Source organism: Niveispirillum sp. FG156 (genome assembly GCF_057809555.1).
Map to the genome: position 1 here is coordinate 1 of NZ_JBMDKE010000017.1, position 53837 is coordinate 53837.

The 53837-nt window shown below is 63.6% G+C and carries 63 protein-coding genes and 1 tRNA gene (1 of these 64 running past the window's edge); 41 read left to right on the forward strand and 23 right to left on the reverse strand.

Annotated features, from left to right (window positions below; genetic code table 11):
• Positions 1-422 (forward strand): hypothetical protein (locus ACODSP_RS12310; RefSeq protein WP_488965869.1); only part of this gene is annotated, 422 nt, incomplete at its 5' end.
• 40 nt (positions 423-462) lie between these two features.
• On the opposite strand, the gene ACODSP_RS12315 is transcribed toward ACODSP_RS12310, so the two are convergent.
• The gene (locus tag ACODSP_RS12315; RefSeq protein WP_488965870.1) at positions 463-1815 is read right to left on the reverse strand and encodes an AmpG family muropeptide MFS transporter; all 1353 of its coding nucleotides are present in this window, start codon (positions 1813-1815) and stop codon (positions 463-465) included.
• Positions 1816-2059: 244 nt separating this feature from the next.
• Between ACODSP_RS12315 and ACODSP_RS12320 the strand changes: the two genes are divergently transcribed.
• The 3 genes from ACODSP_RS12320 to ACODSP_RS12330 all read left to right on the forward strand — a co-directional run bounded on the left by ACODSP_RS12320 (position 2060) and on the right by ACODSP_RS12330 (position 7283).
• Positions 2060-3469: a class II 3-deoxy-7-phosphoheptulonate synthase gene (locus tag ACODSP_RS12320; protein ID WP_054168759.1), complete on the forward strand. Its 1410-nt coding sequence runs from the start codon at positions 2060-2062 to the stop codon at positions 3467-3469.
• Positions 3470-3857: 388 nt separating this feature from the next.
• Positions 3858-5915, forward strand: a complete 2058-nt coding sequence (locus ACODSP_RS12325) for a methyl-accepting chemotaxis protein (RefSeq protein WP_488965871.1) — start codon at positions 3858-3860, stop codon at positions 5913-5915.
• A 72-nt stretch (positions 5916-5987) separates the two neighbouring features.
• Complete coding sequence (locus ACODSP_RS12330; RefSeq protein ID WP_488965872.1) at positions 5988-7283, forward strand: Xaa-Pro dipeptidase; 1296 nt, start codon at positions 5988-5990, stop codon at positions 7281-7283.
• A gap of 4 nt (positions 7284-7287) precedes the next feature.
• Here ACODSP_RS12330 and hpnE read toward each other — a convergent pair whose 3' ends face one another.
• From hpnE to ACODSP_RS12345, 3 genes are all read right to left on the reverse strand, one after another.
• The gene (hpnE, locus tag ACODSP_RS12335; RefSeq protein ID WP_488965873.1) at positions 7288-8544 is read right to left on the reverse strand and encodes a hydroxysqualene dehydroxylase HpnE; all 1257 of its coding nucleotides are present in this window, start codon (positions 8542-8544) and stop codon (positions 7288-7290) included.
• Complete coding sequence (locus ACODSP_RS12340) at positions 8541-10295, reverse strand: squalene/phytoene synthase family protein (RefSeq protein ID WP_488965874.1); 1755 nt, start codon at positions 10293-10295, stop codon at positions 8541-8543. Before ACODSP_RS12340 ends, hpnE begins: the two co-directional genes overlap by 4 nt.
• 261 nt (positions 10296-10556) lie before the next feature.
• A complete protein-coding gene (locus ACODSP_RS12345; protein WP_488965875.1) occupies positions 10557-11183 on the reverse strand; it encodes a superoxide dismutase in 627 nt (208 codons plus the stop codon).
• Positions 11184-11392: 209 nt separating this feature from the next.
• Between ACODSP_RS12345 and ACODSP_RS12350 the strand changes: the two genes are divergently transcribed.
• The 3 genes from ACODSP_RS12350 to ACODSP_RS12360 all read left to right on the forward strand — a co-directional run bounded on the left by ACODSP_RS12350 (position 11393) and on the right by ACODSP_RS12360 (position 14405).
• Positions 11393-12238, forward strand: coding sequence for a phytoene/squalene synthase family protein (locus tag ACODSP_RS12350; RefSeq protein WP_488965876.1), 846 nt, complete (start codon positions 11393-11395; stop codon positions 12236-12238).
• Between the two features lie 288 nt (positions 12239-12526).
• A complete protein-coding gene (locus ACODSP_RS12355) occupies positions 12527-13477 on the forward strand; it encodes a hypothetical protein (protein WP_488965877.1) in 951 nt (316 codons plus the stop codon).
• Between the two features lie 7 nt (positions 13478-13484).
• Positions 13485-14405 (forward strand): hypothetical protein, encoded by a 921-nt coding sequence (locus tag ACODSP_RS12360; protein WP_488965878.1) that lies wholly within the window; start codon positions 13485-13487, stop codon positions 14403-14405.
• Between the two features lie 108 nt (positions 14406-14513).
• Here the strand turns inward: ACODSP_RS12360 and trmFO are convergent, their stop codons facing one another.
• Complete coding sequence (trmFO, locus tag ACODSP_RS12365) at positions 14514-15875, reverse strand: methylenetetrahydrofolate--tRNA-(uracil(54)-C(5))-methyltransferase (FADH(2)-oxidizing) TrmFO (RefSeq protein WP_488965879.1); 1362 nt, start codon at positions 15873-15875, stop codon at positions 14514-14516.
• A 32-nt stretch (positions 15876-15907) separates the two neighbouring features.
• Complete coding sequence (locus ACODSP_RS12370; RefSeq protein ID WP_488965880.1) at positions 15908-16087, reverse strand: hypothetical protein; 180 nt, start codon at positions 16085-16087, stop codon at positions 15908-15910.
• A gap of 142 nt (positions 16088-16229) precedes the next feature.
• On the opposite strand from ACODSP_RS12370, the gene ACODSP_RS12375 reads away from it, so the two are divergent.
• From ACODSP_RS12375 to ACODSP_RS12390, 4 genes are all read left to right on the forward strand, one after another.
• Positions 16230-17606: an MATE family efflux transporter gene (locus ACODSP_RS12375; protein ID WP_488965881.1), complete on the forward strand. Its 1377-nt coding sequence runs from the start codon at positions 16230-16232 to the stop codon at positions 17604-17606.
• 107 nt (positions 17607-17713) lie between these two features.
• Positions 17714-20443 (forward strand): DNA gyrase subunit A, encoded by a 2730-nt coding sequence (gyrA, locus tag ACODSP_RS12380; RefSeq protein WP_488965882.1) that lies wholly within the window; start codon positions 17714-17716, stop codon positions 20441-20443.
• A 132-nt stretch (positions 20444-20575) separates the two neighbouring features.
• The gene (gene coaD / locus ACODSP_RS12385; protein WP_488965883.1) at positions 20576-21097 is read left to right on the forward strand and encodes a pantetheine-phosphate adenylyltransferase; all 522 of its coding nucleotides are present in this window, start codon (positions 20576-20578) and stop codon (positions 21095-21097) included.
• A 91-nt stretch (positions 21098-21188) separates the two neighbouring features.
• Positions 21189-21264, forward strand: a tRNA-Lys gene (locus tag ACODSP_RS12390).
• Positions 21265-21303: 39 nt separating this feature from the next.
• Here the strand turns inward: ACODSP_RS12390 and ACODSP_RS12395 are convergent.
• From ACODSP_RS12395 to ACODSP_RS12445, 11 genes are all read right to left on the reverse strand, one after another.
• Positions 21304-22455, reverse strand: coding sequence for a tyrosine-type recombinase/integrase (locus tag ACODSP_RS12395; protein ID WP_488965884.1), 1152 nt, complete (start codon positions 22453-22455; stop codon positions 21304-21306).
• A gap of 3 nt (positions 22456-22458) precedes the next feature.
• Positions 22459-22716, reverse strand: a complete 258-nt coding sequence (locus ACODSP_RS12400; RefSeq protein WP_488965885.1) for a helix-turn-helix transcriptional regulator — start codon at positions 22714-22716, stop codon at positions 22459-22461.
• A gap of 5 nt (positions 22717-22721) precedes the next feature.
• Positions 22722-24710 (reverse strand): DNA cytosine methyltransferase, encoded by a 1989-nt coding sequence (locus tag ACODSP_RS12405; protein ID WP_488965886.1) that lies wholly within the window; start codon positions 24708-24710, stop codon positions 22722-22724.
• 4 nt (positions 24711-24714) lie between these two features.
• Positions 24715-25191, reverse strand: coding sequence for a hypothetical protein (locus ACODSP_RS12410; protein ID WP_488965887.1), 477 nt, complete (start codon positions 25189-25191; stop codon positions 24715-24717).
• A gap of 6 nt (positions 25192-25197) precedes the next feature.
• Entirely contained in the window at positions 25198-25779 is a 582-nt protein-coding gene (locus ACODSP_RS12415) for an HD domain-containing protein (RefSeq protein WP_488965888.1), read from the reverse strand.
• A 103-nt stretch (positions 25780-25882) separates the two neighbouring features.
• Positions 25883-26113: a hypothetical protein gene (locus tag ACODSP_RS12420; RefSeq protein ID WP_488965889.1), complete on the reverse strand. Its 231-nt coding sequence runs from the start codon at positions 26111-26113 to the stop codon at positions 25883-25885.
• A gap of 105 nt (positions 26114-26218) precedes the next feature.
• Positions 26219-27313: a DUF2303 family protein gene (locus ACODSP_RS12425; protein ID WP_488965890.1), complete on the reverse strand. Its 1095-nt coding sequence runs from the start codon at positions 27311-27313 to the stop codon at positions 26219-26221.
• Positions 27314-27344: 31 nt separating this feature from the next.
• Positions 27345-27701 (reverse strand): hypothetical protein, encoded by a 357-nt coding sequence (locus ACODSP_RS12430; protein WP_488965891.1) that lies wholly within the window; start codon positions 27699-27701, stop codon positions 27345-27347.
• Positions 27702-27725: 24 nt separating this feature from the next.
• On the reverse strand, positions 27726-28058 hold the full coding sequence (locus tag ACODSP_RS12435) for a hypothetical protein (protein ID WP_488965892.1): 333 nt from the start codon (positions 28056-28058) through the stop codon (positions 27726-27728).
• A gap of 1 nt (position 28059) precedes the next feature.
• Positions 28060-28359 (reverse strand): acyl carrier protein, encoded by a 300-nt coding sequence (locus ACODSP_RS12440; RefSeq protein WP_488965893.1) that lies wholly within the window; start codon positions 28357-28359, stop codon positions 28060-28062.
• Positions 28359-28685: a hypothetical protein gene (locus tag ACODSP_RS12445; protein WP_488965894.1), complete on the reverse strand. Its 327-nt coding sequence runs from the start codon at positions 28683-28685 to the stop codon at positions 28359-28361. The genes ACODSP_RS12440 and ACODSP_RS12445 overlap by 1 nt, the downstream gene beginning before the upstream one ends.
• Positions 28686-28911: 226 nt before the next feature.
• On the opposite strand from ACODSP_RS12445, the gene ACODSP_RS12450 reads away from it, so the two are divergent.
• The gene (locus ACODSP_RS12450; protein ID WP_488965895.1) at positions 28912-29253 is read left to right on the forward strand and encodes a hypothetical protein; all 342 of its coding nucleotides are present in this window, start codon (positions 28912-28914) and stop codon (positions 29251-29253) included.
• On the opposite strand, the gene ACODSP_RS12455 is transcribed toward ACODSP_RS12450, so the two are convergent.
• A complete protein-coding gene (locus ACODSP_RS12455; protein ID WP_488965896.1) occupies positions 29210-29827 on the reverse strand; it encodes a hypothetical protein in 618 nt (205 codons plus the stop codon). The two genes, ACODSP_RS12450 and ACODSP_RS12455, sit on opposite strands and share 44 nt — an antisense overlap.
• An 18-nt stretch (positions 29828-29845) precedes the next feature.
• Positions 29846-30454, reverse strand: a complete 609-nt coding sequence (locus ACODSP_RS12460) for a LexA family transcriptional regulator (RefSeq protein ID WP_488965897.1) — start codon at positions 30452-30454, stop codon at positions 29846-29848.
• A 60-nt stretch (positions 30455-30514) separates the two neighbouring features.
• Between ACODSP_RS12460 and ACODSP_RS12465 the strand changes: the two genes are divergently transcribed.
• Positions 30515-30784 carry a helix-turn-helix domain-containing protein gene (locus ACODSP_RS12465; protein WP_488965898.1) on the forward strand — a complete coding sequence of 90 codons (270 nt, stop codon included), beginning with the start codon at positions 30515-30517 and terminating at the stop codon, positions 30782-30784.
• A gap of 166 nt (positions 30785-30950) precedes the next feature.
• Here ACODSP_RS12465 and ACODSP_RS12470 read toward each other — a convergent pair whose 3' ends face one another.
• Both ACODSP_RS12470 and ACODSP_RS12475 read right to left on the reverse strand, forming a co-directional pair.
• A complete protein-coding gene (locus tag ACODSP_RS12470; RefSeq protein ID WP_488965899.1) occupies positions 30951-31196 on the reverse strand; it encodes a hypothetical protein in 246 nt (81 codons plus the stop codon).
• A gap of 66 nt (positions 31197-31262) precedes the next feature.
• The gene (locus tag ACODSP_RS12475) at positions 31263-31409 is read right to left on the reverse strand and encodes a hypothetical protein (RefSeq protein ID WP_488965900.1); all 147 of its coding nucleotides are present in this window, start codon (positions 31407-31409) and stop codon (positions 31263-31265) included.
• Positions 31410-31471: 62 nt separating this feature from the next.
• Between ACODSP_RS12475 and ACODSP_RS12480 the strand changes: the two genes are divergently transcribed.
• The 25 genes from ACODSP_RS12480 to ACODSP_RS12600 all read left to right on the forward strand — a co-directional run bounded on the left by ACODSP_RS12480 (position 31472) and on the right by ACODSP_RS12600 (position 48326).
• A complete protein-coding gene (locus ACODSP_RS12480) occupies positions 31472-31954 on the forward strand; it encodes a hypothetical protein (RefSeq protein ID WP_488965901.1) in 483 nt (160 codons plus the stop codon).
• Positions 31951-32703 (forward strand): SAM-dependent DNA methyltransferase, encoded by a 753-nt coding sequence (locus ACODSP_RS12485; protein ID WP_488965902.1) that lies wholly within the window; start codon positions 31951-31953, stop codon positions 32701-32703. The genes ACODSP_RS12480 and ACODSP_RS12485 overlap by 4 nt, the downstream gene beginning before the upstream one ends.
• A complete protein-coding gene (locus ACODSP_RS12490; protein WP_488965903.1) occupies positions 32690-32992 on the forward strand; it encodes a hypothetical protein in 303 nt (100 codons plus the stop codon). Before ACODSP_RS12485 ends, ACODSP_RS12490 begins: the two co-directional genes overlap by 14 nt.
• Positions 32992-33330 carry a CHC2 zinc finger domain-containing protein gene (locus tag ACODSP_RS12495; RefSeq protein WP_488965904.1) on the forward strand — a complete coding sequence of 113 codons (339 nt, stop codon included), beginning with the start codon at positions 32992-32994 and terminating at the stop codon, positions 33328-33330. Before ACODSP_RS12490 ends, ACODSP_RS12495 begins: the two co-directional genes overlap by 1 nt.
• Positions 33331-33337: 7 nt before the next feature.
• Complete coding sequence (locus ACODSP_RS12500; RefSeq protein ID WP_488965905.1) at positions 33338-33655, forward strand: hypothetical protein; 318 nt, start codon at positions 33338-33340, stop codon at positions 33653-33655.
• On the forward strand, positions 33652-33969 hold the full coding sequence (locus ACODSP_RS12505; RefSeq protein WP_488965906.1) for a hypothetical protein: 318 nt from the start codon (positions 33652-33654) through the stop codon (positions 33967-33969). Before ACODSP_RS12500 ends, ACODSP_RS12505 begins: the two co-directional genes overlap by 4 nt.
• A 213-nt stretch (positions 33970-34182) precedes the next feature.
• A complete protein-coding gene (locus ACODSP_RS12510) occupies positions 34183-34725 on the forward strand; it encodes a hypothetical protein (protein WP_488965907.1) in 543 nt (180 codons plus the stop codon).
• Positions 34722-34925, forward strand: a complete 204-nt coding sequence (locus tag ACODSP_RS12515; protein WP_488965908.1) for a hypothetical protein — start codon at positions 34722-34724, stop codon at positions 34923-34925. The genes ACODSP_RS12510 and ACODSP_RS12515 overlap by 4 nt, the downstream gene beginning before the upstream one ends.
• Entirely contained in the window at positions 34925-35866 is a 942-nt protein-coding gene (locus tag ACODSP_RS12520) for a hypothetical protein (protein WP_488965909.1), read from the forward strand. Before ACODSP_RS12515 ends, ACODSP_RS12520 begins: the two co-directional genes overlap by 1 nt.
• A gap of 72 nt (positions 35867-35938) precedes the next feature.
• Positions 35939-36523 (forward strand): hypothetical protein, encoded by a 585-nt coding sequence (locus ACODSP_RS12525; RefSeq protein ID WP_488965910.1) that lies wholly within the window; start codon positions 35939-35941, stop codon positions 36521-36523.
• Positions 36524-36635: 112 nt separating this feature from the next.
• Positions 36636-36947, forward strand: coding sequence for an HNH endonuclease signature motif containing protein (locus tag ACODSP_RS12530; RefSeq protein ID WP_488965911.1), 312 nt, complete (start codon positions 36636-36638; stop codon positions 36945-36947).
• Between the two features lie 192 nt (positions 36948-37139).
• The gene (locus ACODSP_RS12535; protein ID WP_488965912.1) at positions 37140-37664 is read left to right on the forward strand and encodes a P27 family phage terminase small subunit; all 525 of its coding nucleotides are present in this window, start codon (positions 37140-37142) and stop codon (positions 37662-37664) included.
• Complete coding sequence (locus ACODSP_RS12540) at positions 37664-39397, forward strand: terminase large subunit (protein WP_488965913.1); 1734 nt, start codon at positions 37664-37666, stop codon at positions 39395-39397. The genes ACODSP_RS12535 and ACODSP_RS12540 overlap by 1 nt, the downstream gene beginning before the upstream one ends.
• The gene (locus ACODSP_RS12545) at positions 39397-40668 is read left to right on the forward strand and encodes a phage portal protein (protein ID WP_488965914.1); all 1272 of its coding nucleotides are present in this window, start codon (positions 39397-39399) and stop codon (positions 40666-40668) included. Before ACODSP_RS12540 ends, ACODSP_RS12545 begins: the two co-directional genes overlap by 1 nt.
• 5 nt (positions 40669-40673) lie before the next feature.
• Entirely contained in the window at positions 40674-41348 is a 675-nt protein-coding gene (locus tag ACODSP_RS12550; protein WP_488965915.1) for an HK97 family phage prohead protease, read from the forward strand.
• An 11-nt stretch (positions 41349-41359) separates the two neighbouring features.
• Positions 41360-42742: a phage major capsid protein gene (locus ACODSP_RS12555; RefSeq protein WP_488965916.1), complete on the forward strand. Its 1383-nt coding sequence runs from the start codon at positions 41360-41362 to the stop codon at positions 42740-42742.
• A 62-nt stretch (positions 42743-42804) separates the two neighbouring features.
• Positions 42805-43233: a hypothetical protein gene (locus tag ACODSP_RS12560; protein WP_488965917.1), complete on the forward strand. Its 429-nt coding sequence runs from the start codon at positions 42805-42807 to the stop codon at positions 43231-43233.
• 2 nt (positions 43234-43235) lie between these two features.
• A complete protein-coding gene (locus tag ACODSP_RS12565; protein WP_488965918.1) occupies positions 43236-43871 on the forward strand; it encodes a hypothetical protein in 636 nt (211 codons plus the stop codon).
• Positions 43871-44203, forward strand: coding sequence for a hypothetical protein (locus tag ACODSP_RS12570; RefSeq protein WP_488965919.1), 333 nt, complete (start codon positions 43871-43873; stop codon positions 44201-44203). Before ACODSP_RS12565 ends, ACODSP_RS12570 begins: the two co-directional genes overlap by 1 nt.
• Positions 44200-44865: a hypothetical protein gene (locus ACODSP_RS12575; RefSeq protein ID WP_488965920.1), complete on the forward strand. Its 666-nt coding sequence runs from the start codon at positions 44200-44202 to the stop codon at positions 44863-44865. Before ACODSP_RS12570 ends, ACODSP_RS12575 begins: the two co-directional genes overlap by 4 nt.
• A gap of 2 nt (positions 44866-44867) precedes the next feature.
• A complete protein-coding gene (locus tag ACODSP_RS12580; protein ID WP_488965921.1) occupies positions 44868-45287 on the forward strand; it encodes a hypothetical protein in 420 nt (139 codons plus the stop codon).
• 15 nt (positions 45288-45302) lie between these two features.
• The gene (locus ACODSP_RS12585; protein WP_488965922.1) at positions 45303-46541 is read left to right on the forward strand and encodes a phage tail tube protein; all 1239 of its coding nucleotides are present in this window, start codon (positions 45303-45305) and stop codon (positions 46539-46541) included.
• A 31-nt stretch (positions 46542-46572) separates the two neighbouring features.
• Positions 46573-47046 (forward strand): hypothetical protein, encoded by a 474-nt coding sequence (locus tag ACODSP_RS12590; protein WP_488965923.1) that lies wholly within the window; start codon positions 46573-46575, stop codon positions 47044-47046.
• A 116-nt stretch (positions 47047-47162) separates the two neighbouring features.
• Complete coding sequence (locus tag ACODSP_RS12595; protein ID WP_488965924.1) at positions 47163-47399, forward strand: phage tail assembly chaperone; 237 nt, start codon at positions 47163-47165, stop codon at positions 47397-47399.
• A gap of 66 nt (positions 47400-47465) precedes the next feature.
• Complete coding sequence (locus ACODSP_RS12600; protein ID WP_488965925.1) at positions 47466-48326, forward strand: 3'-5' exonuclease; 861 nt, start codon at positions 47466-47468, stop codon at positions 48324-48326.
• On the opposite strand, the gene ACODSP_RS12605 is transcribed toward ACODSP_RS12600, so the two are convergent.
• Positions 48305-48466 (reverse strand): ribbon-helix-helix domain-containing protein, encoded by a 162-nt coding sequence (locus tag ACODSP_RS12605; protein WP_488965926.1) that lies wholly within the window; start codon positions 48464-48466, stop codon positions 48305-48307. The two genes, ACODSP_RS12600 and ACODSP_RS12605, sit on opposite strands and share 22 nt — an antisense overlap.
• A 147-nt stretch (positions 48467-48613) precedes the next feature.
• On the opposite strand from ACODSP_RS12605, the gene ACODSP_RS12610 reads away from it, so the two are divergent.
• Complete coding sequence (locus ACODSP_RS12610; RefSeq protein WP_488965927.1) at positions 48614-49015, forward strand: hypothetical protein; 402 nt, start codon at positions 48614-48616, stop codon at positions 49013-49015.
• Positions 49012-49941 (forward strand): BRO-N domain-containing protein, encoded by a 930-nt coding sequence (locus tag ACODSP_RS12615; protein ID WP_488965928.1) that lies wholly within the window; start codon positions 49012-49014, stop codon positions 49939-49941. The genes ACODSP_RS12610 and ACODSP_RS12615 overlap by 4 nt, the downstream gene beginning before the upstream one ends.
• Here the strand turns inward: ACODSP_RS12615 and ACODSP_RS12620 are convergent.
• Positions 49938-50198: a hypothetical protein gene (locus ACODSP_RS12620; RefSeq protein WP_488965929.1), complete on the reverse strand. Its 261-nt coding sequence runs from the start codon at positions 50196-50198 to the stop codon at positions 49938-49940. The two genes, ACODSP_RS12615 and ACODSP_RS12620, sit on opposite strands and share 4 nt — an antisense overlap.
• A gap of 1090 nt (positions 50199-51288) precedes the next feature.
• On the opposite strand from ACODSP_RS12620, the gene ACODSP_RS12625 reads away from it, so the two are divergent.
• On the forward strand, positions 51289-53837 hold the 5' portion of the coding sequence (locus tag ACODSP_RS12625) for a hypothetical protein (protein ID WP_488965930.1). The gene runs 748 nt beyond the window's last position; the window shows 2549 of its 3297 coding nt (coding positions 1-2549); the start codon lies at positions 51289-51291; its stop codon lies beyond the right edge, outside the window.

Here is a 53837-nt window from a genome sequence, read left to right on the forward strand (position 1 = left end):
GCGGCACGAACCCCGGCGGTGGTGGCACCAATCCTGGTGGCGGCGGCACGAACCCTGGCGGCGGTGGCACCAATCCTGGTGGCGGCGGCACGAACCCCGGTGGTGGCGGTACGAACCCTGGCGGCGGCGGCACGAACCCCGGCGGTGGTGGCACCAATCCTGGTGGCGGCGGCACGAACCCCGGCGGCGGTGGCACCAATCCCGGCGGCGGTGGCACGAACCCTGGCGGCGGTGGCACCAATCCCGGTGGTGGTGGCACCAATCCCGGTGGTGGCGGCACGAACCCTGGCGGTGGCGGTACGAACCCCGGTGGTGGTGGCACCAATCCCGGTGGTGGCGGTACGAATCCCGGCGGTGGTGGCACGAATCCCGGTGGCGGCGGCACGAACCCGCCGATGTGTACCTGTCCTTGCGGCTTTTAAACCGGCGTTCCGGGTGGGGGGCGTCCCCACCCGGCTTCGATCATGCCTGCCGCTGCCGGCTGGCGGTACGGTCCAGGAACAGGCACAGCGCCACCACGGGAATACCGATGGCGGCGGTGCCGGCAAAGAACAGGGCATAAGCCCCCATCTGTCCGGCAATCGGCTCCAGCCCCAGCACCATCTGTCCGGAGAAGCCCTTCAGCACCTTGCCCAGCACTGTATAGAGCGAGGAGAGAAGGGCGTATTGCGTCGCCGTGTAGCCCAGGCTGGTCAGGCTGGACATATAGGCGGTCAGGGCCACGCCCGCGAAACCGGTGGCGATATTGTCAACGATGATGGCAGCCGTGAACACGCCGATATCCGGCCCGCTGAGCGCCATGACGGAGAAGGCGAGGTTGGAGAAGGGGCCCAGTACCGCGCCCAGGATCAAGGTCCGCCGGAAGCCCAGCCGGACCGAGGCGATGCCGCCGAGCGCGATGCCGGCGATGGAGGCCCAAAGCCCGACCGAGGCACGAACCGTTCCCACCACTTCCTTTGTCAGGCCCAGATCGACATAGAACGGGTTGATCATCGGCCCGATCATGAAATCGCCCAGCCGGAAGGTCATCACCACCATCAGCATCAGCACCGATAAGGCGCCATAGGTGCGCAGAAAGCTGATCAGCGGCCCGACAATGGCATCGAACAGGCCCGCCGGTGTCCAGAGCGGGGCGGACGCCATGCCGCCCGCCGGGGCGTGGCGCATCGGCTCCGTCGCCATCAGGGTGGCGACAACGCCCACCGCCATCACGGAGCCGGCAACGCCATAAGAGGACTGCCAGCCGATCCCGGCGGCCAGCAGCAGGATCAGGCTGTCGGTGGCCAGCATGGCGGCGCGATACCCGGTCTGATAGGCGGCGGACAGCAGCCCCTGTTCGGCCCCATCCTCCGCACTTTCAATGCGCCAGGCATCGACCACGATATCCTGCGTCGCTGATGCAAACGCCGCCAGCAGGGCAAAGGCACCCAGCTTCCACAGGTTCGCACCGTCCGGCCCCACGGCGGCCATCCCGAACAGCCCGGCCCCGATCAGCAGTTGCGACAGCACCATCCAGCCGCGCCGCCGGCCCAGCCGCCCCAGAATGGGCGCGTCCAGCCGGTCAACCAGCGGCGCCCACAGCATTTTCAATGAGTAGGCCAGCCCGATCCAGGACAGAAAGCCGATGGTGGCGAGATCGGCCCCACCCTCCCGCAGCCAGAAGCCCAGCGTATTGCCCGTCAGCAGGAAGGGCAGGCCCGAGGAAAAGCCCAGCAGCAGCATGACCAGCACCTTGCGCTGGCCCAGCGAGCGCAGCACCTGTCGCCAGCCGATGGGGGCCTTCTTCTGCTCCGGGCTTGCTGCATCGGCCGTCATGGGCGGGTCCTGTCCTGTCTGCGGATAATCTGCTGGCGAGTATAGGCAAGGCCTTGTCCGCCCGCGCGGCCTATTTGCGTACGAACATTGCGCAGAATGCAGGTAGTTTGGACTGGAAAATACCGGCACGAGTCGCTTACAAAGTTCGACCCACCGGTGAAATCCGATGCTGGGTAACCCATATGCACATCCCGCCGCCGGGAAGAGGCCGGTGCGGCGATGGCTGTAGAAGGAAAAGCAGGACATGTCGACGGATACGCAGAAGGTGGGGACCGCTGGGCGCTGGACGCCTGACAGCTGGCGCGCCAAGCCGATCCGGCAGGTCCCGTCTTATCCCGACGAAACCAGGTTGAAGGCCGTCGAAGCCAAGCTGGCGGCCTATCCGCCGCTGGTTTTTGCGGGCGAGGCGCGGCGGCTGAAGGATCATCTGGGCAAGGTGGCGCGCGGGGAGGCATTCCTGCTGCAGGGCGGCGATTGCGCCGAAAGCTTTGCCGAGTTCCATCCCAACAATATCCGTGACACGTTCCGCGTGCTGTTGCAGATGGCGGTCGTGCTGACCTTCGGTGCGGCGACGCCGGTCGTGAAGGTGGGCCGTCTGGCGGGGCAGTTCGCCAAGCCGCGTTCGGCCGATACCGAGGTGATCGACGGCGTTGAGCTTCCCAGCTATCGCGGCGACATCATCAATGGTTTCGACTTCACGCCCGACGCCCGTATCCCCGATCCCGAACGGATGGTCCAGGCCTATAACCAGTCGGCCAGCACCCTGAACCTGCTGCGCGCCTTCGCCCAGGGCGGCTATGCCGACCTGCACAAGGTGCATCAGTGGAACCTGGGCTTTGTGGAGAAAAGCCCGCAGGGCGAGCGTTATCAGGATCTGGCCAACCGCCTGGATGAGACGCTGTCCTTCATGGCCGCCTGCGGTATCACCGGTGAAACCACGCCGCAGATCCGTGAAACGGAACTGTTCACCAGCCACGAGGCGCTGCTGCTGCCGTACGAGCAGGCGCTGACCCGCATCGACAGCACGACGGGCGATTGGTACGACGTGTCGGCCCATATGCTGTGGATCGGCGATCGCACGCGTCAGCATGATGGCGCGCATGTGGAGTTCCTGCGCGGGGTGAAAAATCCGGTCGGCCTGAAATGCGGCCCGACCATGGACCCAGATGACCTGATCCGCCTGATCGACATCCTGAACCCGGCGGACGAGGCGGGTCGCCTGACCCTGATCGTGCGCATGGGCTCTGACAAGGTTGCCGACAAGCTGGCGCCGCTGGTCCGCAAGGTGCAGCGGGAAGGCCGGACCGTCGTCTGGTCCTGCGACCCGATGCATGGCAACACCGTCAAATCCTCCACCGGCTTCAAGACCCGTCCGTTCGACCGGGTCCTGGGCGAGGTGCGGGGCTTCATGGAGGTCATCCGGTCCGAAGGTGCTCATCCCGGCGGCGTGCATTTCGAAATGACCGGTCAGGACGTGACGGAATGCACCGGCGGTGCCCAGGCCATCACCGACCATGCCCTGGCCCTGCGTTACCACACCGCCTGCGACCCGCGCCTGAATGCCAGCCAGGCTCTGGAACTGGCCTTCCTGATCGCGGAAACCCTGAAGGCTGTGCGTGACGGTCAGCCGCGCGCCCGCGTGGCGGCTGAATAAAAACTATCCCTGCGGTTGTGGCATGCGCTGCAATCATAGGTCTGGTTATTAACTGGAAGCAAAGGCCCTGAAATTTCCGATTTGGAAGTTTTGGGGCCTTATCTTATTGTGAGTTAATGGTTTTTCCAAAATCTGATTGGGTTGTAACAGCTGTTCACCACATTGCGCCGCTTTCCCGATATCCATGATCGATAAGGCGCCCTGACAGAGTTTTTGTAGTGGAAAGTGGCTGAAATCCGCCATTGCTATCGATAGCAATCAAGGGGTGGCTTCAGTAATCCACACAGCGGTAACCAGCTGAAACATCTAAAGAAAATTTTAATCGTAAAGGTCGTTAATGCGCGCTTCCAGATGACAGGGGGGCGTTATGTTCAAGAAACTACCGTTGGTGACGAAGTTGATCCTGGCGATCATCCTCGTCCTTGTTGCCGGCCTTGGCGTTGGCATTGTCGCCATTACGGAAAGCAGCGGGGAGAGCACCGACACCCTGTCATTGGAGGTTGGGCAGCGGCTGGGCGAGTATCATGGTGCCGTGGTGGAGCGCCGCCTGAACGAGGCGATGGATGTCAGCCGCTTCGTGGCGACCTCCATGCTCAGCATGAAGCAGGCCGGCATCGTCAATCGCGCGCAGTTGAACATCTGGCTGAAATCGCAGCTGGAAGCCAACCCTGGTGTGTTGGCTGTCTGGGTCGGGATGGAACCCAACGCCCTGGATGGCAAGGATGCTGCGGCGGCCAACACGCCGGGCAGCGATGCCGCCGGCCGCTTTGTCCCCTACTGGAACCGTGGTTCCGGCAAGGTGGAACTGGAACCCCTGGTCGATTTCGATACCGAAGGGGCTGGCGATTACTATCAATTGCCCAAGCGTCTGATGCGTGAGGTCGCGATTGAACCCTACATCTACCCGGTGGCCGGCAAGTCCACCCTGATCATGTCGCTGGCCGTGCCCATCATCGAAAATGGCAAGTTCATCGGTGTTGCCGGCGTCGATATCGCGACCGACGGCATCGGCGAGGAACTGAAATCGGTGAAGCCCTTCGATACGGGCACTGTCTCCCTGATTTCGAATGGCGGTCTGTGGGTCAGCTATGCCAACCGCGACCATCTGGGCAAGCCCATCGGCCAGACCAATGAGAAGCTGAAGGAAGCGCTGCCCGCCATCAAGGATGGCCGGTCCCATTCGCATCTTTCCTTCTCGAAAAGCCTGAATACCGAGGTGACGCAGCTGTTTGTGCCGATCCAGATCGGCACCACCCGCACCCCCTGGTCGATCCTGATCAACCTGCCCATGGACAAGATACAGGCACCGAAGGTTCAGCTGCGTAACGCCATCCTGATTGGTGCCCTGGTCCTGACGGCAATTCTGATCCTGGCGCTCTGGTACTCCACCCGCCATATCGTTGGCACGCCGCTGCGCCGGATCATCAATACCGTGCAGGCCCTGACCAGCGGCAACCATGCGGTGGAGGTGACCGACCGCGACCGTGGCGACGAGATCGGCGCCATCAACAACGCCCTGCAGCTGTTCAAGGAGAATGCCGGTCGTGTGGCGGAGATGGAGGAACAGCGACGCCGCGACGAACTGGCCGCCGCCGAGACCCGCCGCCAGGATCTGAACCGTCTGGCCGATGAGTTTGAAAGCTCCGTCGGGCAGGTCGTGTCCGCCGTGGCTGAACAGTCCGACAGCATCCGCAGCGATGCCGAGGCCCTGTCCGCCATCGCCACCCAGACCAATTCCCAGGCCACCGTCGTGTCGAACTCCGCCGATATCGCCAATGCCAATGTGCAGACGGTGGCGGCGGCAGCCGAGGAACTGGCCTATTCGATCGAAGAGATCAACCAGCGCATCGCCGACAGCTCCCGCCGCGCGACAGAGGCCGTGGGCGAGGTGGAGCGGACCAACGGCACCGTCGCCGGTCTGGCCGAGGCGGCCCAGAAAATCGGCGATGTCGTCAATCTGATCCAGTCCATTGCGGCCCAGACCAATCTTCTGGCCCTGAATGCCACCATTGAGGCGGCGCGCGCCGGAGAGGCTGGTAAGGGCTTTGCCGTCGTCGCGTCGGAGGTGAAAAGCCTGGCCAACCAGACCGCGAAGGCCACAGAGGAAATCGCCGGACAGGTCGCCGCCATCCAGTCCGTCAGCGGCACCGCCGTCACCGCCATTCAGTCCATTGGCCGCACCATCGTCAGCATCAGCGAGACGGTGACCACCATCGCGGCGGCGGCGGAAGAACAGGGTGCCGCCACCCGTGAAATCAGCCGCAATGTGCAGGAAGCGGCCACTGGCACGCGTGAAGTGACGTCCAATATCGAGGGTGTGACCCAGGCCGCCGCCGAAACCGGGCGTATGGCGGCCCAGGCGCGCAATGCCTCTGACAGCCTGTCGCGGGAAGCCACGCTGCTGCGTCAGGAGGTTCAGCGCTTCGTCACCGGTATCCGCGCCTGATACAGGCTGGGTTAAATTCCGCGGCCCCTTGTGTTACGCCTTTGGCAACCGACAATAAGGGGCCGCGATCCCATGGCAATCTCTCTCTCCCGTTCGCTTTCCGCTCTGCTTCTGGCCGCCACCGCCCTGGGTGGGGCACTGTCCGCGCAGGCCGGCACCACCTATGTCCAGGCTGACCGCATGGTCGATGTCGTGTCCGGAAAGCTGGTGGAGAAGCCGGCCCTGGTCATTACCGATGGCCGCATCGCAGCGGTCGGCACCCAGGGCAGCGTGGCGGTGCCGGATGGGGCGGTACGTTTGGACCTGACGGGCATGACCATTCTGCCCGGCCTGATCGACATGCATGTGCATCTAACGGGCCGGCACGATATGCATGGCTATGAAGGGCTGGCGGAATCGACAGGGGATGAGACCATCAACGGCGTCATTCACGCTGAAAAGACCCTGATGGCCGGCTTCACGACGGCCCGCAACCTGGGCGCCGCCGGCTATTCCGACGTCGCCCTGCGCCGCGCCCTGGCAGCCAACCGCCTGAACGGTCCGCGCCTTTATGTGTCCGGTCCCTCCATCGGGGCCACGGGCGGACATTGCGATAACAACCTGCTGCCGCCCGAATATGACGCGCACAGCCAGGGGGCCGCCGACGGTCCCTGGGGCGTGGTCAAGAAGGTGCGCGAGGTGAAGAAGTATGGCGCCGACCTGATCAAGATCTGCGCCACCGGTGGCGTCCTGTCCAAGGGCACGCAGGTCGGTGCCCAGCAGCTGGCGCAGGAAGAGATGGACGCCATCGTGGCGGAGGCCAAGCGCCTTGGCCTCAAGGTTGCCGCCCATGCCCATGGCACCGCCGGCATTAAGGCCGCCATCCGCGCCGGCGTGGACACGGTCGAACATGCCAGCTTCATCGATGATGAGGGCATCAGGCTGGCGAAGGAGCGCGGCACCTACCTGTCCATGGATATCTACAACACCGAATATATCCTGTCGGCGGGGGAGGCGGCGGGCTTCCTGCCGGAAAGTCTGGCCAAGGAACGGGTGGTCGGCAAGACGCAGCGCGAAAGCTTCACCCGCGCCGTGAAGGCCGGGGTGAAGATGGTTTTCGGGTCCGACGCCGGCGTCTATCCCCATGGCGATAATGGCAGGCAGTTCAGCCGCATGGTGCAGTTCGGGATGACCCCGATGCAGGCGATCCAGGCCGCCACCGTCAATGCCGCCGATGCGCTGGGTGCGTCCGCCGATGTCGGCACCCTGGCCGTTGGCCGCTATGGCGACCTGATCGCGGTCAAGGGCGATCCGCTGGCCGATATCTCGATCCTGGAAAAGGTCGATGTGGTGGTGAAGGGTGGGGATGTGGTGAAGGGCAAGCCCTGAACCGTTATTGCGCTGCCATCGCCGCGGCCCGGTGTCCCGACTGCACCGCCCCTTCAATGGTGGCGGGCAGTCCGGTATCGGTCCAGTCGCCGGCCAGCAGCAGGTTGGCCGACAGTGTCGGGCGGGGGCGTTTGCGCCCCTGCTCCGGCGTGGCGGCAAAGGTGGCGCGCCTTTCCTTAACGATCCGGCCCGGTGCCGGGCGGTCAGGATCAAGCCCCGTCGCCGCCGCCACATCCCGCCAGATCAGGTGCCGCAGGTCGTCGGCATCGCGGTCCATCAGGGCATCCGCCGCACTGATGGTGACCGAAAGCAGGTCATCGCGCAGGAACAGCCATTCCGCCACCCCGCCGACCAGACCGACCAGAGGCAAGCCGCCGGGCAGCGTTACCGGGCTTTCCAGCCGGTAATGGGCATTCAGGATGGCGTGGAAGCGGTCGGGCGCCGGCAGATCGCACAGCAGGCGTTGGGCGGCCTCCGGCGGTATGGCCAGGACCACCTTGTCATGGGCCGCCAGAACAACCCGTTCCGGCCCGAAATCCAGGGCTGATACAAGGCCATCCGACGTCCGTTCCAGCGCTTTCAGACGGGTGCCAAACTGTACCCTGACCCCAAATCGGGCCAGATAGGCCAGGGCCGGATTGACCAGGGCGGCGGACAGCCCACCCGGCCCTGCGATCCACGGGCGGCAGGCGTCGGCCCCGCGCAGCAGGGTGCGGCGGAAGACGGACCAGAGTAGGCGTGCCGAGCCGGCCTCGTACGGCGTGTTCAGGATGCTGACGGTAAGCGGCTTCCACAGCCGGTCCGTTAACGGCTTCCCTTCCGGCAGCACATCCGCGACCCGCGCATCCGGACCGGCGAAGGCCAGCTTGAGCGCCGCCAGATAATCCAGCAGCCCACTGTCAGGCACCCGCCGGGCAGGATCGGCCAGCCATAGGGGCAGGGGGCCATTGCCGGGGCGCAGGGTCCAGTGCCTTCCATCCCGCAGGTCCAGAAAGGGCAGGACGACCGGATCGACGGTCATCAGGCCCTCCCGTCCCCTGATCCGGTCCAGATAGGCGGAGCATTCGGGATTGGCACCCAGAATCAGGTGATTGCCATTGTCGATCACACAGTCAAGCAAAGCATCATGCCAGGAGCGGCAGCGACCGCCGGCATGATCGGTTGCTTCATAAAGGATGACCTCGCGACCGGAACCGGCCAGGGCGGTGGCGCAGGCCAGACCCGACAGGCCGGCCCCGACCACATGCAGGGTACCCGTCACAGGCGGGGCGCGCGACCCAGGGCGCAGGACAGCGCCACGCTGATCTTCTCCCACTTCCCAAGGCGCGGGCGGCGGGACAGGGCGTCGGGCGACCAGCCCCGCTGACGCAGGCGCAGCAGGATGCGATGATACAGCACCATCATGGCGGCCGCCGGCCACAGCTTGCGGTGCGGCTGTTTCAGCAGGCAGTTGGCCTGATGGAACGCGGCTTCCGCACGGGCGGCCAGCGCCTCACAGACCTGCGGCAGGGCCGGGTCGGTCAGCAGGGCGACGGGATCGGACTGGACGGCATAAATGTCGATCCCCGCATCCTCCAGCATCTCCTCCGGCAGGTAGCAGCGGCCATCGCGCGCATCCTCCTCCACATCCCGCAGGATGTTGGTGAGCTGCAACGCCTCACCCAGGGCCAGCGCAAAGGCATCGGCGCTGGCATCGCCCTTGCCGAAGACGCGTACGGACAGCAGGCCCACGGCCCCCGCCACGCGCCGGCAATATTGCGCCAGCATGCCCAGGGAGGGGGCGCGGATAGGCCCTTCCACATCCATCATCATGCCGTCGATCACGGCCTGGAATTCCGCCTGGGGCAGGTTGTAGCGCCGCACGGCAGCGGCCAGATCGCGCAGCCGGCCATGGTGGCGGCCAGGGCTGGGCATGCCATACATGGCGTCGATACGCCGCTGCCAGTCGGTCAGGGCGCCGCGCTTGACCTCGTTATTCTCCTTGCCGTCGGCGATATCGTCCACGGCGCGGCAGAAGCCATAGATGGCGAACATGGCCCGGCGCTTGCGCTGTCCCAGCAGGCGCAGCGGCCAGTAGAAGGTGGAGGTACCGCAACTTCCGGCCTTGGCCAGCCCGCTTTCGGGCGACAGGCGCGGCGGGCGGCGCGACATGCCGCGCAACACACCCAGCAGGACCGCACCCAACCGGCTGAACGCCGACAGCTGCACCTTGCCGGCCAGCGGATCGCGGCGGCGCAACTGCTTCGACAGGGCCACCGCCATCTCGATGATGACCGCCGATTCCATGCGCAGGCCGGGATTGGCGATCAGGCGGGGCAGGGCACCCGCCCGGCGCAGCAGCGAATCGACATTGTCCAATGTCCGGTCGATGACGGCGCGCACGGGTGGCGTCGCCTCCGTCTCCACCAGATGTTCAACCGATCCGCCCGCTTCCTTGAACCAGGCGGTGGGTAGGTAGCAGCGGCCCAGTTCAACCCAGTCATGCCGGCAATCCTGGATATGGTTCAGGATCTGCAGCGCGGTACATAGCGCGTCGGATGCCGGGGCGGCGTTGATCCCCTCCCCATGCAGTTCCAGCAGAAAGCGGCCCACGGGGTTCGCGGAATAGCGGCAGTAAAGGACAAGGTCCTGCCAGGTCTTGCAATGGCTGCCCGTGGCATCGCGGCGGAAGGCCTGCAAGAGCTGCCGCGCATGGATGCCCGACACGGTCGTCGCCGTCTGTGTGGCCTTCAGCGTCAGGGCAGGGGCCAGCCAGGGCTGATTGCCGATACCGCTGACCAGCGCGCGTTCCAGCGCATCCAGCTGCGCGATCTTCATGTCGGGTTCTACGTGCGGGTCGTCGGCAATGTCATCGGCCAGCCGCGCGAAGGCGTAGAAGGCCATGACATGCGGGCGATAGGGAGCCGGGATCAGCCGGGAGGCGACGGGAAAATTCTCCGCCTCCGCGCCCTTGCGGGCGGCGGGGTCGCCCGGTTGGGCGGGGTTCTGTGCTGACAGGCGGAATTCAGCCATGGGTCCCGGCGCTCTTGATCATCGTGCCCCTACTTTGCCACGACAGAGAGGCATGGAGAAGTGGCGATAATGCGGCGCGGGCCGGATATGACAAACCCCGCCGGTTTTGGCCGGCGGGGTTTGCATTACGTTTCATGTTCCCTCAGGCGCCGGGCGCCGCCATCCGGCGGCTTGGCTTGCGCCGCATGTGCGGCGGGCCGGCCGTCGCCGGCCTCCGCCGGTCAAGGGAAATGACCGGCGGTTGAGAGAATATGAAAAGCCTTAAATCACAGCACCGGCCTTGATCTTGGCCAGACGGGCGTTCACAGCGTCCCAGCTGACGGTGTTCCACCAGGCGGCCAGATAGTCCGCGCGGCGGTTCTGGTACTTCAGGTAATAGGCGTGTTCCCACACGTCGTTGCCGAACAGCACGGGCGTGCTGTTGAACAGCGGCGTGTCCTGGTTCGGCTGTGCCACGATGGCCAGCTTGCCGGCGGCGTCGGCGGTGACGAACACCCAGCCGGAGCCGAACTGCTTGGTCCCGGCCTCGTTGAACTTCTTCTTGAAGTCGTCAAAGCTGCCGAAATCGCGGGTGATGGCGGAACCCACCTCACCGGTCGGGTCGCCACCGCCATTCGGGCCCATGATGGACCAGAACATGGAATGGTTGGCGTGACCGCCGCCATTGTTGCGCACGGCGGTGCGGATGCTTTCCGGCAGCTCGCCCAGACGCTTCAGCAGGTCTTCCAGCGACAGGTCATGCAGCTGGCTGTGGTCGGCCAGGGCATTGTTCAGATTGGTGATATAGGTCTGGTGATGCTTGCCATGGTGGGTGGCCATGGTCAGCGCGTCGATATGCGGCTCCAGCGCCGCGGTGTCATAGGTCAGTGCCGGCAGGGTGAAGGCCATGATGATGGCTCCTGTTCTTTCTCGGGGTGGGTGTCGCCCCTGACGCGGGGACGACCGGACACGGGGTTGAGAGATACGACCGCGCCGCGCGCGGGTCAACCTGCTCGACCCCTGAATAATTGTCGTGGCAACCATATGGGATGCTTGGGCTTTGCGAACAGGGGCGGAGCGCCTATAAGGCGGCATCACCCCTGTTGGATTGAGCAAGAATGGCGCCCCCCGCCCTGTCCGCCTGTGCCGAGGCGGTCCGCAAGCATGATAATGACCGCTTCCTGACGGCCCTGTTCGCGCCCGCCACGGTGCGTGAGGATTTGTTCGCGCTTTACGCCTTCAACCATGAGATCGCCAAGACGCGGGAGGTGGTGACGGAGCCGACCCTGGGCCAGATCCGCCTGCAATGGTGGCGGGAAAGCATCGATGGCGCCTATGCCGGCACCCCGCGCCGGCATGAGGTGGTGGAACCGCTGGCAGCATCCATCGCCCGTCACGGCCTGGACCGCACTCAGTTCGATCTGGCTATCGATGGGCGGGAGGCCGACATGGATGATGAGGCACCCGCCGACATGGAATGCCTGGTCAATTATGCCCAGGTCACGGGGGCACCGCTGACCCGGCTGGCTTGTCAGACACTGGGCGTGCGTGACCTGGCCGCGATGGAGGCAGCACGGCTGGTCGGCACCGCCTGGGCCCTGACCGGTATCCTGCGGGCCACCCCCTTCCTGGCACGCGGCCACCGCTCCCGCCTGCCGGTGACCCTGATGGTCGAACATGGGGTGACCGAACCGGCTTTGTTCGACCTGAAACCGGAACCCGGCCTGTCCAGGGTGGCCGCTGCCGTGGCCGATACCGCCCGGTCGCTGCTGTACGATGCCCGCCGGTTGCGGCGCGATGTGCCGAAGGCCGCCCTGCCGGCCCTGCTGCCGGCCATTCTGGCCGATCATTATCTGGGCCGGATGGCGGCGGCGGGCTATGACCTGATGAACCCCATCCTGCTGCGCCCCAGCGTGCGCCGCCCGCTTTCCGTCGGCTGGGCCGCGACCATCGGGCGGTGGTAAGCCGCCGCCCGTGCAACAGGATGCAACAGAAAATCAGGGGGTGTTTCATATCGGGGGCCTTCCCGAACGCCCGCGTCCTGCCCGGACACAGTTCGCCCCATGATTGTCGGAACATAGCACGAAACGGCACAGGATGCAGCGGTTAACCCATTAATTTGGGTTTAGTGATGCCTGTTAATTTGCTCGCTTTACGTGAAAATGTCAGATGCCTGTCTGGCATGCTTTCTGTATGCTGTGGGCCGGATGCCGGGGGACGCCGCATCCAACCAACGGCGAAGGGGGCTGATCATGCTGGACGCGGTGCAGGGGCTGTTTCTGTCTTATGTTTCGGGTGGCGGCGGTGTGGGGGCGGCCTACCATTTCAATGTCTCCTTCGATGGCGGGCAGACGCAGACACCCCTGCTGATGGATACCGGTTCCCCCTGGTTGAATGTGGGGGCGGATTACCTGCCGGATGGCACCTATCAGGTCATCGTACCGCAGCCGCCCTATACCCACCCCTTCTATTCCAGCAGCGGCAACGCCTATCAGGGGCAGTGGGTGACGGTTTGCGCCATCGTGACCGGGGGGAACGGGGCCAGCTTCACCGTGCCGTCGCTGACGATCTTCCGTAGCACCAGCCCGTCCAACGTGGCCATGATGGGCGTCAGCACCCGGATGACGGGCCTGGACCCGCTCAACATCTTCCTGAATGTGCCGGAGATCGTGGCCGGCACCTGGGCGCCCGGTTACATGCTGGACCAGAATGGTGTGCTGTTCGGCTATGACGCGGCCCTGGCACAGCAATTCGTGCAGGTGCCGGTGAACATGAACCTGGGGCAACGCACCGCGTCCGCCAGCGTTACCCTGTCGCCACCGGCCAATAGCGGCCTGACGCCCTATGACGCCACGCTGCCCTTCCTGATGGATACGGGCATCGACTACACCATCATCACACCCAATCAGCCCGGCAATACCCCGCCCAACCCGGCGGATTGGGAGCAAGCCAACCCCAATGGCGGTCAAATGCTGATCCCGGATGTTACCGTTGGCGTGGTGTTGGGCGGTGTGTCATGGGGCTTCAACACCAGCCAATGCGGCGGTCCGCCCGCCAACCCCGCCTATGCAAGGCTGGCGGTACCGTCGCAGTACGGTATCCTCAATACAGGCCGGCATTTCCTGGCAAGCTACAAGTACATGATCCAGTTGGACGAGCGGATCGGCGCGACGACGGGGGTTATGGGCTTTCTGGCAGTGTGAGGGGGACATGGGGAGGAGCGACAAGTTCACAAACTTGCTTCCAATTATCGTCACAATCATGGGAGTGACGCTCTATACGCTGATATCTAAGGGCCAGGAATTGGCCCCTGCTGATCTGGCCACTGACGCATCGCGAGAAATGTTGGGGGCAGTCACTGGCGAGGCCGCTGCCCTGATGCGTTTCTACGCCGCTGCGGTTCTGGCCGAAATTTCGGCCTTTGCCGCCATCGTTGTGACCATTTCACTTCTAGTCATGTATGTTGAGCGCGCCGATCTCAGTTTTCATTTTTGTATTCTTTTTCTTCTGATTTTGGCTTCGTTGACATTGAACATTGTTGCGCCAAGTCCAGTAACAGCTCAATTATCAAAAATCGTGTGTTGTGATAAATCGGTATTAACGAGTGTCAGCTTCTGTACCGTCTCGTCAGACCATATTCTCAATTTCATGCCGGGGCCTGTCGGTGATCTGAATTTTTATCAGATGATATTTTTGCCACTTTGCATTGCTTCGGCCTGTATTGGTTATATTGCATTTGTAGTTGGCGTCACCGGCAGTCGGCGCGACAAGGCCAACCGTGAGGAATATGAAAGGGCAATCGCGCTTATCATGGCGTGCGGTGGCGCTATGCTCGTATTCTGGACACTTACGGTGCGCGAATATGGCCGTTGGGCCTTTTCGGGAACTGTCACGAACAATAACGCCAAGGCATTTATCGACAGTGTCACCATTTATGCTGGCGCAACCGCCAGTTCGTTGCTGGCCATGATCTGGCTGTTTGCTATCGGGCTTTTGATCGTCCGTCCGTACGCAGATCGAGGTCTGGGCAGCGATAAGGCCCTGTCCCGCAAGTCCGCGACGTTTGGGTTCATTTCGGTACTGGCGCCTATCCTTCTCGCGGTATTCGAGAATCTATTCTATCCGAAGTAATAATCATCAATCTTATATTGCAATGTGCGCTACAGCTTTGCCGGCCAAAGGGAGAAGGGGGTGGGCAGGTAGTCCCCTTCTTATGCTTCGTCCTTTGGCGTTTGACTGTCAGGGTTGCGGCTGCAGCCACCCCGCCAAATCCACCAACGCCCGCGTGCTGTACGCCTTCTTGCGGTCCTTGCCGTGCAGTTCCTTGCCGTTGGGCTGCCGCTCCGTCACCGGCGGGAACAGGCCGAAATTGACGTTCATGGGCTGGAACGTCTCCGCTTCCGCACCGCCCGTGATATGGCAAAGCAGGGCACCCAGGGCGGTGGTGCGTGGGGGCAGGGAGGGTTCGCTACCCAGCCGGTCGGCGGCTGCGAAGCGCCCGGCCAGCAGGCCGACGGCCGCACTTTCCACATAGCCTTCACAACCCGTGATCTGGCCTGCAAAGCGCAGGCGCGGCATGGCCTTCAGGCGCAAGGACCCGTCCAGCAGGCGCGGCGAGTTGATAAAGGTGTTGCGGTGCAGGCCGCCCAGGCGCGCGAACTCCGCATTTTCGAGGCCGGGGATCATGCGGAACACCCGCACCTGTTCGGCATATTTCAGCTTGGTCTGAAACCCGACCAGATTATAGAGCGTGCCCAGCGCATTATCCTGACGCAACTGCACCACGGCATAGGGGCGCTTGCCCTCATGCGGGTTGGTCAGGCCCACGGGCTTCATGGGGCCATAGCGCAGCGTGTCGACGCCGCGTTCGGCCATCACCTCAATCGGCAGGCAGCCTTCGAAATAGGGGGTGTTTTTCTCCCACTCCTTGAAGTCGCCCTTTTCGCCGTCGATCAGCGCCTGGATGAAGGCCTGATACTGCTCCTTGTCCATGGCACAGTTGATATAGTCCTTGCCCGTGCCGCCGGGCCCGACCTTGTCATAGCGCGACTGGAACCAGGCCTTGGACAGGTCGATGCTGTCGGTATGGATGATGGGGGCGATGGCGTCGAAGAAGCTCAGCTGCTCCTCACCGGTAAAGGCGCGGATGGCCTCGGCCAGTTTCATGGAGGTGAGCGGGCCGGTGGCGATGATGGTGCTGTCCCAGTCTTCGGGCGGGATGCCCGCAACCTCGCCCCGCTCCACCGTTACCAGTGGATGGCTGGTCAGGGTCTGCGTCACATGTTCGGCGAAATGGTCGCGGTCCACGGCCAGCGCGCCGCCGGCCGGCACCTTGTGCGTATCCGCCGCCGTCAGGATCAGCGAGCCGCAGCGGCGCATCTCCTCATGCAGCAGGCCGACGGCATTATATTCGGCATCGTCGGACCGGAAGGAGTTGGAACAGACCAGCTCCGCAAAGAAATCCGTCTGGTGCGCGTCCGTTTTCTGAACGGGGCGCATCTCATGCAGGATGACGGGGATGCCGGCCTGGGCGATCTGCCATGCAGCTTCGCTGCCGGCCATGCCGGCGCCGATGACGTGGATGGGGTTCTTCTGGGTCATGGGCCGTGATGTCGCGCGCCACGGCCCCGCCGTCAAGCCCCCTGCATGCATGCGCCCCCGGACATGCGCACCGGTGTGGGTTCAGGGTCGGGTTGCGGCACGGGGGGCGGTTCGGGCGGGCCGCCCGGCTGCGGCGTCGGCAGTTCGTCCGGCGGCGGCAGTTCGGTCTGGTCGGGCGGGGTGGAGCCGGGAAGCGGTGGCACGATGCCCATGGGCCGGGTCCTTTCTTGTGACGGTTGCTATCAACCAACCCCGGCGCGGGGTGAATTGTTCCCCCGACATGGTGGCACTGGACATTTCCGATATCGGATGTATCGTGCGCGGCGTTTCAAGATATCGGATTCTCGTCCCAAAATGACTGCCGCCGCCCTTCAGGCCGAAACCCTTCCCCACCGTATCCAGCGCCACGTGCGCGATCTGTTCCGGCTGGCCGTGCCGGTTATCATCGCGCGCGCCGGGATCATCGTCATGGCCCTGACCGACACGCTGATCGTGGGTCGGTACAGCGCGCAGGAACTGGCCTATCTGGGCATGGGGCACACGCCTGTCGCGGTCATGATGGGCGTGATGGTGGGCCTGCTGCTGGGCACGGTCGTGGTCACGGCGCAGGCCGTGGGGCGGGGCGAGGAGGGGACGGTCGGCACCGTCTGGCGCCGGTCGCTTCCCTATGCGCTGCTGGTCGGGTCGGCTGTGTTCGGCATTTGTCTGTTCGGGGAACAGTTCCTGTTGCTGACGGGGCAGGAACCGGATCTGGCGCGCGGGGCCGGCCATGTCATGGCGGTCATGGCCTTTGGCATGCCGCCGGCGGCCCTCTATCTGGCCTGCTCGCTGTGGCTGGAGGGGCTGAAGCGGCCCTTGCCGGGCATGGTCGCCATGCTGATCAGCAATGTGCTGAATGTCCTGCTGGTCTGGATGTTTGTCTGGGGGCATTTCGGGCTGCCGGCCCTGGGCGCCATTGGCGCGGCCTGGTCGACCACGGCGCTGCGCTGGCTCTGTGCCTTCGGCATGATCGCCTATATCTGGTGGCACCCCAAGCGTCAGGAATGGGGCGTGCGCGGCGGGTTCAGGGGATGGTGGGTCGGCGGGCGGGAACAGCGGCGCATCGGCTATGCCGCCGGCCTGTCCAACGGGCTGGAAGGCTCCGCGTTCGGTGGGCTGGGCCTGTTCGCGGGCTGGCTGGGGGCTGTCGGCGTCGCCGCCTATGCCATCGGGTTGAACCTGATCGCGCTGCCCTTCATGTGCGCGCTGGGCCTGGCCTCGGCAACCTCGGTGCGGGTGGGCAATGCCTATGGCGCCGGTGAGCGCACCGAAACCACCGTCGCGGGCTGGACGGGCCTGGGCGTGACCAGCGCCATCCTGGCCCTGGTCGGCGTCATCTTCCTGCTGTTTCCCGGCTGGATCGCGGGTCAGTTCACGCAGGATGCCGCCGTGCTGGCCCTGACGGCGCCGGTGGTGGCCTTCTCTGCCTGGCTGCTGGTGGCCGATGGCGGGCAGGTGGTGATGGCGCAGGCCCTGCGCGGACGCAGCGACACCTGGGTGCCGACGGCACTGCACTTCATCAGCTATTACGCCATCATGATGCCGGTCGGCTGGTTCCTGGCCTTTCCGCTGGGGCGCGGTGTGCTGGGCCTTTTCGAAGGGATTTTCATCGCCAGCATCGTGTCGGTCGGCTTCCTGATGGCGCGGTTCTGGTGGCTGTCGCGACGCGATGCGCGGGCGGCGGCGGGCTGATTTCCCCTTTCGTTGTTCGCACCCGCGAATGGTGCTACAAGGGGTGCCCGATGGCCGGCAAACCCGGCCCCCGGCCTTTGTAGACCCGTAATGACGAGTTCCGCTCGGTGACCTCCACGCCCGCTCTGCCGTCCGATATCACGCCCATCACCATCGAAGATGAGATGCGGCGATCCTATCTCGATTACGCGATGAGCGTGATCGTGAGCCGAGCCCTGCCGGATGTGCGCGACGGGTTGAAGCCCGTGCATCGCCGCATCCTGTTCGCCATGAAGGAAGGCGGATACGACAGCACCAAGCCCTACAAGAAGTCGGCGCGTATCGTCGGTGACGTGATGGGTAAGTACCATCCGCACGGCGACAGCGCGATTTACGACGCCATGGTCCGTATGGCGCAGGATTTCTCCATGCGCCTGCCCCTGATCGATGGTCAGGGCAATTACGGCTCCATGGATGGCGACGCGGCGGCGGCCATGCGTTACACCGAGGCCCGTCTGGCCAAGGTCGCCGAATTCATGCTGGACGATATCGACAAGGAAACGGTCGATTTCCAGCCGAACTATGACGAGTCGGAAGAAGAGCCCACGGTCCTTCCGGCCAAGTTCCCCAATCTGCTGGTCAATGGTGCCGGCGGTATCGCCGTCGGCATGGCCACCAACATCCCGCCCCATAATCTGGGCGAGGTGATCGACGCCTGTCTGGCCTATATCGACAATCCCGACATCTCCATTGATGAACTGATCGAGATCGTTCCGGGCCCGGATTTTCCCACGGGTGCCCTGATCCTGGGCCGGTCTGGCATCCGGTCGGCCTTCCATACGGGCCGTGGCAGCGTGATCATGCGCGCCAAGACGGAGGTGGAAGAGATCCGCAAGGATCGCTGGGCCATCGTCGCCACCGAAATCCCGTTCCAGGTTAACAAGGGCAAGCTGCTGGAACGCATCGCCGAATGCGTGAACGAGAAGCTGGTCGAGGGCATCAGCGATGTCCGCGACGAGTCGGACCGTGACGGCGTGCGCGTTGTCGTCGAACTGAAGCGCGACGCCGTTCCCGACGTCGTCCTGGCGCAGCTGTTCCGCCACACGGCCCTGCAGACCAGCTTTGGCGTCAATACCCTGGCGCTGAATGGCGGCCGGCCGGAGCTGATGGATCTGAAGACCATCATCGCCGCCTTTGTCCGCTTCCGCGAGCAGGTGGTGACGCGGCGGACGGAGTTCGAGCTGGGCAAGGCCCGCGAACGCGCCCACATTTTGGTCGGTCTGGCCGTTGCTGTCGCCAACCTGGACGAGATGATTGCCCTGATCCGCAGCGCGCCCGATCCGCAGACGGCGCGTGAGCAGATGATGGCCCGCGACTGGCCCGCATCCGACGTGGCGCCGCTGATCGCGCTGATCGATGAGCCGGGCCGTGGCCTGTCGGATGCCGGCACCTATCGTGTGTCCGAAGCCCAGGCCCGCGCCATCCTGGACCTGCGTCTGCACCGGCTGACCGGTCTGGAGCGTGACAAGATCGGCGAGGAACTGACCGGCGTCACCGATCAGATCAAGCATTTCCTGGCGATCCTGGCCGAGCGCGGCCTGCTGCTGGACGTGATCCGCAACGAGCTGGGCGAGATGAAGGCCCGCTTCGCCACCCCGCGCCGTACCCAGATCGAGGAATCGGAGTTCGAGTCCGATATCGAGGATCTGATCCAGCGCGAGGACATGGTCGTCATCGTCACCCAGGGCGGCTATATCAAGCGCGTGCCCCTGTCCACCTATCGCGCCCAGGCGCGGGGCGGCAAGGGAAGGTCGGGCATGAACCTGAAAGCGGAGGACAATGTCTCCGACCTGTTCGTGTCGAACACGCACACGCCCATGCTGTTCTTCACCAGCCGCGGCATCGTGCATAAGCTGAAAGTCTGGCGCCTGCCGCAGGGCACGCCGCAGACGCGCGGCAAGGCGCTGGTCAACCTGCTGCCGCTGGAGGAGGGGGAAACCATCTCCACCGTCATGCCGATGCCGGAGGATGAGGGCACCTGGGGTGATCTGGAGATTGTGTTCGCCACCAGCAAGGGCGGCATCCGCCGTAACAAGCTGTCGGACTTCCAGAATATCCGTGCCAACGGCCTGATCGCCATGAAGCTGGAGGAAGAGGGCGAGACCCTGATTTCCGTCCGCACCTGCACCGATCAGGATGATGTGCTGCTGGCCACCCATCTGGGCCGCTGCATCCGCTTCCCCGTGACGGAAGTGCGCGTGTTCAGTGGCCGTACCTCCACCGGTGTGCGCGGCATCAGGCTGGCGAACGGTGATGCTGTAATCGGTATGTCGATCCTGCACCATACCGATTACAGCATGGAAGAACGCGCTGCCTATCTGAAGCAGGCGCGTGATCTGCGCCGGGCCGAGGGTGAGGATACCGACGATACGGTGGACGTGGATGCCGAGCCGGTGGGCGAGGCGACGCTGTCGCCGGAGCAGTTTGCCGAGATGAAGGCACGCGAGGAGATGATCCTCACCGTGTCCGAGCAGGGCTTCGGCAAGCGCACGTCGGCCTATGAATATCGCCTGACGGGCCGTGGCGGCCAGGGCATCTGGAACATGGATATGGGTGACCGTAACAAGGCCATTGCCGCCGTGTTCCCCATCCATGAGACGGATCAGCTGATGATGGTCAGCGATGGCGGCCAGGTCATCCGCATGCCCGTCCACGACATCCGCCTGACGGGCCGGAAGAGCAAGGGCGTCACCCTGTTCCGCCTGTCGGGCGAGGAGAAGGTGGTGTCCGTCGCCCGTCTGGAAGATGACGGTTCCGAAACCAGTGGCGATGCCGTAGAGGCCGCCGCGAGCGAATGATTTGACGACAATCCGCACCGGTTCCAGGGAGAGAGCCCCTGGAACCGGTGCGGGTGACCGGACAAGTGTGCGGGCCATGGACCCGTCCCGACGGTCAGCAGACAGAGCCTTGAGGGGAAGGGGAAGAGGACCATGGCGGCACCGCGTATCGGCGTCTATCCGGGCACGTTCGACCCGGTAACCAACGGTCATTTCGATATTATCCAGCGCGCCTGCCGCATGGTGGATCATCTGATCGTGGGGGTTGCCAGCAATGCCGGCAAAGGCCCGCTTTACACCACGGATGAGCGCGTTGCCCTGGTAGCGGGTGAACTGGCGAACCTGAACCAGCAGGGGTTCAGTGTGGAAGTCCGGCCCTTTGACAAGCTGCTGATGAAATTCGCGGTGGATTGCGGGGCGTCGGTGATCATCCGCGGCCTGCGTGCCGTGTCTGATTTCGAGTACGAGTTTCAGATGGCTGGCATGAATGCCCGCCTGAACCCGGCTGTCGACACCGTCTTCCTGATGGCGTCCGACAAGCACCAGTTCATCTCGTCCCGCTTCGTGAAGGAGATTGGCCGGCTGGGCGGTGATATCAGCCAGTTCGTCAGCCCGCGTGTCGCGGCCAGCCTTCAGGCTCGTTTCGATGCCGAAAGGGCGAACAGGCCGGGGTGAAGCCCTGCGAAAAATCAAAGGTGCGGTGCCGCATCGCGCATGTTGACGGATGCGGTCGGCTTGCCTATGGTGCGCGCCACTTCGGGAGCATGATTCCGTAGCTCAGTCGGTAGAGCACGTGACTTTTAATCATGGGGTCGTGGGTTCGAATCCCACCGGAATCACCATCCCGGAAGTATGACCTTGAAAACATTGAGTTTTCTTGGTCATTTGTCCCCACCGCTGGATTTTGCGGGTTTTGGTGGGACAGTTTTGTCCATTTTCTGTTCCATCAGCTTGTCGGCGGCGCGGCCCGCCAGGGTGCGTTGATTGGCCTTGCGGGTGTAGCGCGTGGCCTCTGCGGCGCTGTGCCAGCCATTCCAAGCCATCAATTCACGCTCCGTCGCGCCGCTTTCGGCCAGCGCGGTCGATCTGGATTTACGCAGGCCGTGCGCGGAACAATGCGGTAGGCCGGCATCATTGCACCAATCGCGAAACCGATTCCCAAATCCCTCAGTTGAATAGGGCTGTCCGAAGCTGGTGGTCAGCAGGGTCAGGTTTCCCTGTGTGGTCGGGGTGGCATCGATGATGGCCGCCAGTTCCGGCAGCAGCGGAATTTCGATCGTGGTGGGGTTGCGGGCCTTGTTTTTCTGGAGCGTGATTCGGATCCAGCCGTTGCTGATATGCTGCCGGCCCAGAAGCACTGCATCCGACCGGCGCAAGCCCGTGTAGTAGAGGATGGCCATAGCCAGCCGCGCCGGGGTGCCGATGGGGTGGTGCGCTTCGAACTGCCCGATTTCCGCCATGGTCCATGTGTGGTGGCCGTCCGGGTTGGGTAGCGTCAGCTTGGGCACATCGCGGGCTGGGTTGCGGGTGGCGCGTTCTGTGTTGACGGCCCACGCGAAAAGCAGCCGCAGATATCCAACCAGATTATTGGCGGCGGCGGGCGTGTCGGCCTTGGCATCGCGGATGGCGCGGATATGGCGCGGCTCCATCATCGCATATGGCTTGTCCCCCAGGCAGCGGCCCTGGCTGTCGCGTTGATCGCACAGCGCGTCCAGAGCCAGCCGGCGGATATGCTGTGTCGAGCGGGACAGGGTGCGAAAATCGGCGTCGCAGTACCATTGCTGACACAGGAAGCGCAGCGATGCCGGGTCCTTTGCTTTGGCCTGGGCACGGCGATTGCTGGGTATCGGGCCGGCGATGGCGGCCTTGTATTCGGCCATGAAGGCATCGGTGCCGGGACGTTCATTCAGGCGGACCTTTGGCTGTCCTGGCCGGCGCACATAGAGGCGCACATTGCCGTGCCTGTCCGTATCCTCCACCAGATAGCGCAAGCGGATGCTGCCGGTGCCGTCACGCAGGCGGAATTCGACCATGTCTCAGTCCCACGGATTGTCGCTGACCTGTCCGCCCTCATCGGGCAGGGCTTCGAACGCCCTGTCAATGGCCATGCGGTCCCAGACGACGCGGCCCCCCAGCCGTTTGGGGGCCGGCATCTCCCGGTCCTGCACCATCCGATCCCATTTTGAGGGGGAGACGCCGATATAGGCTGCCGCCTCTGTGCGTGACAGGCCGCGCGGAGCCAGGGTGGGCGGCAGACGGGCATGGCGCGGGTGCTGTGCGGCGGTGGCGGCCATAATCGTTACTCCGCAGCGATCGCGGGCACCCGCAGGCGAATGTCCAGCGGGTGGCGGGCGTTGGTCAAAGACAGCAGTTTGGCCATGCGCCTGGGCACGGAATTGCCGATCAAACGCATCGCCTCCGTCTTGGTCAGGGGGCGTGTCTTGTCGTCGATGGTGATGGCGGTCGGCATGATCAGTTCGTGGGCCGCCGCTGCCTCATGCGGTTTCAGCATGCGCATGCCGATATCGGCGATGATCCAGGTGGATCCTGCAATATCGACAGTGACCAGATCGCCGCCCGACCAGACGCCATGGGCGCGCAGGAAATCGGCCACCTGCCGGGCACGGGCCAGCTGCGGCGGCGACAGGGGCGGGGTGGCAAGGTCGGCCCGCGTCGGGCTGAACCGGTCCTGCACAGTCAGGGTGTTGAGTGCGGCGGCCATGTCCTGATGCTGCCCGCCAGCGCTGTAATATTCGGTCAGGAAGGCGGCGCCGATGCCGATATGGTCCCCGCCCTTGCCGCCGCCCGTCGCCAGGGTGCGCAGCGCATCCTGCGGGCTGCTGGCGGTACCGGTGCCGCGCTGGTGGATCAGGAAGGCCCCGGCCAGCTGCTGCTGCGTGCCTGCTGTGGTCAGGGTGCTGGTGCCGTCGGCGGGACTATGGCCTATCAGGCCGGTATTGTGCTGGACCATCCAGGCGGCGGCGACAGCATGGCTGATTCCGCTGGCTGTTACCGTCCCCAGGGGGCTGTTCGGATCCGTGGCGCCGCTTCCCCATCGCTGCGCGCGGCCCGGTTGACCATCACCATGCGCGGCCTGAATGATCGTGCCGGCCATCACCGCCAGTTCGCCGCCCTTTACACCGGCGGTGAGGGTGGGCAGCGGCTGGGTGCCGCCATGGATGCGGTCGCCCGCCGTGGTGTGCGTGGTGGGTACCAGGGCGGGGCCAACCAGTGCGTTGCCGTTCACGGTGCAAAGAGTGGTCAGCGGATCCTGTTGAGCGAACACGCGGCTGGCGCGCGTGCTGACATTGTTCACGCCAATGATGAAAGGTTCCGCCGCCTCCAGCACGAAGCGCTTCATGCCAACAGCAATCCGCCGTTGGGTTGCTGGCTGGAGGTCCTTCTTGCGGTCGAAGATGCTGGGCAAGGGCAGGGACCAGTCGATGATGCTGGCCGCGCTGGCGTGGGGCAACAGGCCACCCTCTTTGACGGCGGCGCTGTCGCGGTGGGCGTGGGTCTGTTGGGGCCAGATGATGGGCGCACCGTCCAGCTGACCCACGCCGAACAACCGCTTGCGCGTGGTCGGCACGCCGTAATCAGCGCATGTCATGTCCCGGTCCTGCCAGTCCACGCCCAGGCGGTGCATATGGTCCAGCCAGGCGCGCCAGTGCCGGCCCTGGTGGCGAGGATCGCGCACCAGCAGCTGCTGTTCGCGCGGCACCCGTTCCCCCCTGGCCGCCACCGTGCCATCCAGTTTCAGCACGCGGCCCGTTTCCTTATCGCGCTTGGCGATCAGCGGTCCCCAGCCCCGGATTTCGCGGACATTTTCCAGCATGACGGTGGACGGGCCCAGACCGGCGCGGCGCAGCACGCCGACCCAGCGGCAGACCTGCCAGGGCATGGAGCGGACACGCGGGGAGCGCGGGGCCCCGCCCTTGGCAACGCTGTGATCCCGGCAGTCCGGCGATGCCCACAGGATATTGACCGCGCGCCCCCCGGTGGCGGCCAGCGGGCAGACCTCATAGATATCCGCCTGCAGATGCTTGGTGTGCGGGTTCAGCGCCTTGTGGGCAGCAATGGCGACCGCGTCATGATTGACCGCAACATGCACCGGAAACCCCGCCTCCTCCAGCCCCTGGCAGGCCCCACCCATGCCGGCGAACAGCACCACATTGATGGTGCCATCCAGGGGCCAGGGCGTGGACAGAGACTGTCCGGCGGGGATGCCGGGGCGGACACGGCGGGGGCGGCGCGGGGTGTTGGGCAGGGCGGGGAAAAGGCCGTCCATGGGTTCAGCCCTCCGGATATGTGGGGATCATGGACAAAGCAACGGACTTACCCAGTTCGGTAAGATAAAAAAACGCGCCGGCAAAGCCTGGGGTCTCGCCATAGGCCTTTTCTCCATGCGGACCGCTAAACAGCCCGAATTCCCAGGCGAGACGGAGCAAACGGCGATTGCTTGGATGGGTGCAGAAATGGTTGCGCCAGCCGTGTTTATCGCCTTCCACGCCAAAGCTGTGGGTGATGATGCCCAGGTCCTTCTGGTCCAAATCGGACAACAGGCGGTGCGGGGCCGGTAGGTGGATATCTGCGGCAGGCAAGCGGTGGACCCGCATATACTCGAAAGCGGTGTTGGCGTCGTATTCGGCATCCAGCATGCGGACCAAAGCTTGTCCCTTCGCCTTCTGACGTGTCGGCGCGTATAGGATATCTGTTCCAGACCAGAGTCCAGGGCAGCTAAAGCCCCATGCTTTGCGGATGCGGGTCATTTTTTATCACTCCGCGGCGTCAGTGTAGGTGGCGGCATCGGTCAGGCGCTGCCACTGGGTCAGGAATTGATCCTCTGCCTTGGCCCAGGGCAGGGGGCGGATGGGATGGGGGGAGGGGGCGTGGGGCAGGCGCGCGGGCGGGATGTCCATCAGGTCGCGCATCTCCGTCGACAGGGCGCGCATATCCATCGCCTTGATCAGGGCAGCATCTTGGCCAGACAGTGGCCATGGCATGTCCAGCGCCTTATGGATGGCGGCATCCCAGGCGGCCTCCAGCCGGCCCAAGGCATCAATGCCCGTCAGGTGGCGCAGGGCCGCCTTGACTGGGCTGGTGATGTCGCCCAAGAACGCCTCATGCGCGTCATGCAACAGGCCGTGGCGGCGCAGGCGGGCGGGCAGCAGGGTGGATACCAGCACCGAATGCTGCGCCACGCTGTAGGGGATTGGCGTGCGCCCGTTGAAGCGGGCGATGCGGGACAGGGTGGCGGCAATGAAACGGATATCGATGACCGCCGGATCGGGGGCCATGATGTCCACCGCCCGCGCGTCGTCCAGGAAGATGATGGTGGGGCCGATGGCGTGGGTCACCGCACCACCCCCGTTTCCACGGCGGCGGCCAGAAACACCAGGGCCAGGACAGTTGCCAGACCATAGACGGCGACAACACGGCGCAGGCGGGGCGGGCGGTTCGTCATTGCGGGCGCTCCGTTTCCTTAGGCGTGGGGAAAAGCACGTCCAGATCGATGGGTTCCGACCCGGTGGCGACGTAGCAGGCCTGAAACTCCGCCATCGTTGCCTGACCACGCATGACCAGCAGCAGGTTGTTGGCCGTCTCATGCAGGGCGTAGGCGGAGCCGCCATCGCCCTGCTGCCGCAGCGATTCCGCGCCCTTCCGGATCAGGTTGATGACGTTGTATTTCATGGCCGTTTTCTGCGTTGGAAAGGCTGCGGGGAAAGGGCGGCGGGACGCGAGCGCCCCGCCGTCAAGGTGCCGCCGGCGGCTCTCTGTTGCCGGCGGTGGGAGGGATCAGGCGTTGCTGGCGAAGGGGTTGCCGTTGATCAGCACCAGGGAAGTATCAAGGGCCACGTCCTGCGCGGCCTTGGTGATGGCGTCCTTCACCATGCGGCGATGATCGACCAGTTCGACGGACCATTTCACGCCGCTGCCGACGCGGCGGTAATAGAGGCGCACGGGCATCAGGTGCGTTTCTTCGCCGTCAAAGATCGGAATATCGATCAGGAACAGTTCGGGCACCTTGATGGGCTTGCCCTTTACGGCGGCCTGATTGTCCTCGCTGATCTCCAGATAGCGGGCGCCGTCCTGCACGCGGATCTGCTGCTTGGCGGTGCTGATGCTGGTGACGGACATTTCCTGCGACAGGGTCAGCAGCTGCAACTGAGTGCCGAAACGCTTGGCCCTCAGCTTGTCCAGTCGCGTGCGGTATCCGGTGGGCAGTTCTTCGGCCTCCCGGTTCGGGTCCAGTTCTTCCCACGGGATCGGGCGGCCCTGACCATCCGTGGGGCGGTGATCATCGCGTAGATTCAGCAGGGCGCAGATACGCTCCACCTCGTCCTGCGGTACCAGCATCCAATCCACCGGCGGGTTGCTGATGTGGTTCTCATTCTTCTGTAACAGCCACGCAAACTCCTCTGCATTCATCAGCCCGGCATCCTCTGCCGCCAGCCAGGCCTTCATTTCGTCCGACAGGGGGAAATTATAGGTGGCGGTGTGCTGGCGGTGGGCGGGGGTGGGCGGTCGGGTTTCGGTGATGGCGCCGTCGGTGATGTCGGCGGCGGGCGTGTGGTAATCCACCACCAGCTTCAGCCAGGGTTTCGCCGGGTCGGCGTTGAAAAACAGGGCGCTGTCGCTGGTCTTGAAACGGTTGGCATACTCAGTCATCGCCGCCGTGCTGCCCAGCAGGGCGCTTTCCATCAGGCGGCGCGGGCGGGGCAGATACTTGTCCAGCGTGGCGCCCACATCGTGGAGGGTGCGACCCTGAGGCAGGACCAGCAGGGTGGTGGCCCCGGCGGCATCCGCTACGACGGGGACCAGTTCATTGGCCCCGTGATGCTGGTGGAGGAGATTGATCAGGGCTGTGATGTCGCCCGATGTCTGTTGCATGGGAAGTTTCCTTCTGGGTGGGTGATAGAGGTCAGCCGGCAGAGGTGACGCCGCCGCGGTTCATGTCCCGCCCGCCGAACATTTCGCGCTGGCGGGGGTTCTGGGTGGTGAGCTGGTTATCTTCGGTAACGAAGAATTCCGACTTGGCCGGCGGCCTCTTCGGCAGTTTCAGTTCGTGGCTGACCGCCACCGTCACGCCCTTGGCGTGGGTTTCCAGGTCCAGCGTGATGGTCAGCTTGGCCTTGGCCTTCTCCCCGTCCTGATGACGGGTGGACATTTCGTCCATGGCCTTTCCCAGATCCTCGTTGATGTGGGCCAGTTCATCGCCATCATCATGGATTTCCAGAAGGCGGTGAACGGAGCGGACCAGATAGGCGGGATCGCTCATGTCGGGATTCCTCTTTTCGCCGCATCAGGCGGCGGTGGGTGGTGTGGGTTCCGGTCCGTCCGGCGGGATTGCCGACAGCGGGCGGTGGTTGAAGGCCCAGCTGATGCCGGGCGGTACGTCGCGTGACGCGCGGGGCGGGCCGGTGGCCGTGCTGCCCTCCGGGCAGGCGGACAGGCTGTGCAGGGTGCTGACGGCGCAGCGGCGCAGGGTGGGCGGGCCGGGCAGGGTGGCGACGGCGGCCACCATGTCGGTGCAGGCGCGATAGCCCTCGCCATCGCCGCGCGCCAACAGACGCCGGGCGGCATGGGCATTGGCCCAGAGGGTGAAGGCGCGGGTCTGTAGCGGGGTGGGGGCCATGTCAGAGGGCCTTCACGGCTTCGGCCCGCGCCTTTACCTTGGCCTGCTCCACCGCCATGCGGCGGTCCACCAGTTCGGCGGCCTGGGCCAGGGTCATGTCGGCGGCGTTTTCCCAGTCATCGTCCGGGATTTCGACCTGGAATTCCTCCTCCAGCGCCATGGCCAGTTCGACCATGTCGAGGCTGTCCAGGTGGAAATCCTCGACCAGTTTCAGGCTGGGGTCGGGCTTGGCTTCGGGCTTGCCCAGAAGATCGAGGATCAGCGGGTTGGCGCAGATGCGGTCCAGCGTGGTGTCGGCCATCACGCGGCCTCCGTCACGTCGATGCCGGAAGCGGCCAGATCGGCCAGGGCCTGACGTTTGGCGGCGGGGCCGTGGCGGGTGATGGCGGCAGCATCGAAACCGGCCAGATGCAGGTCGGCCTCCGTCGCGGTGCCGTTGCTGCGGTAGGCATCGGCCAGCACCTGGGCCATGGCGGGCACCACGAAGCCGGGTTTCAGGCTGGTGATGCGCACGACGGCGCGGAAGGTCGCGGGCCGGGTCGGGATATCGCGGCGGGCGGTGCGGCGCAGATGGCGCGGGATCGGCCCGTCAAAGGCGGCCTCCAGGGCCTGCAAATTCTGATGCATGTGGAAATCCCCTGTTCAGCGCCCTGGGGGTGGGGCCGGCGCGTATGGCTGTACGCGCCGGCCCCCGGTCGGGCGGTGACCGATCACCAGCGCTCTGATAGCCTTCAACGGCACAGCGGTGGTGATGGGGGGAGGTTCGCGATATTTCGCGTTCACGTCAAGAGGAAAATTCGCGTATTATCGCGAAGCCGGCTAACTAAGCCGTAACCCCAGACAGGAGAACAGTATGTCCGTGCGGATTGTTGCAGAAGGTGTGGGTGTGGAAATCCAGGATGTGGATAGCGGGCAGGTGTTGCCGTGGCCCAAGCTGGCGCGTGAACTGCGCGTTGTGATGGTGTCCGGTGCGCCGGCGCGGATCGAACTGGATGCGTATACGGATATCGTTTTGAAGGGCGATATCGAGGTGGCGATGAAGATCATCTGTCCGCGCACCTTCCGTATGCGGGTAGTTCGTTCAGTCGTGTTCGAGGATGGAGAAGTGTTTGACTACACGGTCCCTGGCGGTCCCATCGCCAAAAATGGTTTCAGGCTGTCAGCGTCGTCAGCAGTGCCTTTGCCTGATCAATGATCTTGGTGACCGGCAGGTTATTCATCAGTGACAGAATCGGGCCAATGGTACGAAGTGTGTCAAGTATTGTGCCTTTGTTGCCCGATTTCTGGGCCGTCTCCAGGGCCTGTGCCTGTCCGGTAATGACGGGTGCCTGGTGGGCCGGGGCCTGCCTTGCCAGGTCATGCAACGCGGATATCAGGGCCAGGATGGCGGCGTCCTGGCCCGTTCCATAGTGCGCAGTTTGCGTGCTACGGCTGCCTGCCTGCTGAATGATACCGTGAACGGTGCCGTAGACATTGACAGTGTTGGTCGTGGGTACCGGTGGCGGTGGTTGCCACGCCACGCGCGGCGCAATGTCGGAAGCCCTCGTAAGTCCGCTGCCCGATATGGATATCGTCTCAGACGGCGACCCAGTTCCGTGATAGCCCAGACTGAGCATTGCCCTGACCGCTTCGGCCAATTGCGCCTCAGTCAGTCGTAAGTCACGCATCAGGTCCGATGCATGGACCGAGTATCCGGGCTGTGTGGCGCCAAATTCAGCGATATAGACCAGGATGCGGTCAACGAGATGTCGGATGTCATCCTGGCGCATGCTGTGGGTTCCTTGTTCTCAGGCTGCGGGGCGCTTGACCTGTCGCCGGTTCTTGTCATGGAAAAGCACCGGGGCGGCCCATTCGACGCGCTGGTCCATGCGGGGTGGTGCGTTGATGGATTCCAGCGTCAGCACATCTGCGCGCGACCCAGGCTTTACCCGTTTGATCAGAGTCGGGCCGCCCACAACACGAACGATGCAGTCCTGATAGAGGCAGATATCGCGGTCAAAGGGCACGTCGCGGCGATAAATCAGGATGTCGCCCGGCCAATAGTCAGGAAACATACTATCGCCTTCCACCTCTACGGCGACTGCATCGGATGGGCACCCTGCCGGCATGTCGATTTCGTCATAAGGCCCGTCGCCAAACGGGAACACCTCTGATCCGGCCCCAACCTTGCCGACCAGTGGAATGCCGCCGGGCAAAAAGTCAGCAATCTTTTTTCCCACCGACGATGCCAGTTTCTCAAGCTGGGAAATCGTTATGCTCTTGGCGCGGCCCTTCAGGAAGTCGCGCAAGCCACCCTCGCTGACGCCTGACTGTATTGCCCAGGCGTTGACGGACAGGGTGGGGTTTGCGGCCAATTCCCGCTTGAGGCTGGCCCGAATGATGTCGGTGGCGTTCATATAGAACATATACCGCCACTCGCGTTATTCTGCGAATGCGTTAAATCGCGAATAAAGGTCTTGACGGCTTCGCGATATTTCGCGCATCCTGCCGCCATGCTGATCGACCAATCCATAGCGCGGGTCCGCGCATACCGGCAGGCCAAGGGATGGAGCGTCCTGCGGCTGGCCAAAGAGGCTGGGCTTGGGGAAAGCACCATCCGGCGGCTGGACAGCCCCGACTGGTGCCCGACCGCCGGCACCCTTCGCCAATTGGAAGCCGTCATCCCGGCGGATTTCACGCCGGTCGATCCGGTCGATCCGGTCGAACAGCCCGCAGACGCGGCATAGGAGGTAATCATGCTTATCCGATACTGGATCGGGCGGTTTCTGAATTGGTTGACGCTGCCGGCGCGCATGGAGCTGGCCCGAATTCTTCCGGGTGATCCGGATGCAGATGGGCGAAGCGACGATGCAGAAAACTGCATTCGTTTTGTAGAGGCGCGCCGGCACCGGGTCAGGGAAGCCGGATGAGTGTGTCTCGATTGAGGATGCGGTCCAGTGCCGACTTTGCGGCTTCTTTTGCCGCATCTGATGTCAGAGCGGGGACCGGGATTTCGTCGAGCTTCAGCTTGAGGCTGGTTGCCATTCCCTCCACCGCATTTGGCCATGCCGACGCTGAGTGACTTGGGGCTGCCAGTCGAATGGCAAGGGATGTCGCCATTTCCAGTGCCGCTAGTCGGCCTTCGAGTTCGGGTGTCATGGGGTTGCTCCATCGGTTGGGTGGTACCTCCGACGGTAGCAGGGGCGGCGATGGCGGCATAGTTCGTCATCGCCGTTCCCCCTGGTTTTCGCGGTCCAGGCGCAGCAGCAGTTGCGCCAGATCGCGGGTCGCGGGTGCGGCGCTGTTGGCCAGGGCCTGGGCCTGTTTCAGCAGGGTGGCCGGGTCGGGCGGTTGGGGGGTGGATCTGTCCATGCCTTCCCGTATAGCGCGCATTTCCCCCTGTTTCTTGTGATATCCAGAGTGGAATTCATCGCATGACCAAGGCACGCCATCCGTTATCGCTTGAACAGGGCCTGCATGAGGTTCTGGGCCTGCTGGGCACGCATGAGGCCAGCGCCGTGACGGGCAAGAGCGCCACGATCCTGCGCAACTGGGCCGATCCCGACAATGATGCCTATCGCCTGCCCATGGAGGCGGCGATGCAGCTGGACCGGGCCTGTATCCTGGCCGGGCATGACCGCGCGCCGTTGATGATGGTCTATCAGGCCATCATCGGGCGGGCACAGGCCGAACGGCATCGCCCGGCGGAACTGGCCCTGCGGCTGGTCGAGCTGGCGCAGCGGTTTGGCGAGGTGGCGGGCGAAATGCGGGCTGCCGTGTCAGTGCATGGCGATGGCGGGGCCGCCGTCACCGACCGCGAACTGGCGTCGGCGCTGGCCGATGTGGAGGCCATGAAGGCCGCCCTGGATGATCTGCAACGCGACCTGATCGCCGCGAATGGGCGGGGTGTGGGATGACGCAGAACGTCTCCACCGCCGTGATGCAGCGCCGGATCGAGGCGCCCGACAGTCTGGATTACTTCCCCACGCCGCCCTGGGGCACGCGCGCCCTGTTGGAGCGGGCGGACCCCCATGTTTTCGCGGGGCTGGATCAGTTGACCGTGTGGGAACCGGCCTGTGGTGAGGGGTGGATGGTGCGGCCCCTGGCGGAGCGGTTTGGGCGGGCGGTGGGCACCGACTGCCATGATTACGGGTCCGGGTTCGAGGTGCATGACTTCCTGATGCCGTACCTGCCGCCCGATCTGCAGGATGGGGCGGTGCATTGGGTGATCACCAACCCGCCCTTCAACGCCGCAGAACAGTTCGCGCGCCGCGCGCTGGAGATTGCCAGCGATGGGGTGGCGCTGCTGGTGCGGTCGGCCTGGCTGGAGGGGATCGGGCGATATGAGCGGCTGTTCCAGCCGCATCCGCCCACCCTGATCTGTCAGTTCGCCGAACGGCTGCCCATGGTGCGCGGACGGGTCGATCAAGAGGCGGCCAGTGCCACGGCCTATACCTGGATTGTCTGGCAGAAGGGGTGGAAGGGGGAGCCGATCTTCACCTGGATCCCGCCCTGCCGCCGGCAGTTGGAGCGCGCCACGGATTACCCGGCTGCGCCTGCCGCCGGATGTGACCCGGCTGCCCTTACATGGGACCCAGGGGGCGGGGGTACGATGTCCCTGTTTACAGATCACGCCAATGGGAGCGACGGAAATGACCGGGCTTGAGCAAATTCGCGGGTTCATGATCGCGCATAATGACGTTGCCGGCCTGCCGCTGGTGGATGTGGTGATCGTCCTGGCGGCACAGATGGGGGATGGCATGGCCCTGGCCGGGCTGATCGATCTGGCCGTCAATGCGGCGGCGATGTCGGGAGATGTCGCCCAGCAGGATCAGGTGATGGCGGCGATGGCCGTTGGCAGCCAGAACCTGCTGGGTGCGCGCCTTGCGCAGCGGCACGGCGGGCAATGCACGCTGGTGCCAAGCTGGACGGCAGATGCCGTCGGGAGGGCGTGATGGCCGCCCGATACGATGCCGACACCATTCGCCGGGTCAAGCTGGCGGCGCCGCTGGTCGATATTGTCGGGCGGCATGTCAAGCTGTCGCCAGAGGGAGACATCCGGCGCGGGCGCTGTCCCCTGCATATGGATATGCAGGGGCGGTTCCGGCTGGACCTGAAACAGCGGTCCTGGGAATGCGCGGGGTGTGAGGATCACGGGGACGTGCTGGATTTTGTTCAGCGCTATGACCGGGTGGATTTCATGCGGGCCGTGGCCATCGTGGCGGATGCCGGCGGGGTTGTGCTGCCGACGCTGCCCGGTATGGCGGCGCGGCCCGCTGGCCGGCTGCTGTGAGGGTGCCATGGGATGGGTCGCCCGCCGCCCCCGCGTGACGCGCCGTGCCACCGGTTCCAGGGTGGAGCCGGTGGCCGATGTGATGGTTGCCGCCTGTCAGTTTGTGGCCCTGCCGCACAACCGGGTGCGGGCGGACGATCTGCGCCGGGCGCTGGCGCGGGTGGAGCTTGGTTTATCGCCCAAGCTTGATCTGGTGATCGAGCGGGCGGCGGTGGCCCTGGATGGGCCCGACAATGCCGGTGCGCTGCGCAGCCTTCTGGTTGCGGCGCGGGATCTGGATGGGGTGCGGATTGCGCCCGGACAATCACGATGGTGGGACCAATGAAAACAGACCCGCTTACGCCGGATGAATTCGCCAAGTTTCGCGCTTTTGTCAGTGGACTTGGCAGAAAGCGTCTTTCCATTGATTTGGAGATGGGGGAAGCGCTGATCGCGCTATGCGATGAGATGCGGGCAGAAATTGTCCAGCATGAGGCCAATTTAGTGGCGGCGCAGGTTCGAGTTCTTATCCGCGTGGTAGAGGATATTGAGGCATCGGCCCGACTGCCGGTAGGTGGTGGTTACGCGGCGGGCAAGCGAGTAGCGGCTCGTCTATGTCGAGAAATCGCCGCTCAGGTCCAGCGGGAAGGTGCCGTATGAACGCCAACCCAGCGCCCGTTAGAGACCCGGTCTGTCAGGGTGGCACGATGCCCTATCTGCAATGGCACGCCATGGCCGAAAGATTGATCCGCAAGGGTGTGCGGCAACGGCTATGCGAGACGTGCGGCCTGTGGCGGTTCCCGCAAGAGCGGTGCGAGCGGTTCAAGCCCGCATCGCGGCGTTTGCTGGCAGAGATGAGAAAGCAGGTGCGACATGAACCGCGATGAACGACGCCTGCGGGCGGGATTGGCGGCCAATGTGGGGTGGCGGTCGGGGCTGGAGCTGGCTGTGCCGCCGCGCCTGTTCTACACCATTGTGGCCAGCTTCCTGGGCCATGGGCTGGCGGGGCCGGCGGAGCGGGACCTGTTCGATGCGGCGGCACCGGCCCTGCGCGATGCCGTCCATGGGGCGCTGGGTCCCCGGTTTAACGATGCCGGCAATGGCGGGTGGACGCCGCTGACCCTGCTGGGGGCTGTCAATGTGCATCTGCTGCTGCCGTTTGAAAGGCTGGGCCGGGCCACGGTGATCAGCGCCGTCACCCATTTCGTCACGCAGCTGGACCGCGATGACATTGTCGTGCTGCCCGAGTCCGGGCCGATCCGCGATGCCCTGGAACAGGTGGTTGGGGTGCTGAATGAATATCCCGACATTGCCGAGGGCGTGGACCATAGCGGGCGCAAGAACGCCCGGCGGTTGATGACGGCCTGCCAGGGCCTGGGCCTTTATGTGGCCAAGGCAGGGAGGGTGGCGGCATGAGCGGCCCGCGCAACCATTATTGCGAAGCGGCGGGATGCGACGCCTGGGGCAGCTTCGGCTTTCCCATCGCCAAGGGGATGGCACCCGTCTGGTATTGCGGGGCGCACCGCCAGCTGGGGATCGACCGCACGGCCAAGCCCGTGCTGGAGCCGGGGCCGGAACCTGTTCCGGTGACGCCAAAGCAGGGGAGCCTGCTTTGATGGCCGGGTTGGCGCGGGGTGATCCGGGTGAGCCGGCCAATGGAGTTGGCGTTGAACATGTGATCTGGGCTGCCTCTGCCGGGTTGACGCCGGGTGATGTGCTGACCGGGTTCAAGCTGCCGTTCCCGCTTAACGCGGGTGCGGATTGGGATTTCGTGCGCCGGTCGCTGGCCTGCCGCTGGCGGCGGCTGTCGGGCGCGAACGGGGAGTGGGACACCATGGGGAAGCCCGCCAATAAGAACCCCAGCACCGTCTGGTTCTGGGATGATCATGAGAATGATCCTGCGCTGCGGCTGGTGTCGCTGGCGGCACAGGGGCTGTGGATGCGCATGCAGTGCGTGGCCGCTCGGGCCAAGCCTGCCGGGTACATCGTGTTGGGACTGGAGCCGTGCACTGTTGATGATCTGCCGGGGCGTCTCGCGCCGCTGGTCGGTGTTGACAAGGAGACGGTGATGGATCTGATCCGGGAACTGCGGGAGGCGGGGGTTTTTAGCGTCACACGAAGCCGCATCGCCTATTCACGGCGCATGTTGAGGGCGGGAAACCTGTCGGAAGTGCGGGCCAAGGCGGGCCGGAACGGGGCCGCCGTAACCAACGGGCGGAAAAGGGATAATTCCGCTTTGCCGCAGCAAAATGACGGCAAGGAAGGCGGCAAGGGCGCGGCAAGTGGTACGCGTCTTCAATCTTCATTCTTCAATACCCCCTTAAATAGTCCCTTGGGACAGGAAGGGGAAAAAGGGCCGGAGACGCCCGCCGTCATTGCCGGTGTGACGGTCGAGGAATTGCGGGTGAAGGCCGCCGTGCTGATCCGGGGTGCGCCGGGGTCGGAGACGACGGCGCGGGGGCTTGGCGATGCGCTGATCCGGGAGATGGTGCGCCATGGTCTGCTGCCGCCCGAGGTGGCGCAGCGGTACGGGGTGAAGGTGCCCAAGGCGGCATAGGGCGGGCCATGGGTGAGCGGGTTATGGCTCGGCAGGCAGGTGCGGCGGGGCCGTTGTGAGAGGGAGGAAGCGATGCAGGACGTGACCATGGTCTGGCTATTGGACTGGGCCTATCGCGTGCAGTGCGTGCTGGAGGCGTCGGATCTGGGTTTGACCCAGGCAGAGCGGTTTGAGCGGGGCTTGGCCGGGCCTGCCTGTCCGCTGGGTGCGGGGCCGCGTGTGGATGGTGGGGCGCAGGGCGGGGCTGCGCGGTGCCATGGCGATGCGGAGGCGGTGCATGGGGCGGTGTGGACCAAGACGGCAGGCTTGGCGCGGTCGCTGGTGCTGCACCATGCCAGGACGGGCGGGGTTCCGGATTGGGTGCCTGGGGCCGAGGTGCGGCGGGTGGTGGTGCGCAAGGCCAATGGACGGCCTGAGATGGTGCGGGATGCGCATGGCAATGCCAAGGGGGTGAAGATGCGCGATGCCGTGTTTGTCGGGGTGGAGGATACGGGCCTGTGCCCCGATGGGCTGGCGCTGGCCCGCGATAGCTGGGCCTTGTGGGCGGCGGCGGTGCAGCGGCTGGCGCTGCATGACTGGCGTCTGTCGGAGTATCGGGTGGTGGGTTCTGGGGTGGTTCTGCGGCCCTGGGAAGGGGCCTCGCATCAAGCCGCTTGACAAAGTACGAGAAAAACTTGACCTTGTGCCCTGCGCGTAGTCCGCCCGCATTTGGTGGACAGGAAAGGCCCACGGCTCTGCCGGTGGGCCTTTTGCTTTTCCGGGGCTGGTGATGGGGTTGAAAACCGTGGGGCCAAGGCTGCATGCGGCGGGGCCGCGTGTGCGCGTGCCGCCCAAGGTGGTCGATCCCCACTACCAGTCCGATGATCACAAGGCATGGCGGGCGGCGGTGATCCGCCGGGCTGCTGGGGGCTGTCAGGGGCCGGGATGCGGCAAGACGGGCGTGCGTCTGTTCGCTGACCACATCCGTGAGCTGGCGGACGGCGGTGCGCCCTTCGACATCGCCAACGGGCAGGCGCTATGCGGCACCTGTCACACGATCAAGACGGCGCGGGCGCGGAAGGTACGGCAGCAGGGCTGCTGACCTGCCTAGCCCCGCGCAGGGCGCATGAATGCACCCCCGAACCCCTGCCATCGCGCAGGGGGGTAGGGGGGTGTCAATCCCTGGGCGGCGGAGGGGGCCTGACCGCACAGGGTGTCATGTGTGGAAAATTTTCTGGGTGGGCCAGAGAATTTTTTATTTTTCAGTGGGTTGGAGGAAGGCAGCGAGGCTGGAATGACAAGGTCAAAGAGGGCGTCGGCGGTTCTGCCGGCCAATCTGGATGGCAAGGTCAGTCCGCCGGCGGCTTTTACCGACCTGGAAAAGCGGGTTTGGCGTGAAGAGTTGGACAGCCTTCGGGCGCTGGGTTTTGTCGAGCCGGCGGACCTTGGCCTGTTCACTCTGTACTGCCAGGTCAAGGCGCGTCGCGACCGGCTGAAAGAAAAGCTGGGCGATGAGCTGACCTACACAACGGGAACCGGGTTTGAACGGTTAAAGGAGGAAGCAAAGGTCATGTTCCAGGCGGAAAAGCAGATGGCATCGTTGCAGAAGCAATTGGGCTTCGGCGCGGGCGCCCGTCTGCCCGCGCAGATCCGCCATCATAGCCGCCAGCGCGAGTTCGATTTCGTTGCCGCCCCGGTCGCAACAAAGGCGGAAGCGCCCGCCGGAAAGAAAGCCCAAGCCCAAGAGGCCGCGCATTCCGCCGGCCAGGGTACGGGCTGGGGAGCTGATCTGGCTTTCCGTGGGGCTATGGTCCAGTAATGTCGACGCCCTTCGGTTCCGCTGCCTTGAAATTTGCCGACGTTGATCCGGCATGGTCCACGGCGGTGCCTGACTGGGAACAGCGCATTTTGAACCAGCAGCCGCTGGTGCCCGAACTGCCGCTGTTCAAGGGTGAGGCGGATTACGCCGTGCGTGTCTTCAACCGGCTGCGCATTCCCGACTTGGCGGGCCGCCCGACCTTTGCGGAGGTTGGAGGCGAATGGTTTTTGGATATCGTCCGCGTGCTGTTTGGCAGTTATGACGCGGCGAACGACAATCGTCGCATCCAGGAAGTGTTCCTGCTGGTGCCGAAGAAGAATAGCAAGACGACGAACGGCGCCGGGATCATGGTGACCTGGCTGATCGTCAACCCGGTCCATAATGCAGAGGGGCTGTTGATCGCCCCCACAAAGACCATCGCGGAGCTGGCATTCACCCAGGCCAAGAACATGATCCGGGCGGATGCGGAGCTGGTGAAGCTGTTCCACATTCAGGACCATCTGCGGAAGATCACCCACAAGGTGTCCAACGCTGTTCTGCAAGTAAAGGCGGCGGACACCGACGCTATCACCGGGTCCAAGGCCCACGTCACGCTGATTGATGAGGTGCATGTGTTCGCCAGCCATCCGCGGGCAGCCGATGTCTTCCTGGAACTGCGCGGTGCCTTGACTGCGCGTCCCGGCGGCTTCCTGATGATGATCACCACACAGTCCAAGAAAGCGCCCGCCGGCGTGTTTAAGTCCGAGCTGGAGCGCGCCCGCGCTGTGCGTGATGGCAAGCTGAACCTGCCCTTGCTGGCCGTGCTGTACGAACTGCCCAAGGCCATGCAACAGCCGGCCAATACCAATACTCCGCCGGTCTGGCGCAATCCCGATACCTTCGCCTTGGTCAATCCCAACATGGGTCGCAGCGCCCGGCCGGAATTCCTGTTGCAGCAAATGCAGACGGCGGAACGAGAGGGGGTTGAGGCCCTGGCTCTGTTCGCCAGCCAGTATCTGAATGTCGAAATCGGTGTTGGCTTAAACACCGATGGCTGGTCTGGTGCCAAGTTCTGGGTGCAGCAGGCGCGGCCCTTGACCCTGGAGGACATGATTGACCGGTGTGAGGTGATCACGGTTGGCGGGGATGGTGGCGGCCTGGATGACTTGCTGGGCTTTGCGGCTGTCGGGCGGGAGCGGGACACCAAGAAATGGTTAGGTTGGGCCCATGCGCTGATTGGGCCACAGGGGTTTAAGCTGCGGGTGGAGAACCAGTCCACCTATCAAGACTTCATGACAGAGGGCACGCTGACCCTGGTGGAGGGCCTGCCCCATGACCTGGAATGGTTCCGCGATCATGTCGCCATGATCAAGGATGCTGGGCTGCTGGCCCAGGTCGGGCTGGACCCTGCCGGCATTGGCGGAATTGTCGATGCGCTGGCTGATATCGATGTGACCCAGGAAAACGGGCTGCTGACCGGTGTAGCCCAGGGCATCCGCCTCATGGCGGCGGCCAAGACGCTGGAACGCAAGCTGGTCGATGGCAGTTTCGAGCATGACGGGTCGAAGCTTATGGCCTGGTGTGTGGGCAATGCCCGCACCCGCCAGACCAGCACGGCGGTGATGATCGAGCGCAGCGCCAGCGGGTACGGAAAGATTGATCCGTTCATGGCCATGTTGAATGCCGCGCATCTAATGAGCGGCAATCCCACCGCAAAGACGGGCCGTTCCTTCTGGGATGTGGAGGCTGCGTGATGGGGTTTATCCGCAGCTATGTACAGCCGGTCGTTGATGCGCTGTGGCGCACCGGATCGGAGCGAAAGAACGATACACTGAAGATATGGCGCGAGCTTTATGGCGGGCGTGAAGCGATCAGCGGCATGCTGGTCAATGCCAATACCGCCCTGGAGGTGGCAACGGTGTTTGCCTGCGCGCGGGTCAAGGCCAACGGCATTGCCCAGGTGCCGTTGAAGCTGATGCGGGAGGGCGCGGGCGCGGGTGGCATGTCGTCGCGCCTGCCAGCCCGCGACAATGGCCTGTACAATTTGCTGCATCGCCGCCCCAACGATTGGCAGACCAGCTTTGAGTTCCGCCATACGGTTGAAATGCATCGGCAGGTGCTGGGCAATGCCTTCGTGTTTATCAACCGCGCTGGTGACGGGCGCATTCTGGAGCTGATCCAGTTGCAGCCGGGTCGCGTCGAGGTGAAACAGGAAAATGACTGGCGTCTGCGCTATTTTGTGACCGGTCTGGACGGCACCAAGAAGGAATTCCCGCCATCCGCCATCTGGCATCTGCGCGGTCCCAGTTGGGACGGTGTGATGGGTTTGGAGGTGGTGCGCAAGGCCAGGGAGGCTATTGGTCTGGCCATGGCAACCGAACAGGCCCACGCCCGATTGCATCGCAATGGCGTACAGACCAGCGGTCTTTATTCGGTTGATGGCCCGTTGGACAAGGACAGCCATGAGCGGCTGAAGACCTATGTCGAACAGCAGCATGCCGGTGTCGTGAACAGTTTTAAACCGTTTATCCTGGATCGTGGGGCCAAATGGACCCCGCTGGCCATGACCGGTGTAGACTCACAACACCTGGAAACGCGCAAGCATCAGATCGAGGAAATCTGCCGGTTCTTTAACATCTTCCCGCAGATGATCGGATACACCGACAAGACGGCAACGCACGCCAGCGCCGAACAGTTCTTCGGGGCGCATGTGGTGCATTGCCTGGGCCCGGAATTTGAGGCCTGGGAACAGTCGATGGATTGCAACCTGCTGTCAGATGGGGAACGGCAGCAGGGGCTTTACACGAAGTTCAGTGTCGCTGGCCTGCTGCGCGGCAGCACAAAGGACCGGGGCGATTTCTACACCAAACTTTACAGTATCGGCGCCCTGAACCCGAACGAGATCCGGGAACTGGAGGATCGCAATCCCTATGAGGGCGGCGACCAGTACCGTGTGCCCCTGAACATGGTTGATCCGGCGGCAGAAGCCACCGGCGACAACAACACCGATTCCCAGAAGGTCTGACGAACATGGATCGCGCTTCATTCAGCCTGCGGGATATCAAGCTCGCCGGTGACGCCACCGACATGGTCTTTTCAGGCTATGGCGCTGTCTTCAACAACATGGACAGCTATGGGGACATGATCGTTCCTGGCGCCTTCGCGGCGACGCTGGCAGAGGCGAAATCGACCGGTAACTGGCCGGCGATGCTGATGCAGCATGGCGGCTGGGGTATGGGCGCCGATGACATGACGCCGGTCGGGATCTGGACCGAGATGGCGGAGGATGGTATCGGCCTCAAGATGACAGGCAAGCTGGCCGACACGCCGCGAGGACGTGAGGCCTATGCCCTGTTGAAGATGGACCCACGTCCGGCAATCACCGGCCTGTCCATCGGCTATGTCGCCAAGACATTTGAGGCCCGCACCAAGCCGGAGGAACCGCGCCGGAAGCTGACCAAGATCGACCTTTATGAGGTCAGTCTTGTCACGTTCCCGGCCAACCCGAAGGCCCGGATCGAGGGCGTGAAATCGGCGGGCGGTATGACCGTCCGCGATGCGGAATCAGCCCTGCGGGATGCCGGGTTCAGCCGCACCGAAGCCAAGGCCATCGTTGCCCACGGCTTCAAAAGCATTGGCCAGCGGGATGCTGGCGATAACCCGACAGACGCATTGAAGCGCCTGGTCGCAACCCTCTCCCGCTGATGGAGCGCAAAATGGATTTCGACAGTGATTTTGAGGTCAAGGAAGCTGGCGGTGGTGATGATCTGCCGAAGGTGATCGACCAGCTGGGCCGCGCGTTCGAGGAGTTCAAGTCCAAGAACGACCAGGAACTGAAGGAACTGAAGTCCGGCATGCGGGCCGCGCCCGCCGACCTGAAGAAAGTCGAGGAGGCGCTGGACAAGCTCCAGGCCGCCAAGGATGCCATCGAGGCGAAAGCCGCTGCCCATCAGAAGGCTATGGATGATATGGAAAAGCGGTTTGGCCGCTTTGGTATCGGCCATAATGGCGGCCCGGAACTGGATATCGAGAAGGAGGCAAAGGCCTTCAACTTGCTGGCCAAGAGCCAGGCAGCCAAGCTTCAGCGTCCCGCGCCCAGCGACATGGACGCCAAGGCCTACGCCGAATATAAGGCGGGCTTCAATGTGTTCCTGCGTCGCGGTGAACAGGGTCTGGATGCCGATCAGCGCAAAGCCATGAGCATCGGCAGTGACCCGGATGGGGGTTATCTGGTCCAGGCCGATGTGACCGGGCGCATCGTTACCCGTATCTATGAACTGTCGCCCATGCGTCAGATTTGTTCAGTGCAGCCCATCAGCACCGATGCGCTTGAGGGCGTGAACGATCTGGATCAGGCCGGCGACATGGTCATGACCAGCGAACAGACGGGTCCGTCTACGACCAGCACTGCGCAGATTTCGAAATGGCGCATTCCTGTGTTTGAGGGTGCGGTGGAGCCCAAGGCCACGCAGCAGCTGCTGGAAGATGCCGCCGTTGATGTGGAGGCCTGGTTGGCCCGTAAGACCGGTGATCGTATCGCTCGGGGCCAGGGATACCGTTTCATCAACGGCAATGGCACGTCGGAACCCCGCGGGCTTTGCACCTATGACACCGTGGCGACGGGTGATGGCACTCGCGACTGGGGTAAGTTCGAGCATGTCCTTTCAGGCACCAATGGTGCCTTTGGCAGCAGCAATCCGGCGGATGTGCTGTTTGATCTGATCGGCGCCTTCAAGGATGCGTATCTGGGTAATGCCCGGTTCATGACGCGGCGTGAAGTCATCACGGCGGTGCGCAAGTTCAAGGAAACCACGACCGGCAATTATCTGTGGCAGCCGGGCCTTCAGGCGGGCCAGCCCCAGCAGCTGCTGAACTTCGGCGTCACCATCAACCAGGACATGCCGGCGCTGGCCACCGGATCGCTTTCTCTGGCCTTTGGTGACTTTGCCGAGGGTTATCAGATTGTGGATCGGCTGGGCCTGTCCACCATCCGCGACAACCTGACCCTGAAGCCCTTCGTGAAGTTCTACACCCGCTGCCGTTTCGGCGGCGGGGCGTTGAATTTCGAGGCGGTGAAGTTCCTGAAGTTCGCCGCCTGATGACCGACCATGACTGATGGCGCGGAAGCGCCGTCCGTTTGCCCTGAAAGGAGGGCTACATTATGCGTGACCAGCTGAACCATCTGCACCCGCTACCGGCCATCGTGCCGCAGGCGGCCCGCACTGATAACACCGCCATCGCATCGTCCATCATCGATGTGCGCGGCTACGGTGCCCTGACATTTGTCATCGTAACGGGCACCAATACCGACGCCAATGCGACCTTCGCCGTGACGATGGAGCATGGCGATGCGTCCAATCTGTCCGACACGGCGGCTGTCACGTCGGCGGACTTGGTTGGCACACTGGCCCTGGCCGGTTTCACCTTCTCTGACGATGGGGAGACCCGGAAGATCGGATATATCGGCAACAAGCGCTATGTGCGCCTGACCATCACGCCCAGCGGCAATGACAGTGGCAACATCTTCGTTGCGGCGGTCGCCATCCTGGGCAAGCCCGAACAGGCCCCGACCCCGAACCCGTCGGTCTGATCATGCTGACCCTGATCACGCCCGCCCCCGACCTTGGCCTGCTTTCCGCTGCGGAGTTGCGTGCGGCGGCGGGGCTGGCGTCCGGAGATACCAGCCGGGATGAGGAGCTGACCGCGCTGGGGTTGCGGGTGGCGGGCTTGATCACGGGCCACTGTCGGGTGGCGGCGGCTGGCGTGTCGCCGCCTACCCTGCGTGCCGAAACGGTGGAGGAGGTATGGCGGCTGACCCAGCCGGTCCGTCCCCTGATCCTCTCACGCCGTTTCGTGGCATCGATCACCAGCGCCAGCATCGCCGGCACGTCAGTTGATGGCAGCCTGCTGGAGCTGGATAGCGGTGCCGGCCTGCTAAATCGTCTGGACAGTACGGATCGGCGCTGCACGTGGCCGTGCGAGGATAAGATCGTGGTCCGATATGTCGCGGGCTTTGCCACGGTTCCAGATGCGCTGAAATCCTGCGCCATCGATCTGGTGCGCATGATGGACAGCGTGTCGGGCCGCGATCCCCTGCTGCGGGCGGAGCAGGTCGAGGGGGCGACGCGGCTGGAGTATCAGATTACGTCGGGCATGGCGATGGAGGGCGGGATTCCGAAGGACATCGCCGACCGGCTATCGCCTTACATGTCGATGCAGGTGGTCTGATGCGGCCAGCCGACGCCCTGGCCGCCCTGCACCGCAGCCTTGATGCTGCGGGTCAGCCGGTCACCCTGCGCCGGGAGGGATCGCCGGCGGTGGAGGTGGAGGTCGCGGCGATCTGGCGGGCTGCCGGATCCACAGACCTGACCACAGGCACCGCCCAGACGATGGGGCGATTGATCCTGTCGCCAGCCCATCTGGCGGCGGCGGGATATCCAGATGCCGGCAAGAAAGGGGATCGCGTGATGGTCGATGGCCGCACCCGCACCGTAGAGGAGGTGGCGGTACGGTCCTTTGGCGGTACGCGCGTGCGCGTGGAAATGGTGGTGAAGGGATGACAAGCCGGTTTGAGCAGGTCATTCGCCTGACCATCGCGCAGGTCCAGCCACCGGACGTGCAGAAGCTGCATGCGCAGCTGGCGCGTAAGGGATTGGCGGAGCATTTGGCACGGCTGCCGGCGGGTGCGCGGCCACAGGTGCGGACCATTGTCGACGGTCGCATCGGCGCGTCAGAAGACAGTGTCAAGCCTTACGGCCTGATCCGGTACGAGTTCACGCAGCTGGCAGAGGTCGCGCAGGCGGCCCTGGAAGCGGTGCGAGAGAGGGTGCCGCGCAAGAAAGGCACCTATCGCGACAGCTGGTTCATCATGGCCGACGGGGCCCGCGTGGCGCCCGATGCCATCCCACTTTCCGCGGATGAAGTCATCATCGTTTCGGATGAGCCCTATAGTCGCCGCTTGCTGGTTGGCAAGCGGGCCGATGGTCGGCCCTTCGTGCTGACCAACCTGCCGCCCGGCTTTGTTGAGTTGGCGCGGGAGGATGTGGCGCGGCGGTTTGGCAATCAGGTGCGGGCGCGGGTGCAGTTTATTGCGCTGAAAGGCGGGGCGACATTGACGAACCGCAACATGCGCACGTCACGCGACAATCTGGGTGGTCGAAGGAAGGATCGCAGCGGCGATGAAATCACCTATCCAGCCATCGTCATCCGGCGGCTGGTCTGATCATGGGCGATTTCTACAGTGCAGAGGATGCCATCATCGCACGGTTGATGGCGGGATGGACGGCCACGCCCATCGAACGGCTGCGCAAGACGCCAGACACGCCGTTCGACCCTGGTGAGGTTCTGGCCCCCTGGGTTCAGATTGAGGTGATCGGGGACAAGGAAACGCCTTACCCCGGCACACAGCCGCCGCGCGTGCGCATCGATGGCCTGATCATGCTGCACCTGATGGTGCCGGCGGGTGCGGCCACGGCCCGCGCCGATCTGGCGGCCATGCACCGAAATGCGCGGGCCTTGCTGTCGCATCGGCATTTCGACGGTGTCGTTGTTCACGGCCTGTCCAGCCATGGCGGCAGGCCGGCGACGGAAGACGGCAATTATCACGGTGTCACGGCAGTGGCGCCTTTCTTCTACATCGGTTGAGGAGGACCGGCAGCCATGAGCGGCCAGACGAACTATAATCGCTATGTTGCCATCAAGGCGCAGGCCGGTCTGGGCCAGACGGCCAGTGGCAGCGGCGCCATCATTCTGCCCGTGACGGGCGGCAAGGGGCAGGCCACGACCAGCGCCATTGCCAGCAATGAGGCCCGCCGCGACGGACAGTCCACGCGGGGCCGTCATGGCAGCCGCCGCACCCAGGGCCAGTATCCGGGCGAAGTGCGGATCGGGGCCCAGGATGAGATTGTGGCCGCCGTCATGCGTGCCTCTGGCTGGGCCGCCGCGACCACCGTCAGTAACGCCACCACAGGCTTTACGGCGGCGACCCTGGCGGTGTCCGGCGACACCGTCACCCTGACCAGCGCTGTCGGTAGCCTGTTGACCGTGGCCGGCGGCCCGAAGGTGGGCGATGCCGTGACCTGGGCCAGCGGCGTGGCCCTGGCCGACCGCAACCGCCCGCTGATTGTCACGGGCGTGTCGGCCAGCACCATCACCTTTTCCGAAACACTGACCACGGTGGCGGGGCCGGTTTCCACCTGGTCATTGAGCGTGGCATCCAAGGTGGTCAACCCCGATGCCGGCGCCCTGGTCACCACCTATTACACGGTGGAGGAGCATGAGATCAGCAATGACGGGTCGGAACTGTTTCCCGATGTGCGTTGGGGTCAGCTGCAGATCGGTATGCAGCCCAATGGCCTGCTGACGCTGAATTCCAGCTGGACCGGGACGGGCGCCATGCAGGCACTGGAAGGCTCCAGCGCCCCGCATTTCTCCAGCCCGACGGAACCGGCGGCCACGGCCCAGGCCGCCGCCATTGATTGCCGCCTGCTGGTCGGTGACACCGCCATCGATGTCAGCAGCCTGGATGTCACGGTCAGTATCCAGCTTTCCACCTATGATCAGGCAACCACCAAGGAAAGTCCTGGCGTGTTCGACGGTGCCATGACGGTCACCGTCAATTTCACCTGCCTGCGGTCTGATCTGTCCTTCGTGGTGGACAGTCTGGATGAAACCCCGCTGTCCCTGACGCTGCTGGCCCGGCCGGAGGATGGCACGCAGGGTTTCTGGGGTTTTCACATCCCCAACTTCACCATTCCGATCCCGGACAAGTCCGAGATTTCCAAGCAGGGCGGGCCCATGACCCAGACCATTTCCGTGCCCGCCGAACTGGTGGGCAAGGACAATGCCGGGGCCGGGCATGACGCCTGCACCATCAAGTTCTTCCGCTCCAACGCCTAACCGGCCCGCACGGCCATCATCGAGGATCATCATGACCAAGAACAACCCCGCTGTGGCCGATGCCACGCCGCCCGCCCTGTTCGATATCGGCCAGATCACGGCTGTCAATACCGGGACCCTGACCATTCTGCATCCCGTCACCGGGGCGGCCACGGGCTGGACCCTGACCATTGCCGGGCCGGAACATCCGGTGACGGAGGCCATCGCGGATGAGGTGTCGGCGGAAAACGACGCCCGCGCCCGCGCCCAGGAACAGGCCCGCGTCAATGGCAAGAAGTGGAAGGCCCCCGACGATGGCGAGGAACACCGCACCCGCACGCTGTCGCGCCTGGCGCGCCGCATTCTGGGCTGGACCCCCGTCACCTTCGATGGTCAGCCCTTCACCTATAGCGAGGCGAATGCCATTCGCCTGATGGATGAAGGCAAGTTCCAGCCCATCGCCAAGCAGGTGCTGGAGTTCCTGGGGGATGAGGCCAGTTTTACGAAACGCTCCGCGACGACTTAATCGCGTTCGCGGAGCATCATTTCCGCCTGTGGCGCCGCGATGAAAAGCAGCACACAGAGCGGGAAAAGCTGGAGGGGCTGATCAAACGGTCCCGCAACCCGGCCAAACGGGAGGCGTTGGAAGCGCAGCTGGCGGGGCCGCCCCCGCCAGCCGGTTCTATGACCATCTGGAACCGGTTTATCGACCTGTCATCGGGCCGGGGCGGTGGCTTCGGCCCCGCTCCCATCAGCTGGATGGATATCGCCGCCTGGCAAAGCCTGCGCCGCATCCGGTTGAGCGGATGGGAACTGGACCTGATCCGGGATCTGGACAGCGCCTATCTGCGGATCACGGGGGAGAAGGTGGAGGGGTAGGTCTGTGTTGACTCAAGCTAGATGTTTGATTTGATAATTCACCCAAAAATCGGGACGGGGTGGATTATGTTCAACTGGTTAAAGCAGCTTTTAGGTAGCTCAAAGAAAGGTACGGATCAGTCTGGTGATGTCGAAGGTATAACCGTGACGGTTATACCTTCGGTTGGTGTTGTCGGGGAATCAGCTGTGCGGGCACCAAATCTCTGGGAGCAGGCGCAAAAAAAAGCAGATTCAGCAGAAAGTGAAGTGAAGGCACCAGAGCGGTATAAAGGCGTACCAAGAAAAGCGTTGGTAGTGGATGTCGAAACAACCGGACTGAACAAAGATGACAGGATGGTGTCGTTTGCCGGCATCATTCTTCAAACGGAATCTCTCGAAAAGGACCTGTATGATATAAAATTTGTCCATTTCATTTTCGACCCGGGTTTCAAGGGTGGGGCCGAAGCGGAGCGGATACACGGATACAGTGACTGGTTTCTACGGCATCAGCCTTTCGCCGTTGAAGAGCTTGATGTGATTGAGGGCCTGATCAATGAGGCCGATGTCATCATTGCCCATAATGCGGCCTTTGACCTGGATTTCATCTCCAGGGACTTTGCCGCAGCGGGTCGTGAGATGCCGGTGAGGCCAGTATTCTGCACCATGCAGGCGTGGCGAGCGCGATATCCGGGCTTCCGCGCAAATCTGAATGCTGCTTGCCGACACATCGGCATATCGCGGCGGTCAGAGCGGCACGGAGCTTTGGAGGATGCCTGGCTGGCCTTGCAGGTGTATTTGCACCTGAATGCGCGGCGGCATGTGGCTATACCGGTTCCGCCGGAAATGCCCATGAAGTTCGCCAATGAACGGCCAGTGCCGCCGATGCCGGAAGGGCCACTGCCCCGCCGGAAGCGGCGGAAGAAGGTTCAAACGGGGGGTGGGAGGTAGCCTTTTTCGGTCAGCCAGGATTTCAGGATGCGTTCAACGAGGGATGACACGCTGCGATCATCATCCTTGGCGGCGCGGGTGAGCGCTTCCTTCACATCCACGGCCAGCGTAACGCTGGTCGGTTGGGCTTTCGGTGTCACTATTCCTCACTAGCTTATAGTTGACGGCTTAAAGTTAGTGCATCATAGTCGATTTCACTATCAGGTTAAAGGCCGATAGCGGCCGGACAGGGTGGTGCAACACCCGGTCCGGCCTGACCACAACGAACCTGTAGAGGAGGTCCGGCGATGGCTGACGGACTGAATAGCATAGCTTTGCCTGTGCCGACCATGGTGGCGGTACTGTTGGGAATGCCCAGGCAGGATGTTGAAGGGGCGGTAGAGGCGTTGATTGCGCATCTGGACGCTCTGGATGGTGACCCGGACATGGAAGCGGAAGAGGATTGTTGCGAGGCCCACGACGATGTCGGCACGGGCAGCGCACAGGCGCGCTTTCTGTCCAATGATTTCTGTCCGGGATCGGACGAGGATGCCGAAGAGGATAATCAGGATTGCTGTGTTGCCGGTGATGATTGCGGGGTTCCGCGCCGTCACCGGCCCCCGGTGCAGATCCTGGCCAGCCCGGATACGCCGGTAGGTGATGGAAAGTGGGTATTGCGCCTGCGCGATGGAAAGGTGGTGGTGCGATGAGCAACGTCATTCCGTTTGATTTCGAGGGTGGCAAGGTCCGCGTCATGATGCGCGGGGATGAACCCTGGTTCGTGCTGGCCGATGTCTGCCGCGTGCTGGAGATTGAGAACTCCCGTCACGCGGCTTCGCGGCTGGATGAGGACGAAAAGGATACCGTCGCTAATAACGACGGTATCGCGGCGGCCCAGGTCCAGAAGGTCACCATCATCAATGAGTCGGGACTTTACTCGCTGATCCTGACCAGCCGGAAGGAAGCGGCGAAGCGGTTCAAGAAATGGGTGACGGCGGAGGTTCTGCCGTCCATCCGCCGCACGGGCCGCTATGAAATACCGGTGACGGCCACGGCATCGGCTTCCGTGTCGGTGGCGGTGACGCCATCGGCGGTTTCGGCCCCGGTGACCAAGGATGTTCTGTCGTCGCGGGAGCGCAACAGTCAGATTGCGCTGGTCAAGCTGGTTAATGAGCTGTACGGGCCGGAAAAGGCGGCGGCCATCTATCGCACCACTCGCCTGCCTCAGGTGGAGGGGGTGGTGGCGCCGCCGGCGCTGGAGATTGCCGAAATGGATGGGCCGGGCTGTCTGGCCCATCTGTTGCGGACCAAGGTGGCGCGGTCGAACCTGACCATGGGGGATATGGTGCGGATCGCCCGGCGAGACGTGTTCACCCGTTCCCGCCTGTGTGCCACCGGCGTTTTGGTCAATCCCGACGGCTGGCCCGGACACATGGCCATCGCCAGTCAGCATCCAAGGCTGCAGTACGTATTCAGCGACACGCCCTGGATTGCCGACTGGCGGTCAGCCCTGATGACCCTGCCCAGTGCCACCACCAGCCCCGGTGTCATGGGGTTCGGCGGCACCAATAGCGGGGCCATCATCCTGCCGTGGGATGTGGTTGATCTGGTCCTGGGACAGCGGGAGGCGGCTTAGTTGTCGCGCGAAGTGAACTTGAAGTCCGGAGTAGTGCTAGTTGTTTCTGGTGCCACAAAGGTAGAAAATATCGCGCCTGTAGGAAGACAAAAACCGCCCACAATGATGTAGGAAAGTTTGATAAATAGCTGGTGCAAGTTGATGATTTTCCGGACAGATAGGCCGGCAACTTCTGTTTCATAGCCAGCATCTATGGACCACCCCATGGCGATTAGGATGCATCCCAAGGCAATGGTGGCCCATCCAAAGTAGCGCATGTCTGTCTCCGTTTCACAAAGGCACCACAGTCAAACTGTGGTGCCTTCTTTATTGGAGGGTCAAGTAGTGGTGCAAGCTGAAGCGGTAACAGCCATCAACTTTGACGGGGGTCCGGCACTGGCGGGCGCGGAGCAGGTAGAGAAAGCCGGTGAGCGGATTATCCGAACGGAGAATCAGGTTGTTGTCGCGACCGAGCGTGTCCAGAAGGCGCAGGCCGATACTGCGGCTGCGTACAGACGTTTGGAGCGGCAGTTGGACCCGCTGGCAGCCCGCCAGCAGGCGCTTGAACGTGGGATGAACCTGCTGAAACGCCAATTTGACCGCGGACGAATCGACGGAGATAGATATGCACAGATGCTTGGGTTGTTGAACCAGCGTTATGCGCAAATGGAGCCGGCGGTAGCAAAGATGGTGCCTGCTGTGTCACGTTTTGCCGCAGCTAATGAAGTGGCGGAGAAATCTTCGGGGCGGCTTGGTTCGACATTACAGCAAGCCGGATACCAAATCGGAGACGTTGCGACACAGGTTCTTGCTGGCGGAGATGCGTTTAAGGCGGCTGCGATGCAGTTTGGTCAATTCGCGGGAGCCTTTGGTCCGGCTGGCGCCATTACAGGAGCGTTGGTTACCATTGGCGCTGTGGTTTTCTCCATGATTGACCTGAAAAGCGCCACAGAGCAGGCAGCGGAAGCGCAGGACGCCTACACTAAGGCTATTGAGGCGTCCAACCCGTTGTTGAAGTCGGCTACCGATCTGGCGGACGCCAAGGCGGAGGCTGATCGAGCGTCGGCGATTGAAAACACGAAGTTGGCCCAAGCTGAATTGCTTAAACTTCGGACAATGCAACAAGTCGATTTGCGAACCGCACAGGCGCGTCTCGCGCTTGAAAGGCAGGCGGCGGCGTCTCCCGGACAAAACGCAGCTGCCCGAACCTTGCGAGAAGCGGAGAATGCTGCATCAGCGGTTGCGAAAGCTTTGAGTAGCACAGACACGCAGATTTCGGAATTGGCAAATAGACTTGGAGCTTTGAATACAGAGACTGATGAAACTTTTGCGGGGGCGCAGCGACGCTTTCGTAATGCGCAGAAGGAATTGGAAGAGGCCGTAACGAACAGTGACCGAATTCTAGCCGACGCCATCAACCGACAGCAGGAAGGGCTTCGCGTCACCGAAGCTGTCCGCACCACCTGGGAAAAATGGGCCGATGAGCAGGTCAAGCTGAACCAGTTGCTGGCCGCCGGCGCCATCAATGCCGAAACTTTCGCGCGGGCGATGGACAGTGCCAATCCCGTGATGAAGATGCAGGCCGACCTTCTGCGCATGGTGACCGACAGCAATGATAGCGGGATGGCGGCCATCACGCGGGATTTTGATATCCAGGTGCAGGCGGATTTCAAGGCGGCCCTGTCGAAGGGGGATGTGGGAGAGGCGCTGCGCAAGCCGCTGGTATCCGCGCTGGACCGGGCCGCGCTGTCGGCGGGGGATGCGTTCGGCAACATCTTTACCCGCATTCAGGCCGGTGATTGGGGTTCGGTGGCCGAAGGGGTGGGGATTTTCCAGGACCGCATGCGGGCGCTGGAGGAGCAGACGGGTTCGTCAAGTGCAGCCCTGGCCGAACTGGGCAAGGCCCTGCTGGACAGCGCCGAAGCGGGCAATGCCCTGGGCAATATGCTGGGCAGCCTGTTCGGGCGTTCGGCGGCGCAGAACGAGAATGCGCAGAAGGGCGGGGCCATCGGTGGCACCATCGGCAGTTTCATTCCGGGTGGCAAGGCGGCAGGGGCCTTCATCGGAAATGTGATCGGCGGCATGTTCGGCATGTCCAAGGCCGATGAGCGGGCGGCCAAGATGGCGGCGGAGGTGGTGGAGCTGTCGAAGGGCATGAATGCCTTCGTCCGGGCGGCATCGCCCCTGCGGGGATTGGCCGGGGAATTGTCGGCCCTGGATGATCAGTTTGCCCAGCTGCGGGCAGAGGCGATGCGGCTGAAACAGCCGGTGGAGGAACTGACCAAGAGTTACGAGATTCAACGGCGCAAGATTGCCGAGAGTTTCGGCCAGGGCGTCGATGACCTGATCGACCGGTTGACGGGCCGGCAGGCGCAGTCGGATTTTCGCGAACTGATGCGGGCGCAGGATCAGCGGATCAAGGATGCCCTGCTGGCCGAATATGACCTGGCCAAGGTGCGCCGGGTCAATGCCCTGGAGCTGGAGGAATTCTTCAGCACCCTGTCAGAGCGGCAGTTGGACGCGTTCGGCAGCCTTGTCACGGTGCTGGACCGGATCAAGGCGCGGGTGCGCGATCTGACCGCCACGGTCAATGACCAGCTGGATACACAGATGGATCTGGCCCGGCAGTTGGCGCAGCAGTCGCGCCAACAGGCCCAGGCCTACCGGCAGTTGGCGGCGTCTCTGCGTGAGCAGATCGCGGGCAATCTGACGGGCGACCTGTCGCCGCTGTCGCCCGGCGACCGGTACAGCGCGCTGTCCGGTGAGTTTGACCGGCTGTTGGCTGCTGCCATGGGCGGTGATCAGACCAGCGCGGACAAGATTGCCCAGGCGGGAACCAGCCTGCTGGAGGCGTCGAAGGCGATGAATGCCACCGGTCCGAACTATGTCAACGATTTCGACCGCGTCCAGAAGGCCCTGGCCCAGGTGGCCACCGTGGCGGATATCCGGGCCACGGCCCTGGACCGCATCGCCGATCTGGCTGATACCCAGGTGGTGATCCTGGAACGGATCCGCGATGTGCTGTCAACCGATCTGGGTAAGCCGACTGCTGACGCCATTGCCGCCGCGATTTCGGACGGCGTGCTGACCGTCCAGGAAATCGACAGCATCAACACCACGCTGGATGATCTGTATGGGCAGTTCTCGAATCTGCCAGGTGCATCGGCGCAGGCGGTAAAGCTGGCCATCGAGTCCATCCGCCCGCAACTGATCGCCGGCACCCTGACGGAGGAGCAGAAAGCGCAGTTGACGGGCGGGCAGGGCAAGATCGCCGAAGCTCTGAACACCTTCAAGGCGGACCAGCTGGAGCAGTATCGGCAGGCCCTGATTTCTGCCGGCAGTGCCATCACGTCGATCAGCAATTTCCTGTTGGACCCGAATGGCCGCATCCCCGCCGCCATTGAAAATGCGTTCAACGCCATCGATCTTGATCTGGCGTTGAGCGGCGCCATTGAGACGCTGTTCGCCGATGCTCTTGGCGGTGAAATCAGTTTCCCGCCCCTGGTTGTGCAGGCCGGGCAGACGATCAGCGATGCCGTGGGGAAATGGACCGCTGACGCGCTGTCCACCCGCATCAACAGCCAGTTCGGGACCGCCATCGCGGATTGGTTAACCAGTGCGGACCCGCGCACCCTGGTGGACCGGGTCAATGGCATTTTCCAGCGCGCTGTCGGCGGGGAACCGGACTGGCAATTGAGCCTGAAGGATCTGCTGGACGGACAATCACCGCTGGTCAGCAATCTGCAAATGTTGACCGTTGCCGTCACCAGCCTGACATCGGCTATGCGGTCGCAGCCGGCCAATGATAACGGCGCCCAGACGGCCTATGACAGCGCCATGCAGACTTATGTCACGGGCATTCAGCGAGCCGCGACCCAGGCGGCACAGACGGTGTCGACCATCCCGTTTGATGATCG

Excerpts from the sequence above, each read along its gene's own strand:
- ACODSP_RS12510 (WP_488965907.1), top strand. The coding sequence starts at position 34,183 with ATGAACCGCGATGAACGACGCCTGCGGGCGGGATTGGCGGCCAATGTG.
- trmFO (WP_488965879.1), bottom strand. The coding sequence starts at position 15,875 with ATGACCCAGAAGAACCCCATCCACGTCATCGGCGCCGGCATGGCCGGC.
- ACODSP_RS12545 (WP_488965914.1), top strand. The coding sequence starts at position 39,397 with ATGGGGTTTATCCGCAGCTATGTACAGCCGGTCGTTGATGCGCTGTGG.
- ACODSP_RS12330 (WP_488965872.1), top strand. The coding sequence starts at position 5,988 with ATGGCAATCTCTCTCTCCCGTTCGCTTTCCGCTCTGCTTCTGGCCGCC.
- ACODSP_RS12445 (WP_488965894.1), bottom strand. The coding sequence starts at position 28,685 with ATGCATCAGAATTTGCAGGCCCTGGAGGCCGCCTTTGACGGGCCGATC.
- ACODSP_RS12580 (WP_488965921.1), top strand. The coding sequence starts at position 44,868 with ATGGGCGATTTCTACAGTGCAGAGGATGCCATCATCGCACGGTTGATG.
- ACODSP_RS12505 (WP_488965906.1), top strand. The coding sequence starts at position 33,652 with ATGAAAACAGACCCGCTTACGCCGGATGAATTCGCCAAGTTTCGCGCT.
- coaD (WP_488965883.1), top strand. The coding sequence starts at position 20,576 with ATGGCGGCACCGCGTATCGGCGTCTATCCGGGCACGTTCGACCCGGTA.
- ACODSP_RS12560 (WP_488965917.1), top strand. The coding sequence starts at position 42,805 with ATGCGTGACCAGCTGAACCATCTGCACCCGCTACCGGCCATCGTGCCG.
- ACODSP_RS12430 (WP_488965891.1), bottom strand. The coding sequence starts at position 27,701 with ATGAGCGATCCCGCCTATCTGGTCCGCTCCGTTCACCGCCTTCTGGAA.
- ACODSP_RS12520 (WP_488965909.1), top strand. The coding sequence starts at position 34,925 with ATGGCCGGGTTGGCGCGGGGTGATCCGGGTGAGCCGGCCAATGGAGTT.
- ACODSP_RS12475 (WP_488965900.1), bottom strand. The coding sequence starts at position 31,409 with ATGGACAGATCCACCCCCCAACCGCCCGACCCGGCCACCCTGCTGAAA.
- ACODSP_RS12375 (WP_488965881.1), top strand. The coding sequence starts at position 16,230 with ATGACTGCCGCCGCCCTTCAGGCCGAAACCCTTCCCCACCGTATCCAG.
- ACODSP_RS12585 (WP_488965922.1), top strand. The coding sequence starts at position 45,303 with ATGAGCGGCCAGACGAACTATAATCGCTATGTTGCCATCAAGGCGCAG.
- ACODSP_RS12540 (WP_488965913.1), top strand. The coding sequence starts at position 37,664 with ATGTCGACGCCCTTCGGTTCCGCTGCCTTGAAATTTGCCGACGTTGAT.
- ACODSP_RS12600 (WP_488965925.1), top strand. The coding sequence starts at position 47,466 with ATGTTCAACTGGTTAAAGCAGCTTTTAGGTAGCTCAAAGAAAGGTACG.
- ACODSP_RS12590 (WP_488965923.1), top strand. The coding sequence starts at position 46,573 with ATGACCAAGAACAACCCCGCTGTGGCCGATGCCACGCCGCCCGCCCTG.
- ACODSP_RS12530 (WP_488965911.1), top strand. The coding sequence starts at position 36,636 with ATGGGGTTGAAAACCGTGGGGCCAAGGCTGCATGCGGCGGGGCCGCGT.
- ACODSP_RS12410 (WP_488965887.1), bottom strand. The coding sequence starts at position 25,191 with ATGACCCGCATCCGCAAAGCATGGGGCTTTAGCTGCCCTGGACTCTGG.
- ACODSP_RS12565 (WP_488965918.1), top strand. The coding sequence starts at position 43,236 with ATGCTGACCCTGATCACGCCCGCCCCCGACCTTGGCCTGCTTTCCGCT.
- ACODSP_RS12610 (WP_488965927.1), top strand. The coding sequence starts at position 48,614 with ATGGCTGACGGACTGAATAGCATAGCTTTGCCTGTGCCGACCATGGTG.
- ACODSP_RS12460 (WP_488965897.1), bottom strand. The coding sequence starts at position 30,454 with ATGAACGCCACCGACATCATTCGGGCCAGCCTCAAGCGGGAATTGGCC.
- ACODSP_RS12350 (WP_488965876.1), top strand. The coding sequence starts at position 11,393 with ATGGCGCCCCCCGCCCTGTCCGCCTGTGCCGAGGCGGTCCGCAAGCAT.
- ACODSP_RS12515 (WP_488965908.1), top strand. The coding sequence starts at position 34,722 with ATGAGCGGCCCGCGCAACCATTATTGCGAAGCGGCGGGATGCGACGCC.
- ACODSP_RS12400 (WP_488965885.1), bottom strand. The coding sequence starts at position 22,716 with ATGGCCGCCACCGCCGCACAGCACCCGCGCCATGCCCGTCTGCCGCCC.
- ACODSP_RS12535 (WP_488965912.1), top strand. The coding sequence starts at position 37,140 with ATGACAAGGTCAAAGAGGGCGTCGGCGGTTCTGCCGGCCAATCTGGAT.
- ACODSP_RS12555 (WP_488965916.1), top strand. The coding sequence starts at position 41,360 with ATGGATTTCGACAGTGATTTTGAGGTCAAGGAAGCTGGCGGTGGTGAT.
- ACODSP_RS12570 (WP_488965919.1), top strand. The coding sequence starts at position 43,871 with ATGCGGCCAGCCGACGCCCTGGCCGCCCTGCACCGCAGCCTTGATGCT.
- ACODSP_RS12395 (WP_488965884.1), bottom strand. The coding sequence starts at position 22,455 with ATGGTCGAATTCCGCCTGCGTGACGGCACCGGCAGCATCCGCTTGCGC.
- ACODSP_RS12485 (WP_488965902.1), top strand. The coding sequence starts at position 31,951 with ATGACGCAGAACGTCTCCACCGCCGTGATGCAGCGCCGGATCGAGGCG.
- ACODSP_RS12320 (WP_054168759.1), top strand. The coding sequence starts at position 2,060 with ATGTCGACGGATACGCAGAAGGTGGGGACCGCTGGGCGCTGGACGCCT.
- ACODSP_RS12450 (WP_488965895.1), top strand. The coding sequence starts at position 28,912 with ATGTCCGTGCGGATTGTTGCAGAAGGTGTGGGTGTGGAAATCCAGGAT.
- ACODSP_RS12420 (WP_488965889.1), bottom strand. The coding sequence starts at position 26,113 with ATGAAATACAACGTCATCAACCTGATCCGGAAGGGCGCGGAATCGCTG.
- ACODSP_RS12455 (WP_488965896.1), bottom strand. The coding sequence starts at position 29,827 with ATGCGCCAGGATGACATCCGACATCTCGTTGACCGCATCCTGGTCTAT.
- ACODSP_RS12340 (WP_488965874.1), bottom strand. The coding sequence starts at position 10,295 with ATGGCTGAATTCCGCCTGTCAGCACAGAACCCCGCCCAACCGGGCGAC.
- ACODSP_RS12440 (WP_488965893.1), bottom strand. The coding sequence starts at position 28,359 with ATGGCCGACACCACGCTGGACCGCATCTGCGCCAACCCGCTGATCCTC.
- ACODSP_RS12525 (WP_488965910.1), top strand. The coding sequence starts at position 35,939 with ATGCAGGACGTGACCATGGTCTGGCTATTGGACTGGGCCTATCGCGTG.
- ACODSP_RS12575 (WP_488965920.1), top strand. The coding sequence starts at position 44,200 with ATGACAAGCCGGTTTGAGCAGGTCATTCGCCTGACCATCGCGCAGGTC.
- ACODSP_RS12495 (WP_488965904.1), top strand. The coding sequence starts at position 32,992 with ATGGCCGCCCGATACGATGCCGACACCATTCGCCGGGTCAAGCTGGCG.
- ACODSP_RS12435 (WP_488965892.1), bottom strand. The coding sequence starts at position 28,058 with ATGGCCCCCACCCCGCTACAGACCCGCGCCTTCACCCTCTGGGCCAAT.
- ACODSP_RS12405 (WP_488965886.1), bottom strand. The coding sequence starts at position 24,710 with ATGGACGGCCTTTTCCCCGCCCTGCCCAACACCCCGCGCCGCCCCCGC.
- ACODSP_RS12355 (WP_488965877.1), top strand. The coding sequence starts at position 12,527 with ATGCTGGACGCGGTGCAGGGGCTGTTTCTGTCTTATGTTTCGGGTGGC.
- ACODSP_RS12480 (WP_488965901.1), top strand. The coding sequence starts at position 31,472 with ATGACCAAGGCACGCCATCCGTTATCGCTTGAACAGGGCCTGCATGAG.
- ACODSP_RS12500 (WP_488965905.1), top strand. The coding sequence starts at position 33,338 with ATGGGATGGGTCGCCCGCCGCCCCCGCGTGACGCGCCGTGCCACCGGT.
- ACODSP_RS12490 (WP_488965903.1), top strand. The coding sequence starts at position 32,690 with ATGACCGGGCTTGAGCAAATTCGCGGGTTCATGATCGCGCATAATGAC.
- ACODSP_RS12620 (WP_488965929.1), bottom strand. The coding sequence starts at position 50,198 with ATGCGCTACTTTGGATGGGCCACCATTGCCTTGGGATGCATCCTAATC.
- ACODSP_RS12550 (WP_488965915.1), top strand. The coding sequence starts at position 40,674 with ATGGATCGCGCTTCATTCAGCCTGCGGGATATCAAGCTCGCCGGTGAC.
- ACODSP_RS12370 (WP_488965880.1), bottom strand. The coding sequence starts at position 16,087 with ATGGGCATCGTGCCACCGCTTCCCGGCTCCACCCCGCCCGACCAGACC.
- ACODSP_RS12470 (WP_488965899.1), bottom strand. The coding sequence starts at position 31,196 with ATGACACCCGAACTCGAAGGCCGACTAGCGGCACTGGAAATGGCGACA.
- ACODSP_RS12315 (WP_488965870.1), bottom strand. The coding sequence starts at position 1,815 with ATGACGGCCGATGCAGCAAGCCCGGAGCAGAAGAAGGCCCCCATCGGC.
- ACODSP_RS12615 (WP_488965928.1), top strand. The coding sequence starts at position 49,012 with ATGAGCAACGTCATTCCGTTTGATTTCGAGGGTGGCAAGGTCCGCGTC.
- ACODSP_RS12345 (WP_488965875.1), bottom strand. The coding sequence starts at position 11,183 with ATGGCCTTCACCCTGCCGGCACTGACCTATGACACCGCGGCGCTGGAG.
- ACODSP_RS12425 (WP_488965890.1), bottom strand. The coding sequence starts at position 27,313 with ATGCAACAGACATCGGGCGACATCACAGCCCTGATCAATCTCCTCCAC.
- ACODSP_RS12360 (WP_488965878.1), top strand. The coding sequence starts at position 13,485 with ATGGGGAGGAGCGACAAGTTCACAAACTTGCTTCCAATTATCGTCACA.